This window comes from Thermus brockianus (assembly GCF_001880325.1).
Taxonomy (GTDB): domain Bacteria; phylum Deinococcota; class Deinococci; order Deinococcales; family Thermaceae; genus Thermus; species Thermus brockianus.
In genome coordinates this window covers 220,017-273,660 of the sequence record NZ_CP016312.1, presented here as the reverse complement: position 1 = coordinate 273,660, position 53,644 = coordinate 220,017, and the positions used below count along the sequence as shown (strand labels likewise).

The window sequence follows — 53,644 nt, the reverse complement described above, 5'->3', positions numbered from 1 at the left end:
CTTTCCCACCGCCGGGCGCAAAGGGCCACGGAGGAAGGGTACTTCTTGGGCCAGATGGTCCCCCTCCAGGCCCTGGACGCCGAGGGGAAACCCTTTCTCCTAGACCGGGACGAGGGCATCCGCAAAGACACCAGCCTGGAGAAGCTCTTGGCCCTTAAGCCCGCCTTCCTCGAGGACGGCCTCATCACCGCCGGCAACAGCAGCCAGATCTCCGACGGGGCGGCGGCCATCCTCCTTGGGGAGAAGGAAAGGGCCCTGGCCTTGGGCCTAAGGCCCCGGGCCCGCTTCCTCGCCCGGGTGGTGGTGGCGGGGGACCCCACCCTGCAACTCCTGGAGATCCTCCCCGCCACCCGGAAGGCCCTGGAGCGGGCGGGGCTTTCCATCCACGACCTGGACGTGATAGAGGTGAACGAGGCCTTCGCCAGCGTGGTCCTGGCCTTCCTAAAGGAGTTCAACCCGGACCCCGAAAGGGTGAACCCCAACGGGGGGGCCATCGCCCTGGGCCACCCCTTGGGGGCCACGGGGGCCATCCTCATGACCAAGCTCCTCCACGAGCTGGAGAGGCGGGACGGGGAGCTTGGCCTCCAGGTGATGTGCATCGGCCACGGCCAGGCCACGGCCACGGTGATCCAGAGGCTTTAGGGGGCGGGTATGGAGCGGAGCGCTTTGGTGACGGGTGGGGCCTCGGGGCTTGGGCGGGCCGCCGCCTTGGCCCTGAAGGCCAGGGGCTACCGGGTGGTGGTCCTGGACCTCAAGCGGGGGGAGGAGGACCTCCCCTACGTGGAGGGGGATGTGAGGGAGGCGGCGGACGTGGCGAGGGCGGTGGCCTTGGCGGAGGAAGCCGGGCCCCTTTTCGCCGTGGTGAACGCCGCGGGCATCGGGCTAGCCCAGAAGATCCTGGGCCGGGAGGGGCCCCATGACCTCGAGGCCTTTCGGAAGGTGGTGGAGGTGAACCTCGTGGGCACCTTCAACGTCCTGCGCCTCGCGGCCTGGGCCATGCGGGAAAACCCGCCCGACGGGGAAGGGCAGCGGGGCGTCATCGTGAACACCGCCAGCGTGGCCGCCTACGAGGGGCAGATCGGCCAGGCGGCCTACGCCGCCAGCAAGGGGGGCGTGGTGGCCCTCACCTTGCCCGCTGCCCGGGAACTCGCCGAATGGGGCATCCGGGTGGTGACCATCGCCCCGGGCCTCTTTGACACCCCCCTGCTTCAGGGCCTTCCCGAAAAGGCCAAGGCCTCCTTGGCGGCGCAGGTGCCCTTTCCGAGGCGCCTGGGCCGCCCGGAGGAGTACGCCCTCCTCGTCCTCCACATCCTGGAAAACCCCATGCTCAATGGGGAGGTGGTCCGGCTGGATGGCGCCTTGCGCATGGCCCCCCGGTAAGGTCCTGGACCTCACCCGCCTCCTGCCGGGGCCTTTGGCGGGGAAGCTCCTTCTGGGCTTGGGCTTCCCCGTGGTCAAGGTGGAGCCCCCGGGGGGCGACCCCTTGCGGGCCCTGGCCCCCGAGGCCTACCGCTTCCTGAACGAGGGGAAAGAGGTGCTTCTCCTGGACCTGAAAACCAAGGAGGGGCGGGAGGCCCTCCTCGCCCTCTTGGAGGAGGCGGCCATCCTTCTGGAGTCCAACCGCCCCGGGGTGATGGAGCGGCTCGGCCTGGGCCCGGAGGTGCTCCTAGGGCGGAACCCGCGCCTGGTCTACGCCCGACTTCGCGGCTACCCCCAAGGGGATGACCCCGGGCACGACCTCACCTACCTGGCGGAGGCGGGGCTTTTGGGCCGGTTTCCCTGGCGGGCCTTCCAGTTCGCCGACCTGGCCGGGGCCTACGCCTTGGCCCTCGCCGCCCTTAAGGGGCTTCTCCTCGGGGGCGGGGTGTGGGAGGTGGTCCTCTCCGAGGCGGTGCGGGCGATTGCCTACCCTCCCATTCCCTTTCTGGACGGCTCGGTCCTCTGCTACGGGGTCTACCCCGCCCAAGGGGGAGAGGTGGCCCTGGCCGCCCTGGAGCCCCATCTTTGGGCGCGCTTTTGCGAAAGGGCAGGGCTTCCGGAACTTCTTGGGGCCGCCTTTACCCCCACTTCTCCGGAAAACCCCGCCTACAGGCGGCTTTTGGACTTTTTTGCCGGGGGGCCCGCTGGGGCTTGGGAGGCTTGGGCTAGGGAGGAGGGGCTACCCTTGCGGGCGGTGCGGGGCTAGACCCACCAGGCGAGGGGCCTCTTGGGGAAGGCCTTGGGGGCCACCCTTTCCCCTTTGGCGTAGCGCTCTTCCAGGTAATGGGGGAAGGCGAAGACCTCCAGGACCTCCTCCACCAGGTTCACGATCCAGATCTCCGGTACCCCTGCCTTCTGGTAGAGGGGAAGCTTCAGGGTGCGGTCTTGGACCAAGGTGGTGTCGGCGATTTCCACCACCAAGAGGGCATCCTTGGCAGTAGGGGGGCGGCGGTCGTAGCGGTCTTCGGGGGGCATCAGGAGCAGGAGATCGGGTTCGGGTTCCGACACCTCGGAGAGTTGCAGGGGTATCTGGGAAACCACCAAGGCTTCCTCGCCGAAGGTTTCGCTGAAGACCTTGGTCAGGTGAATGAGGTAACGGATGTGCTTTTTCCCCATGGGCGACACGGCGTAAACCTCCCCCTCCAGAAGTTCCACCCGTTCGGGAAGCGCCCCCGCCTCGTAGGCTTTGTGGTACGCCTCTAGCGTGAAGCGGTGTTTGACCATCTCCTTGAGTATACTCGGGGCCGTGCTCGGCCTTTACCACGCCGCCCGGGCCTTGGGCCTAAGGCCTGCCCTTTTGGAATCCTTGGGGCCCCGCACCCCTTTCGCCCGCCTTTCCCTCCTGGGTGTAAGGCCCCGGCACCGCCTCGAGGTCCTGGAAGGCCGGCTCTACCTGGACGGGAAGCGGGTGGGGGAGGCTTTGGACCTCTTCCGCTACCTGGAAAGGGGTTTGGGGAAGGGGTTTTTCCCCGCTTGGATGGGCTTTTTCGCCTACGAGTTCGCCCGCCACCTGGGGTTACCCGCCCATGCGCCCTTGCCTGGCCTTCCCGAGGCGGCCTTCTTCTACTACCCGGAGGGGTACGCCCTCCTGGAGGGGCGGCTCGTGGAGCGCCCCTCGTTCCCCTTGCGGCCCTCTCCCTACACCCCGCCTCCCCTGCCCCCTTACCCCCTGGTCTCGGACTTCCCCAAGGTGGCTTTCCTGAGGGGGGTGGCGGAGGTGCAGGAGAGGATCCGGGCCGGGGTGGTCTACCAGGTGAATCTCTCCCACCGCTTCCGCCTCTTGGGCCCCGTGGATCCCCTCCTGCTCTATGCCCGGCTCCGGGCCCTCAACCCTTCCCCTTTCATGGGCCTTCTGGAGGGGGAGGGGTGGGCCGTGGTCTCCGGAAGCCCCGAAAGGCTTTTCCAGAAGGTGGGAAGCCGCCTCCGCGCCCGGCCCATCGCCGGCACGCGGCCCAGGGGAAGGACGGAGGAGGAGGACCTGGCCTTGGAGGCGGAGCTCTTGGCCTCGCCCAAGGAGCGGGCGGAGCACGCCATGCTGGTGGACCTCCTGCGCAACGACCTGGCCCGGGTGGCCCTGCCCGGGACGGTGAGGGTGCGGGAGCTCTTCACCGTGGAGCGCTACGCCCACGTGATGCACCTGGTTTCCGAGGTGGAGGGGTACACCCGCGCCCCCCTAGGGGAGGTCTTCCGAAGCCTCTTCCCCGGGGGCACCATCACCGGGGCCCCCAAGGGCACGGTGATGGAGGCCATCCGGGAACTGGAACCCGTGCCCCGGGGGGCCTACACGGGAAGCCTGGGCTACGTCTCCGGCCGGGGGGCGGATTTCAACATCCTCATCCGCTCCTTCCAGAGGGTGGGGGAGGAGGTCCTCTTTTCCGCCGGGGCGGGGATCGTCATCGCCTCGGACCCCGAAAGGGAGTACGAGGAAACCCTCCATAAGGCGCAAAGCCTTCTCCTGGCCCTGGAGCGGGGGAAGCCTGGGAAAGCCCCCAAGCCCCCCAGGCCCCAGGCCGCCTGGAGCCCTCCCCTTCCGCCCCGGCGGCTTCGGGCCCGGGTGCTCTTTTTGGAGAACCGGGATTCCTTTAGCTACAACCTGGTGGACTACCTCTCTGCCCTGGGGGCGGAGGTCCACGTGGTGGACCAGGAGGAGGCCCCAAGCCTTGCCGGCTTCACCCACCTGGTGGTGGGCCCGGGGCCCAAGGACCCCTACACGGCGGGCCAGGTCCTGGCGTGGACGGAAAAGGCCTTGGCGGAGGGTATTCCCTTCCTGGGGATCTGCCTCGGCCACCAGGCCCTGGGGGTGGTCCTGGGGGCGGAGCTTTACCGGGAGGCTCCGGTGCACGGGGAAGCCCACGCCGTCTTCCACGCTGGGGAGGCCCTTTTGCAGGGGTTTCCCAACCCCTTGCCCTTCGCCCGCTACCACTCCTTGGCCTTAAGGCGCCTTCCCCCGCGTCTTCGCCTCCTCGCCTGGACGGAAGACGGGGTGCCCATGGCCCTTTGGGACGGGAGGAAGGCCTATGGCGTCCAGTTCCATCCGGAAAGCATCCTCTCCCCTTGGGGGATGGAGCTTTTGGCGCGCTTTTTGGAGGTGAAATGAGGCTGCTAAACGGCGAGCCCTTCACCGCTCCCTTGCCCGAGGCCTTCTTCTACCACGGGGCGAGCGTCTTCACCACCCTGCGGGTGGAGGGGGGTGTGCCCCTGTGGCTGGAGGCGCACCTCTCCCGCCTCCACCGCCACGCCTCGGCCTTGGGGCTTACCTACCCGGGGGATAGGGCCTTCTTAGAGGACGTGGAGAAGCTCCTTGCGGCCTTTCCCCAAGCGCCCTGCCTCCGGGTGCGCCTCACCCTGGGGCCGGGGGTTCGGCTTGCCGAGGCGCGGCCCTACACCCCTTTGCCCCTAAGCCTGTACCGGGAAGGGGTGAGGGCGGTCCTCACCCCCTACCGCGTCCACCCCGACCTCGCCCGCTACAAGACGGGGAACTACCTGCCTTACCGCCTGGCCCAGGGCTGGGCGGAGGCCCGGGGGGGCTTTGAGGGCCTCCTCCTGGACGCCTGGGGGCACGTGGTGGACGGGAGCCGCACAAGCCCCCTCCTTTTCCGCGAAGGCACGCTGTACGTGCTGGAAGGGGGCCTCGAGGGCATCACCCGGGAGGAGGTGGCCAGGAAGGCCAAGGAGCTGGGCCTAAGGGTGGCGCGGGCCTACCTGCGCCCCGGGGAGCTCGCGGGTACCCTGCTCCTTGCGGGGAGCGGGGTGGGGCTCTTGCCCGCAGGAAAGCCGGAGGACGCCCTCTTGCCCCTTGTGGAGGCTTTCCTCCCCGCCTGCTATACTAAATAGCGGTACCGCCAGCCCAAGGCCTTGGGCTGGTGCCCTTTTTACCCGGAGGGATGCGCATGAAGAAGCCGGTTTACCTCACTCCCGAAGGTTACAGGCGCCTTCAGGAGGAGCTACACCACCTGAAGACCACCAAGCGGCAGGAGATTTCCGCCGATTTTGAGCAGGCCCTCGAGGAGGGGGACCTTAGGGAGAACGCCGGGTACGACGAGGCCCGCCGGGCCATGTGGCAGAACGAGGCCCGCATCGCCCAGCTGGAGGACCTCTTGGCGCGGGCGGTGGTGGTGGAGGGGAACGGCTCCTACGACCAGGTGGCCCTAGGTTGCCAGGTGGAGCTGGAAACCGAGGCGGGGGAAAGGCTTTCGCTGGCCATCGTGGGGAGCCACGAGGCGGACATCTTTAGCGGCAAGATCTCCGACGAGTCCCCCCTGGGCCAGGCCCTCATGGGCAAAAAGGTGGGGGACGTGGTGGAGATCCGGGGCAAAAAGGGCGCCCAGGTGTACACCATCCTGGAGATCAAGCCCCTATAGGGCCAGGGTGGCGCCGCTTTGGAGGGGGCCAAGGGCCTCCTCCCCGTGGCGTTTCAGGGCCAGGAGAAGCCTCTCTAGGGGGCGTCCTCTAGGTAGGGGAGGGCTTCCCCCCCGGGGAGGTGGAGGATGGCCCTAAGGGCCTCCACGCCCTTTTCCCCTAGGTACACCCCCTCGTCGGCGAGCCGCCCCTCCTTGAGGAATAGCCCCGGTCCCATGAGGTTGGGGGCAAGCCCCCCCGCCTTCACCACCCGCCACCCGGCCCAGACCAGGGGCAGAAGGGGGTTTTGGTGCTTGGCGATGCCCCGTAGGCCGGAAACGAAGATGGGGAAAAGCTTGGGGGCCACTTCCGGAGAGGCCAGGCGGTAGGCCAGTTCGGCGAGGAAACAGGCGTAAAGGTAGCGCTGGGGCGCCTCCAGGCCAAAGAGCTTGCCCAAAAGCTCCGCCTGGGTCAGGGTGGGGAGGCCCTCCTTCTTGGCGTAGACCTGGAAGCGGACGTGGTGGAAGAGGGAAAGCCGCCCCGAGCGCCCCGTGGGCCTGAGGCCCTTTTTGGCGATGGCCTCGAGGCTTCCCCTGGGCGTGACGAAGCGGAGGAGGAGGTCCCCCTGGGGCAGGGCCTTGCGCCCCACCACCACGCCCTCTTCCAGGCGGTAGCGCTCCACCTTTCCAGTGTATGCTGGGGGCATGGAGCGGAACCTACGGGACATCCTGGAGTGGGTGGTTTTGGGCCTTTTGGTGGTGGTGGGGGTTCTCCTCGCCCTCTGGGTGGGGGGGTGGGTCTTCTCCTTCTTGGGCAAAGTCCTGTTGGCCCTTTCAGGGCTCATCTGGACCCTTCTCCTTTACGCCATTCCCCTTTTGATTCTGGCGGGGATCGGCTACGCCGTGGTCTACTTCCTGCAAAAGCGAAGCGCCGCCTGACCCCTTGACGCCGGGAGGCCAAGAGGGTTAATCTCCCCCTATCCGAAAGGGGGAGTTATCGTCATGGATAGACGGTTCTTGCTTCGGCTTGGGGCGCTCGTGGGTGCCGGAGCCTTGCTGCGGGCTCAGGCCAACGAACGGGTGGAATATAAGGACTTTAAAGGAAGCCCCCATCTCCGTGGTCTACCACGCCGACTTTGGCGACCCTAACCGCTTTAACCAGATGCTCACCAACATCAGCAACCGTCTGTCCGTGTACGATAACGATCCTTTCAAGGTGAAGATCCTGGTGGTAGCCCACGGTGCGGGGGTGCAGTTCTTCCTCAAAGATTTGGAGGGCACCCCTTGGGCCAATGCCCAGTACGATCGGGAAGCGATCTTTTCCCGGGTGAAGCAGTTGGCCCCACTGGGGGTGGAATACTACCTTTGCGAGATCACCTTTACCCGCAACAATATTCCCAAGGACAAACTCCGCCCCAATGAGTTTTTAAAGTGGGTGCCCTCGGGGGTGGGGGCGTTGGGGGAGCTTCAGGCCAAAGGGTACGCGTACATAAAGGTGGGGTAACCCCAGAAACGCCCATGGGGGCCATATAATGCCCCCATGCGGGTTTTGTTCATCGGGGACGTGATGGCGGAACCGGGCCTGCGGGCGGTGAGCCTCCACCTGCCCGATATCCGCCACCGGTACGACCTGGTCATCGCCAACGGGGAAAACGCTGCCAAGGGAAAGGGCCTGGACAAGCGCTCCTACCGCCTGTTGCGGGAGGCGGGGGTAGACCTCGTTTCCTTGGGAAACCACGCCTGGGACCACAAGGAGGTGTACGAGCTTTTGGAAAGGGAGCCCGTGGTGCGGGCCCTTAACTACCCCCCAGGCACCCCAGGGCGGGGCTGGTGGCGGCTTGACGTGAACGGGGAAAGCCTCCTCTTCGTTCAGGTCATGGGCCGGGTCTTCATGGACCCCCTGGACGACCCTTTCCGCACGCTGGATGCCCTTTTGCGGGAGGAGAAGGCGGACTACGTCCTTGTGGAGGTGCATGCCGAGGCCACCAGCGAGAAGATGGCCCTGGCCCACTACCTGGACGGGCGGGTTTCCGCCGTCCTGGGCACCCATACCCACGTCCCCACCTTGGACGCCATGCGGCTTCCCAAGGGAACCCTTTACCAGACCGATGTGGGCATGACCGGCACCTACCAGTCCATCATCGGGGGGGAGGTGGAGACCTTCCTGGCCCGCTTCCTCACCGGCCGCCCCCAGCCTTTCCGGGCTGCCCAAGGCAAGGCGCGCCTCCACGCCACGGAGCTCGTCTTGGAGGGCGGCAAGCCCGGTTCCATTAGCCCTTACGTGTGGGAGGAGCCGTGAGCGACCCCTTTGAGGCCCTAAAGGCCGAGGTGGACCTCTTGGGCCGCCTCCTTGGGGAGGCGATAAGGAAGGTCTCCGGGGAGCGCTTCTTCGCCTTGGTGGAGGAGGTGCGCCTCCTTTCCAAGGCGAGGCGCCAAGGGGACGGGGCGGCGGCCGAGGTCCTTTCCCAACGGGTGGAGCGCATGCCCGTGGAGGAGATGGAAGCGCTGGTGCGGGCCTTCACCCACTACTTCCACCTGGTGAACCTGGCGGAGGAGCGCCACCGGGTGCGGGTGAACCGTCTCAGGACGGAGGGGGAAACCCTGGAAAACCCCAGGCCCGAGGGCTTTTTGGCCCTGGCCAAGGCCCTGAAGGAGCGGGGCCTCTCCCTGGAGGAGGCCGAGGCCCATCTGAACCGGTTAGCGCTCCTCCTCACCTTCACCGCCCATCCCACGGAGACCCGGCGCCGCACCCTCCGGCACCACTTGGAAAGGCTTCAGGAGGAATTGGAAGGGGGGGACCGGGAGCGCCTTTTGGCCCGGGTTGTCCTCCTCTACGCCACGGAGGAGGTGCGCAAGGCGCGGCCCAGCGTGGAGGACGAGATCAAGGGAGGGCTTTACTACCTCCCCACCACCCTGTGGCGGGCCATCCCCAAGGTGGTGGAGGGCCTCGAGGCCGCCCTGGAACGGGTCTACGGCAAGCGCCCCCACCTCAGAAGCCCCGTGCGCTTCCGCAGCTGGATGGGCGGGGACCGGGACGGGAACCCCTACGTCACCCCCGAGGTCACCGCCTTTGCCGGCCGCTACGCCCGGGAGGTGGCCAAGGGGCGGTACCTAGAGGAGTTGGAAGCCTTGGTGCGGGACCTCTCCCTTTCCGAGGCCCGTATCCCCGTGCCCAAGGAGGTGCGGGAGGGGGGGAAGGGGTGGAGCGCTTTCCCGGGGAGCCTTACCGCCGCTACTTCGCCGCCCTTTACCGGGCCTTGGAAGGGGAGGCCCTTTCCACCGAAGGGCTGGCCCGGGCTTTGAAGGTGGCGGAAAAGGGCCTCGAGGGGGTGGGGCTTGCCCAGGTGGCGCAGGCCTTTCTGCGGCCTCTGGAGGCGCGGCTTTCCGCTTTCGGCCTGGAGCTTGCCCCCTTGGACCTGAGGGAGGAATCCGGAAAGCTCCTGGAGGCTGCCGCAGAGCTTCTCCGCTTGGGCGGGGTTCACCCGGACTTCCTGGCCCTCTCCCCGGAGGAAAAGGAAGCCCTCCTCACGGAAGAGCTCAAGACCGCCCGCCCCCTTCTGCCCGTTGGGGAGGTGCCGCAGGGGGAGGCGCTCCGGGTGGCCCTGGGGGCCCTTCGGGCCTGGGGGGACAAGGGGGCCCACGTGGTCTCCATGACCCACCACCCCGCCGACCTCCTCGCCGTCTTCCTCCTGGCCCGGGAGGTGGGGCTCTACCGTCCGGGGAAGCCCCTCCCCTTTGACGTGGTCCCCCTCTTTGAGACCCTGGAGGACCTGGAGCGGGCGCCCGAGGTCCTAAGGCGCCTCTTGGCCAACCCCGTCTTCCGGGCCCACGCCCAGGGAAGGGGCGGGGTGGAGGTGATGATCGGCTACTCCGATTCCAACAAGGATGCGGGATTCCTCATGGCCAACCTGGCCCTTTACCAGGCCCAGGAGGCCCTCCACGCCGTGGGGGAAGCCCAGGGTATCCCCGTCTTCTTCTTCCACGGGCGGGGTACCTCCACCGCCCGGGGTGGGGGGCCGGCGGGGCGGGCCATCGCCGGCCTCCCCCCCAAGAGCGTGGGCCACCGCCTGCGCCTCACGGAGCAGGGGGAGGCCTTGGCGGACCGGTACGCCCACCCCGACCTGGCCGTGCGCCACCTGGAGCAACTCCTGTACCACTTCGCCCAGGCCGCCCTGGGGGATGGGGTGGAGCCCAAGGCCCATTGGCGCGAGGCGCTAGGGGAGGCCGGGGAGAGGAGCATGGCCCGCTACCGGGCCCTCCTTTCCCAAGAGGGATTTTTCCCCTTCTTTGAAGCTTTTACCCCCATTCGCGAGATCGGCGAACTCCCCATCGCCAGCCGCCCCGTCTACCGCCACGGCCGGGTGCGGGATATCCGGGACCTAAGGGCCATCCCCTGGGTCATGGCCTGGACCCAGGTGCGCCTCCTCCTGCCGGGGTGGTACGGGCTTTCCGCCCTGGAAGGCCTGCCCATGCCCCTCCTCAGGGAGATGTACCGGGAGTGGCCCTTTTTCGCCACCACCTTGGAAAGCGCCGCCATGGCCTTGGCCAAAGCGGATCTGGGCATCGCCGAGCGTTACCTCAAGCTGGTCCCCGAAGGGCTCCAGGGCTTCTACCACCACCTGGCGGAGGAGTACCGCAGGACGGTGGCCCTTTTGGAGGCTATCTTTGAAGCCCCCCTCCTCCACAACCAAAAGACCCTGGAGCGCCAGATCGCCCTCAGGAACCCCTACGTGGACCCCATCAACTTCGTGCAGGTGGAGCTCCTTGCCCGCTACCGGGCCCCAGGGGGGCGGGAGGACGAGGGGGTGCGGCGGGCGTTGCTCCTTTCCCTCCTGGGGGTGGCGGCGGGGCTTAGGAACGCCGGCTAGGTATGATGGGGGCGATGGAGCCCCTGGGCCACTATCCCGAGCAACGGGTCGGCGTTTTCGTGGACACCCAAAACCTTTACCACTCTGCCCGGGACTACTACGAGCGGAACGTGAACTTTGAAAGCCTCCTCCGCTTCGCCGTGGGGGGAAGGCGCTTGGTGCGGGCCACGGCCTACGTGGTGGAAAAGGAGGGGGACACCTCCGCTTGGCCCTTTATTTATAAACTTTCCACCATTGGCTATCGGGTGCGGCGGATGTACCTCACGGTGAAGGAGCTTGGGGAGGGCGGTAAGCCCATCTACGAGGGAAACTGGGACATGGGCATCGCCGCCGACATGGTGCGGCTCATGCCCTACCTGGACGTGGTGGTGCTGGGGAGCGGGGACGGGGACTTTGTGGAGATCCTCGAGGTCCTCATGGAACGGGGCATCCGGGTGGAGGTCATCGCCTTCCGCGAAACCACGGCCCAGAAGCTCATTGACGCCGTGGACCGCTTCGTCCACCTCCCGGACATCCCCAATCCCTTCATGGAGCCCAGGAACGCCGGATGACGGAGCTGGACCTTTACGATTACCACCTGCCCCCCGAGCAGATCGCCCAAGCGGGGGCCGAGCCCCGGGACGCCGCCCGGATGATGGTGGTCTACCGGGAAGGCCCTTTCCGGGTGGAGCACCGGCAGGTGCGGGACCTTCCGGAGTTCCTGCGCCCCGGGGACGTCCTGGTCTTCAACGAGAGCAAGGTGATCCCCGCCCGCCTCCTGGCCCAGAAGCCCACGGGGGGACGGGTGGAGGTCCTTTTGGTGCGGGAGAAGGCCCCAGGCCTTTGGGAAGCCCTTCTGGGCCCCGCCCGAAGGGCGCCCGTGGGCACAAGGCTCCGCCTCCTTTCCCCCAAGGACCTAAGGCCCGTGGAGGGCTTGGAGGCCGAGGTGGTGGGGGTGGAGCCCGATGGGGTGCGGCTTCTCCGCTTCCAGGGGGACCTTTCCGCCCACCTGCAGGCGGTGGGGGAGGTGCCCCTTCCCCCCTACATCAAGGCCCAGATCCCCTTGGAGCGCTACCAGACCGTGTACGCCAAGCGCCCGGGGTCCGTGGCCGCCCCCACCGCCGGGCTCCACTTTACCCCGGAGCTTCTGGCCCGCCTGGAGGCCATGGGCGTGGAGCTACGCTTCCTCACCCTTCACGTGGGTCCCGGCACCTTCCGCCCCGTCAAGGGGGATGTGGAGAAGCACGAGATGCACGCCGAGCCCTTTGAGATCCCCGAGGCGACGGCCCTGGCGGTGAACCGCGCCAGGGCCGAGGGGCGGCGGGTGGTGGCGGTGGGCACCACGGTGGTGCGGGCCTTGGAAAGCGCCTTCCGGGAAGGGGAAGGGGTGGTGCCGGGGGAGGGAGAAACCCGGCTCTTCATCCGCCCCCCCTACACCTTCCGGGCCATAGACGCCCTCTTCACCAACTTCCACCTGCCCCGTTCCACCCTCCTCATGCTGGTGGCCGCCTTTTTGGGGCGGGAAAGGACCCTTGCGGCCTACCGCCTGGCGGTGGCCGAGGGCTACCGGTTCTACTCCTTGGGGGACGCCATGCTCATCCTTCCGAAAGCCCCCTGAGCCAGGTCCAGGCTTCCTCGGGGCCGAGGAGGGTGGGGTTGCGCTCGGGGGCAAACCAGGCGAGGAGGGGGGCGAGGGTCTCTTGGTCCAGGGGCTTTAGGCCAGGCGAAAGGACAAGCTTATGGTCCCCGTCCGAAAGGGCCACCATGCCCACTAGGAACCCTTCCACCTCGGTGCCCGGGGGTAGGGGCGGGCCCAGGTAGCAGGCGTCCACCTCCTCCCCGTCGGCGGGGTTGAGGAGGCCGGGGATGAGGCCGTAGTTCACCGGGGCCGGGGCGTCCTCGCCCACGGGGACCAGCCTTCCCCCCTTAAAGGCGTAGCGCAGGGGGCTTCCCTTGGACCACTCCACCACGATGCGCAGCCGCTTCATGCCAGGTCTAGGAGGAGCCGGGCCACGGAGAGGTAGATGAGGAGCCCGGAGATGTCCGAAAGGGTGGCCACCAGGGGGTTGGAGACCAGGGCAGGGTCCACCCCAAGCCGCCTCAGGACCACGGGGAGCATGGCCCCCACCAGGTTGGCGAAAAGCACCAGGGAAAAGAGGGCGAGGCCCACCACCGGGGCCAAGGCGGCGTGCCCGTCCAGCACCACCTTGCCCAGGAGCAGAACCGCCAGGGTGAGGCCCAAAAGGCTTCCCACCAGGCTTTCCTTGAAGAGGACCTTCCGCCAGTCCTTGAGGTCCAGGTCCCGGGTGGCCAGGGCGCGGATGATGAGGGTGGCGGACTGGTTGCCGGTGTTTCCCCCGGTTCCCAGGAGCACGGGCACGTAAAAGGCCAGGGCGGTCACCGCCTCCAGGAGGCTTTCAAAGCCCTGGAGGATGGAGCTCGTCACCATCCCCGTGAGGATGAGGATGACGAGCCAGCGCACCCGGGCGAGCCAGAGGGTGATGGGGGAGGCTTGGCTGTAGACGAGGTCGGGCACGTCCACGGCGGCGAGCTTGTGGATGTCCTCCGTGGCTTCCTCTTCCAATACGTCCAGGACGTCGTCCACCGTGACGATACCCACCAGGTGCCCTTCCTCGTCCACCACGGGCAGGACGGTGAAGTCGTAGTCGGCCATGAGGCGGGCTACCTCCTCCTGGTCGGTGTCCGTGCGCACGTGGACCACCTTGGGGTTCATGATCTCCCGGACCCGGGTCTTGGGGTCGGTCACGATGAGGTCCCTTAGGGAGAGCACCCCTTTAAGCCGGCCCGCCTCGTCCACCACATAGAGGTAGTAGATGGTTTCGGCATCGGGCGCCGCCCGGCGCAGGAAGCGGAGGACCTCCTCCACCGTCATCCCCTCCCGCACCGCCACGTACTCGGGGGTCATGAGGCCGCCCGCCTCGTCCTCCTCGTACTGGGTGAGCTCCTCCACCTCGGCCCGGGTCTTGGGGTCTAGCGCCTCCACCAGCTTGCGGTAAAGCTCGGGGTCCTCCTCCTCCACCGCCTGGAGGGCGTCGGCCAGGTCGTCTAGCGAAAGCTCTTCCAAAAGCTCCCGGGTGCGCCAGGGAGGGAGGGTTTTGAGGTACTCCGCCTGGGTTTCTGGGGGGAGGTTGGAGAAGACCTCCGCCGCTTTGTCCTTGGGCAAAAGGGTAAGGAGGACGTAGCGGTGCTCGCCCTTTAGCTCGTCCCAAAGGGCCAAGAGGTCCTGGGGGTGGACCTCCTCCAGGAGGCTTTTGAGCTTCAGGGTATCGCCCTCTTCCAGGGCTTGGAGCAGGGGGGAAAGGGTGGTTTCCACAGGCGGCCTCCTTTCCGGCTGAAGGCCGCCCGTGGGCGGCCCTCAGCGCCAACGACTCGAGGGCAAGGGCCCTAACATAACCTTTTCCAGGGTATTCCCTGGCCTTTGCCCCGTCAACCTAGCCCGCTAGAAATGTAGGAAAAATTGAGGTTGACACGCTCAAGGGGCATGGCCTATCCTGGAGCCCGGCCTGGGGGCCGCCACGCCATGTTTGCCCAGCTAGCGGCGCGACTGCAAGAAGCCATAGACCGGCTGCGGGGCCGGGGCCGGATCACGGAGGAGGACCTCAAGTCCACCCTGCGGGAGATCCGCCGGGCCCTCATGGACGCCGACGTCAACCTGGAGGTGGCCCGGAGCTTCGTGGAGATGGTCCGGGAGAAGGCCCTGGGCCAGCGGGTTCTGGAAAGCCTCACCCCGGCGGAGGTGATCCTGGCCACGGTGTACGAGGCCCTGAAGGAGGCCTTGGGGGGTGAGGCCAAACTCCCTGTCCTCAAGGACAAGAACCTTTGGTTCCTGGTGGGCCTTCAGGGTTCGGGCAAAACCACCACCGCCGCCAAGCTGGCCCTCTACTACAAGGGCAAGGGGCGCCGCCCCCTCCTGGTGGCCGCCGACACCCAGCGCCCCGCCGCCCGGGAGCAACTGCGGCTTTTGGGCGAGAAGGTGGGCGTCCCGGTCCTGGAGGTGATGGACGGGGAGTCCCCCGAGTCCATCCGCCGCCGGGTGGAGGAAAAGGCCCGCTTGGAGGCCCGGGACCTGGTCCTGGTGGACACCGCCGGCCGCTTGCAGATTGACGAGCCCCTGATGGCGGAGCTATTCCGCCTCAAGGAGGCCATGCGCCCGGATGAGGTCCTCCTGGTTCTGGACGCCATGACCGGCCAGGAGGCCCTGGGGGTGGCCAAGACCTTTGACGAGCGCATCGGGGTCACGGGGCTCGTCCTCACCAAGCTGGACGGGGATGCCCGGGGCGGGGCGGCCCTTTCGGCGAGGCACGTGACGGGGAAGCCCATCTACTTCGCCGGGGTTTCCGAGCGGCCGGAAGGCCTCGAGCCCTTCTACCCGGACCGCCTGGCGAGCCGCATCCTGGGCATGGGGGACGTGGCCACCCTGGCGGAAAAGGTGCGGCAGGCGGGCCTCGAGGCGGAAGCCCCCAAGTCCGCCAAGGACCTCACCCTGGAGGACTTCCTCAAGCAACTGCAAAACCTTAGGCGCTTGGGCTCCTTCTCCGAGATTCTTGGCATGCTTCCCGGTGTGGGGAAGGCCCTCCCTCCGGGGGTCCAGGTGGACGAGAAGGCCATCAAGCGCTTGGAGGCCATCGTCCTCTCCATGACCCCGGAGGAGCGCAAGGACCCCCGCATCCTGAATGGCTCCAGGCGCAAGCGCATCGCCAAAGGAAGCGGCACCACCGTCCAGGAGGTGAACCGCTTCATCAAGTCCTTTGAGGAAACCAAGGCCCTGATGAAGTCCCTGGAAAAGCGGAAAGGCCGGGGACTCATGGGAATGTTCAGGAGGTAAGCGAAGCATGGTCAAGATCAGGCTTTCCCGGTTTGGCTCCAAGCACAACCCGCATTACCGCATCGTGGTCACCGATAGCCGCAGGAAGCGGGACGGGGCGTACATTGAGAAGATCGGCTACTACGACCCCCGCAAGACCACCCCGGACTGGCTCAAGGTGGACGTGGAGCGGGCCAAGTACTGGCTTTCCGTGGGGGCGCAGCCCACGGACACCGCCCGCCGCCTCCTGCGCCAAGCGGGGGTTTTCCGGCAGGAAGCATAGGGTAGGCCCTACCGAGAGGGCGGGGGGTTCCCCGCCCTTTATCATGGAGCCATGAAGGACCTGGTGGAGTACCTGGCGCGGAGCGTGGTGGACCACCCCGAGGCGGTGCGGGTCCAAGAGCGGCGTACCCGGGAGGGCCTCGTCTACCTGGTGGAGGTGGCGCAGGAGGACAAGGGGCGGCTTATCGGCAAACAGGGCCGGGTGATTGAGGCCATCCGTACCCTGGTGCGGGCCTACGCCAAGCGCAAGGTGGGGGTGGAGGTGCGCTAAACTAGGGGTATGCGCCTGGTGGAGATCGGTCGCTTTGGTGCGCCCTACGCCCTTCAGGGAGGGCTAAAGTTCCGGGGGGAGCCGGTGGTGGCCCACCTGGAACGGGTCTACGTGGAGGGGCACGGTTGGCGGGCGGTGGAGGACCTCTACCAGGTGGCCGGGGAGGTGGTGGTCCACCTGGCGGGGGTCACCACGCGGGAGCTGGCGGAGGCCTTGGTGGGCCTCAGGGTCTACGCCCAGGTGGAAGACCTCCCTCCCTTGGAGGAAGGCCAGTACTACTACTTCGCCCTCATGGGCCTCCCCGTTTTCGTGGAAGGGAAGCAGGTGGGGGAGGTGGTGGACATCCTGGACGCCGGGGCCCAGGATGTCTTGGTGGTGCGGGGGGTGGGGGAGCGGTTGAGGGACCGGACGGAGCGGCTCATCCCCCTGCAGGCCCCCTATGTCCGGGTGGAGGCGGAAGGGATTTTCGTGGAACCCATCCCCGGCCTCTTTGATTAGCGTGCGCTACACCCTCATCACCCTTTTTCCCGGGCTCCTTGCCCCTTGGCTGGAGGAGTCCCTCATCGGTAAGGCGCGGGCCCGGGGCCTCCTATCGGTGGAGGTGGTGGACCTCCGGGCCTTTGGCCTGGGGCGCCACCGGAGCGTGGACGATACCCCCTATGGGGGCGGGGCGGGGATGGTGATCCGGCCCGACGTGGCCGTGGCCGCCATTCAATCCGTCTTGCCCGCGGACGAGGTCATCCTCCTCACCCCGGCGGGGGAGCCCTTTACCCAGGAGGTGGCGGAGGAGCTGGCGCTTAAGTCCCACCTGGTCCTCCTCTCGGGCCGCTACGAGGGGTTTGACGCCCGGGTGGAGGCTTTTGTCACCCGGACGCTCTCCATCGGGGACTATGTCCTCATGGGGGGGGAGGTGGCGGCCTTGGCGGTGCTGGAGGCCACGGCCCGCCTCCTTCCGGGGGTCATCGGCGACCCGGAGAGCCACCGGGAGGACTCCTTCGTGCGGGGGCTTTTGGACTTCCCCCAGTACACCCGCCCCCCCGAGTTCCGGGGGCTAAGGGTGCCCGAGGTGCTCCTTTCCGGCCACCATCAGGAGGTGGAAAGGTGGCGCCGGCGGGAGGCCTTAAAGCGCACCCTCCTCCTCAGGCCTGAGCTCTTGCGGCAGGCGAGGCTGGGGGCCCTCGAGGCCGCCTGGCTTGCGGAACTGGACCGGGAGGAATAGACTAGAGGCTGTTGCCCACGAACCCTTGGAGGGTTCCTCTGGGACGGGAGGCTGAGCATGAACCGAGGAGCGCTTCTTAAGGTGGTGGAGTCCCGCTACACCCGCACCGACCTGCCCGAGTTCCGGCCGGGCGATACCGTGCGGGTGGCCTACCGGGTGAAGGAAGGCAACCGCACCCGCATCCAGAACTTTGAGGGCATCGTCATCAAGGTTAAGCGGAACGGGTACAACTCCAGCTTCACGGTGCGCAAGGTGAGCTATGGGGTGGGGGTGGAGCGCATCTTCCCCATGAACTCCCCCCTGATTGACAAGGTGGAGATCGTGCAGCGGGGCCGGGCCCGGCGGGCCAAGCTCTACTTTATCCGGGCGCTTTCCGAAAGGGAGATCCGCCGCAAGCTCCGGGCCGACCGCAAGCGCATCGGCCAGGACCAGGAGCGGGCCAAGGCCGCCAAGGAAGCGGCCCAGGCCACCGAGGGCCAGGGCGAGGCCCAGGAGTAAGGGGTTTGCTGTCCAGGGGGGCGGCTTGGCCGCCCCCTTTCACTTTAAAAAGCCCAGGGACCGGGCCCGCTCCAACGCCTCTACCCGGTTTTTGGCCAAGAGCTTGCCGTAGAGGCTTTCCAGGTGGTCTTTGACCGTGTCAGGGGAGAGGTGGAGGAGGCGGGCCATCTCCTTCACGGAGAGCCCCCGGGCCAGGAGGTGGAGCACCTCCCGTTCCCGGGGCGTGAGGGGGGAAGGTCGGGGGGGGTTAGCTTGTCCTCGCCCCGCGCCACCTTGAGGAGGCGGTGTTTCAGCTCGGGGGCGGAAAGCTCCTTGGAGAAGTAGGCGTCGGCTCCCGCCAGCCAGGCCTCCTGGACCAAAGCGGGCTCCTGGTAGGTGGTGAGGAGAGCCAATAGCCCCCGGTAGCCCTTTTCCCTGAGGCGCCGCACCACCTCTAGCCCGTCCAAGCCGGGGAGCTTAAGGTCCAAAAGCACCGCATCCGGGTTTAGGGCCAGGGTTTTGGCCAAGGCCTCCGGCCCGTCCTGGGCCTCGGCCACCACCTGGAGGCCCAGGGCCTCGAGGCCCGCCCTCAGGCCCAGGCGGAAAAGGGGGTGGTCGTCGGCGATGAGGAGCCGCACCTTTCCTAAAGACTATACTGAGCGTATGGCCCTAACGCTGAACCGCCTGGCGGAGCTTTCCGGCCGGGCTTCGGAACACGTGCTCAAGGAGGAAGTGGAGGAAACGGGCGTAGCCGCCGAGGCCATTTTGGCCAAGCTGGCGGAGCGCCTTAGCGTCATGCGGGACTCCATCCGCCGGGGGCTCGCCTCGGACGCCCCCAGCGTGGCCGGGATGGTGGGGAAAAACGCCAAGACCCTTTGGGAGGCGGAGGACCCCTTAAAGGACCCCCTTTTGAAGCGGGTCCAGGCCTACGCCATGGCGGTGAACGAGGAGAACGCCCGCATGGGGCGCATCGTGGCTGCCCCCACGGCGGGCAGCGCCGGCACCCTTCCCGGAGCCCTTTTGGGGGTGGCGGACCACCTGGGCATTCCCGACGAGAAGCTCCTCATGCCCTTGGTCCTGGCGGCCGGGGTGGCCAAGATGATCAACCGGGTCATCCACATTGCCGGGGCGAGCGGCGGCTGCCAGGCGGAGATCGGCGCCTCGGCGGCCATGGCCGCCGCCGCCGTGACGGAACTCCTTGGGGGAAGCCCCGAGGCCTCGGCCCACGCCGCCGCCCTTGCGCTCCAGAACACCCTCGGCCTCGTCTGCGACCCCGTGGGGGGGTTCGTGGAGGTGCCCTGCGTGATGCGGAATGGTTTCTACGCCGTACACGCCGTGAGCGCCGCTTCCATGGCCCTGGCGGGGATAAGGAGCGTCATCCCGCCCGACGAGGTGGTCTTGGCCATGGCGGGGATTGGCCGCCTGCTCCCTTTGGAGCTCAAGGAAACGGGCCTGGGCGGCCTGGCCGATACCCCCACGGGGCGCAAGCTGGCGGAGGAGGCCTTAAAGAAAGCCCGCTAGCGGGCGGTCCAGCCTAGGTCAATGGGGAAGACCGCCCCCGTGATGGCCCCCGCCTTCCCCGAGGCCAGGTAGAGGGCCAAGGCCGCCACTTCCTCCGGTTCAATGAGGCGCTTGATGGCGGCCTGGGCCAGGAAGACCTTCTCCAAAACCTCCTCCTCCGGGATGCCCAAGGTCCCTGCCTGGTCGGCCACCTGGTTTTCCACCAAGGGGGTGCGCACGTAAGCCGGGGCGATGGCGTTCACCGTGACGCCATAGGGCCCGGCTTCCAAGGCCACCGTTTTGGTGAGGCCGATGAGCCCGTGCTTGGCGGCGATGTAGGCGGCTTTGTAGGGGCTTGCCACCAGGCCGTGAACGCTGGCGATGTTGAGGATGCGGCCAAACCCCCGTTCCTTCATGCCGGGGAGGAGGGCCTGGATGAGCTGGAAGGGGGCGGTGAGCATCACCTGGAGCATCCGTTGCCAGGTGGCCAGGGGGAAGGCCTCCACGGGGTCTATGTGCTGGAAGCCGGCGTTGTTCACCAGGATGTCGGTGCCCAAGCGGGCTGCCTCCTGGCCTAGGGCGGCCACCTGTTGGGGATCGGCCAGGTCGGCCTGGAGATAGACCCCGCCCAGCTCCTGAGCCAAGGCGCTTGCGTCCTGCACGTCCTGGACCAGGACCTTGGCCCCTTCCTGGGCAAAGGCCTGGGCGATGGCGCGCCCGATGCCGCTGGCGGCGCCGGTGACGAGGACCGTCTTGCCTGCAAAGCTACCCATCCCTTGCCTCCACGTGCCATCCTAAAGGCTCAGGTAGGCCTCCCGCACCCGGGGAAGCGGAAAGGGCCTCGAGGAGGCCCTGGAGGGCAATAGAGCCGTGTTCTCCGGAGTGTTTTTCCATTTTGCACCGCTCTTGTCTGCCTTGGCGCTTGGAGGGGCTATGGCCCAGTCCGTGTAGACCACGCTACCACCTAGTCCTGCTTCCCCATCCCCATCTTTTCCCCAAAAAGAACCCGGGCCCGCCAGGGGCCCGGGGAGGAGTGGGAAGCCTAAGCCGCCCTTCTCGCTTGTTTCTGCCGAAGGTTCTTCCAGAACACCACCAGGGCGCTCACCACGTAGATGGAGCTATAGGTGCCCACGAAGATGCCCACGAAGATGGCGAGGGCGAAGTCCCGCAAGACGCTTCCTCCCAAGAAGAGGAGGGCCAGGATGGGGAGGAGGGTGGTGAGGCTCGTCATGAGGGTGCGGGACAGGGTCTGGTTGATGGAGCGGTTCACCAGCTCGGCGTAGGGCACGCCTCGGAGTAGCTTTTGGTTTTCCCGAATCCGGTCGGACACCACGATGGAGTCGTTGATGGAGTAGCCCACCACGGTAAGGAGGGCGGCGATGGTGGGGATGGAGAACTCCAGGTTCAAAAGGCTATACATCCCCGCCACGATGGCCACGTCGTGGGCCACGGCCAGCACGCTCGCCACCCCAAAGGTCCAGTCAAAGCGGAAGGCCACGTAGATGAGGATGAGCCCGAGGCCCACCAACACCGCCATGACCGCATTCCGGCGTAGCTCCGAGCCGATGGCCGGGCCCACGGTCTCCGAGGTGAGGACCGTGGCCTTGAGCTCCGCCGCAAGGAGCCTCTCTAGTTCCAAGCGCTTCTCGTCGGGGAGGGGGGGGAGCTTGACGGAAAACTCCTTGTGGTCCGCCACGGGGGCCTGCACCTCGGTGATGACCGCTTCTTTGGCGGGGAAGCCCTTTTCCTCCAGGAAGCGCCTCAGGGTGTCCACGCTGGTTTCGGGGGCGGTGCGCAGGGTGTAGGCGGTGCCTCCCGTGAAGTCAATGGAGTAGTTGAAGCCCTTGGTGAAGACCACCCCCGCCGCCAGGACCGAAAGGAGCAAGGTGGCCGCGGTGATGTACCGGGCGGGGCCCATGAAGTTGAAGCGGGGGTCCACGAGCCACATGGGGGGGCGGACTTCCCGCCGCTCTGCCAGGCGCTCCAGCAGGTAGCGGCTAAAGACCAGGTTGGAGAAGACGCTCGCCACCACCCCGATGGCCAGGACCACGGCGAAGCCCCGCACGGGCCCCGTGGCGTACTGGTAAAGGGCCGCCGCCGCCAGGAGGTGGGCGGCGTTCACGTCCAGGATGGTGAGGGTGGAGTGCTTGAAGCCTTCGGGGATGGCCTGGCGGAACCTTTTCCCGGCCCTGAGCTCCTCCTTGATGCGCTCAAAGGAGAGGACGTTCCCGTCCACCGCCGCCCCCAGGGTGAGGACGAGGCCGGCGATGCCCGGGAGGGTTAGGGTGGCCCCGAGCCCCGAGAGGAGGCCGAGGATAAGGGCGGAGGTGTAGAGGAGGCCTAAGGAGGCTACCAGGCCGAGGCTAGCCCCGTAGTAGGCAAAGATGAGGAGGAAGATGGCGAGCGTTCCGATTAAGGCCGAGCGGATGCCCGCCTGGATGGCGTCTTGGCCCAAGGTGGGGCCGATGGCCCGGATCTCCGCCACCTTAAGGGGCACGGGCAGGGCCCCTGAACGCAGGACCAGGGCAATCTCGCTGGCCTCCTCCAGGCCCGAAAGGCCCTCAATGACCGCCTGCCCTCCGGTGATGGCTTGGCGGATTACGGGGGCGGTGTAGACCTTGCCGTCCAGGACGATGGCGAGCTGCTTGCCCACGTTGGCCCGGGTCACCTCCTCAAACTTTTTGGCCCCTTCCGGGGTGAAGGTGAGGGCCACTTGGGGGCGGCCGAACTGGTCAAAGACCGCCCGGGCGTCCGCCAGGTCCGCCCCGGTGAGGAGGGGTGGGCCTAGGTCCTCGGGCTTGATGAGGTCCTTTTCCAGCTCTTCCCGCTTGAGCCGCGGGTTTTCCCTAAGGGCCTGGTTGATCTGGGCCACGGTGGTGCCGGTGGCCCCTTCCTTAAGGATGCGGAACTCCAGCACCGCCCGCTGGCCAATAAGCTTGAGCGCCCGGTCCTGGTCCGTCTGGGAGAGCCCAGGAAGCTCCACCACAATGCGCTTTTGGCCCTGGAGTTGAATCAGGGGTTCCGCCACCCCCAGGGCGTTGATGCGGTTTTCCAGGACGGTGCGGGCCTTTTCCAGGTCGTCGGGGGTGGGGTTTTCCACGTCCGCTTCCAGGACGATGCGCAACCCCCCTTTGAGGTCCAGGCCCAGCTTGATCTTGGGCTCGCTCGGTGCCCAAGGTTTCCAGACAAACAAAAGGGAAAGGAGGAAGAGGGATAGGAGGAAGAGTCCTTGCAGTAGCTTGCGGTTCATGGTCGCTCCTTCGGGATAAAGCCACACGCCTTTAGCCGGGGGAAGGCCCACAGGACCCCCAACCTTGGCGCCCCCTTCCCGTAAGGCGCCAAGGGCGGGGAAGGGGCCTAGCCGCCCTCCAACTGGAGCTTCCTATAGAGCAAGTAAAGGCCGGGTTGGGGCAGGGCCTTCCTTACGGCAGGGAAGGGGTTGCCCCTAGGCCGGGGTGCGCGGGGCGGGGTGGGCCGGCTTACGTTCCCCCAAAGGGGCGGTGCAACGCCCCCGCCCCGGTCTTCCTTCAGCACGGGGATGGGGCCTTTGGCCAAAAGCCCCACCTCCCCCTTGCCCGGGGAAGGGGAGAGGGCGAACCCCGGCAGGAGGAGGCTTAGGGCAGCCAGGAGCCTTAGGCCCCGCATGGCTTAGGCGGGCACCTCCACCATCTGGAAAGCCTCTAGAATATCCCCTTCTTGGAAGTCGTCAAAGCCCTCGAGGCCAATCCCACACTCGTACCCCTGGGCCACTTCCCGCACGTCCTCCTTGAAGCGCTTGAGGCTGGCGATGCGGCCTTTCCAAATCTCCTGCCCCTTGCGCAGGACCCGGATCTCGGCGTTGCGGGGGATTTTGCCTTGGGTCACCATGCACCCCGCCACCTGTTTGCCGGTGGGCAGGCGGAAGACGGCCCGCACCTCGGCTCGGCCCAGGATCTCTTCCTTGTACTGGGGCTCCTTCTGCCCCTTGACCATGGCCCGCACCTCGTCAATGAGGTCGTAGATGATGCGGAAGGTCTTGAGGAGGACGCCCTTTTGCTCCGCCGCCTTCTTCACCGAGCCCGGCGGGTTCACCCCGAAGGCCAGGATGGCGGCCCCCGCCGTCTGGGCCAAGAGGACGTCCGACTCCGTGGGGGCACCTACCTGGGCGAGGAGAACGTTGATCTTCACGTCCTCGGTGCTCTCCTTGGCCAGGATGTGCTGGATGGCTTCCAAGGAGCCTTGGGTGTCGGCCCGCAGGATGAGGTTGACCTCCTTCCTGCCCTCCTCCTGCAAGGCCCGGAGGAGGTCGGCCATGGTCCTGGGGCGGCGCTCCTTTTCCGCTTCTTCCCGGGCCCGGCGCTCCTCTTTCCGTTCCTCGGCGATCTCCTTGGCGGCCTCGAGGTCCGGGACCCACTCCACCACATCCCCGGCGTGGGGTAGTTCCTGGAAGCCCAAGACCTGCACGGCGCTCCCCGGGCCCGCCTCCTTGCGCTGGTTGCCGTCGGCGTCCATCATGGCCCGGATGCGCCCAAAGACCTCCCCGGCCACCACGTAGTCCCCCACCCGGAAGGTGCCTTCCTGCACCAGCATGTTGGCGATGATCCCCGCCTGCTTGTCCAACCTGGACTCCAGGATCACCCCACGGGGTTCGGCGTTGGGGTCGGCCCGGTAGTCCTCCAGCTCGGCGATGAGAAGGATCATCTCCAAAAGGTCCTGTACCCCTTGCCCCGTCTTGGCGCTGATGGGAATGATGATGGCGTCCCCGCCGTACTCCTCCGGGACGAAGCCCCGTTCCATGAGTTGCCGCTTCACCTTCTCGGGGTCGGCCTGGGGCAGGTCCATCTTGTTCAGGGCGAAGATCATCTTCGCCCCAGCGGCCTTGGCGTGGGCGATGGCCTCCTCGGTCTGGGGCATGACCCCGTCGTCGGCGGCGATGACGATGATGGCGATGTCCGCCACCTTGGCGCCCCGCTGGCGGATGGTGGTGAAGGCCTCGTGGCCCGGGGTGTCAATGAAGACCACGGTACCCTGGGGGGTCTTGACCTCAAAGGCCCCCACGTGCTGGGTGATCCCCCCCGCCTCCTTCTCGGCGATGCGGCTTTTGCGCAGGTAGTCCAAGAGGGTGGTCTTCCCGTGGTCCACGTGGCCCATGATGACCACCACGGGGGGGCGCCGGGGGAGGCTCTTCCTGCGCTCTTCCTCCGCCAGCTTCTCTTGAAGCCCCCGTTGCTCCCGCACGAGCTCCCGCACCGCCTCGGCGTCCTCTTCGGAAAGGGTAGAGGCGTGGGACTTATAGGGAACCCCCATCTGGTCCAGGAGCTCCAAAAGCTCCTCGTTTTCCATGCCCAGCTCTTTAGCCAGCTGGTAGATGCGTACTTTGGCCATCTTTACCTCCTAAATGGGCCCAAAGGGCCTCGGAAAGCGCCTTGGCCCGGGCCCCAGCGAAGCGTCTCAGCTTCTTTTCCGCCCAGCAGTCCGGGTTGTCGGGGCAGACGTAAGCCCCCCGGCCCGGAAGCTTGCCCGTGGGGTCCAGCCGGAACCCCTCGGGGGTCATGAGGATGCGCAAAAGCTCCCCCTTAGGCCGCCTTCTGCGGCAGGCCACGCACATGCGTAAGGGGACGTGCCGCATCACTCGGAAAGGTCCTTGAAGAGCTTTTCAAACTCCTCCCGGGCCCGGGTAGGCGCGCCCGCTTCCTCCTCGGCGGCCCGGCGGATGGCCTCGTCCAGGTCGGCAATCTCCGCCTCCTCAAAGTGAATGTCGTACCCCGTGAGCTTGGAGGCCAGGCGCACGTTCTGTCCCCCGGTGCCGATGGCCAGGGAGTGCTGGTCCTTGGTCACCTTCACCCGGGCCTTCCTCGTTTCCGGGTCCAGCTCAATGGAGCCCACCTGGGCGGGGGAGAGGGCGTTGCGGATGAACTCCTTGGGGTCCTTGGACCACAGGATGATGTCCACCTTCTCCCGGCCCAGCTCCGCCGAGACCGCCTGGATGCGCTGGCCCTTGTGGCCGATGCAGGCCCCGATGGGGTCCACGTTGGGGTTATGGCTCATCACCGCCACCTTGCTCCGGCGGCCAGGCTCCCGGGCGATGGCCTTAATCTCCACGATGCCCTCGGCGATCTCCGGGACCTCCTGTTTGAGGATGTGTTCCAGAAGTTTCTCGTGGGCCCGGCTCACGATGAGGGAAGGCCCCTTGGCGGAGCGGTCCACCTTCTTCAGGTAAACCTTGAGGCGTTGCCCAGGGTAGTACCTCTCCGTGGGAATCTGCTCGCTCTTGGGCAAATAGGCTTCGCCCCGGCCCAGCTCCACGAAGACGTTGCCCCGGTTGTCCACCCGGGTCACCACCCCCGTGAGCACCTGGCCCTCCTTGTCCTTGTACTCGTTGTAGATGCGGTTGCGCTCGGACTCCTTGAGGCGCTGGGTGAGAATCTGCCGCAGGTCCTGGATGGCCATGCGGGAAAGCCCCTCGGGGTCAATGGGGAACTCCATCTCGTCCCCCACCTGGACCTCGGGGTCGTACTGGAGGGCCTCGGAAAGGGCGATTTCCTTGTCCGGGTCCTCCACCTTCTCCACCACCTTGCGGACCTCCACCATCTCAATGCGCCCCGTCTGGGGGTCAATGTAAACGTCTACCTCGGGGCCCTTGCCGGCGTCCACCTCTTCCTTGCGGTAGCCCTTCTGCCGTTTGATGTAGGCCTTGCGCAGGGCCTCCTTGAAGGCCTCTAGGATCTCTTCGGTGCTCACGCCCCGCTCCAGGGCCAGCTGTTGCATGGCGTCAATGAATTCCCGGTTCATGCTTCCTCCTACCTAGGCTCCTCGGGCCACTCGGCCAGGTTGGCGCGGAAGGTGCCGAGCTTTAAGCGCTTCTCTTCGGACCCCACCTGGAAGACCACCTCTTCCCCCTCCACCCGCAGGATCCGCCCCACGAAGCCCTCGGGCCCGGGCACCTTGGCCTTTAGGCCCTGGAAGCGCTCAAAGTGGCGGCGGGTGAAGAGGGGGCGCTTGGGTCCGGGGGACTCCACCAAAAGCCGGTAGCTTCCCGGGATGGGGTCTTCCCGGTCCAAGGCGGCCTCTATGTGGCGGCTTGCCCGTTCCAGGTCGGCCACGGTGATGGGCTTTTCGTCCAGGCGCTCCAGGCGTACCAAGACCTCGCCCGGGGCTTCCTTCACCTCCAGGACCTGAAGGCCCAAGGCCTCCACCGCCTCTTCCACCAACCGCCAAAGGTCCACAGGCACCTCCCCACCTCCCTTCACAAAGGAAGGGTGGGCTTACACCCACCCCCCTCCCTTGGGAGCACTAGGCTCAGTTTACACCCAAGGGGCGCTTGACTACAACCCCTTTAGCCTGGTAGACTCAAGGTTGCCGGTCCGAGCCCGGCTTAAGACATGGGGGTGAACGGTCTCGACGGGGGCCGCCGAGGGCGTGGCTGCGCGCCGAGGTGCGGGTGGCCTCGTAAAAACCCGCAAAAGAATAAAGGCCAACAAGCCTGCTTACGCTCTCGCGGCTTAATGACCGCGACCTCGCCTGGAAGCCCCGCCGGGGGCTCGCCAGCGCGGGGACACGAAACCCGGCTAGCCGAGGGCCAGGCTCCGTAGCCCGAGGCGAAGCTTAACGGGGCTTGCTCCTGGCCGCCCGTCCGCGGGCCAAGCCAGGAGGACATCCGAAACGCGGACTACGCGCGTAGACGCCCGCCGTAGGGACCTTCGGACGGGGGTTCAACTCCCCCCACCTCCACCAAACGGGGCGCCCCAAGGGGCGCCCTAACCCTTTTGGGTAGTGAGGGACACATCTCCTTAGGCGGTCTTGGTAAAGTGGAGTAGGTGCCTTGGGCACCTCCTTCGGGGCGGGGTGGAAGTCCCCACCGGCGGTGAAAGCCCGCGAAGCCCTTAGGGGCCCGACCCGGTGGAATTCCGGGGCCGACGGTGAAAGTCCGGATGGGAGAAGGAGGGCCGTTTGCGCGAACTGGACGAGCGTTTCCTTAGGAGAGCCCTGCAGCTAGCGGAAAGGGCCCGCGGCCACACGAGTCCCAACCCCCTGGTGGGGGCGGTGCTGGTGCGGGAAGGGCGCATCGTGGGCGAGGGGTACCACCCCCGGGCGGGGGAGCCCCACGCCGAGGTCTTTGCCCTGAAGGAGGCGGGGGAGAGGGCCCGGGGGGCCACGGCTTACCTGACCCTGGAGCCCTGCGACCACCACGGCCGCACGCCCCCTTGTTCCTTGGCCCTCCTCGAGGCGGGGGTGGCGCGGGTGGTGGTGGCGGCCAGGGACGAGAACCCAGTGGCCCGGGGTGGCCTGGAGCGCCTGAGGCGGGCTGGGGTCCAGGTGGAGGAGGGCCTTTTGGCCGAGGAGGCGCGGCTCCAGAACGAGGCCTTCTTCACTGCCCTAAGGAAGGGGAGGCCCTTCGTCCTCCTGAAGGCCGCCCTCACCCTGGACGGGAAGGTGGCGGCCGCCTCGGGGGATGCCCGCCACGTGTCCTCGGAGGCGAGCCGCCGGGTGGCCCACGCCTACCGCCAGTGGCTCCCGGCGGTGGTGGTGGGGGTGGGCACGGTGCTACAGGACGACCCCGCCCTCACCGTGCGCCATCCCGACTTCCGCCCCTTTCCCCACATGTTGGAGCCGCCCCCCTTGCGGGACCCCCTCAAGGTGGTGCTGGACACGGAGGCCCGCACCCCCCCCACCGCCCGGCTCTTTGCCCCGGGGCCTCGAGGCGAGCCCGCCCGGGTCCTCCTCCTGGTGGGGCGAGGGGCTCCCAAGGAGCGGCTTTTGGCCTTGGAGCGGGCAGGGGCCCGGGTGGTGGAGCTCCCCCGGGAGGGGGGGCGGGTGAGCCCGGAGGTGGCCTTGGCCTTCCTCTGGGAGGAGGGGGTGGACGGGGTCTTGTTGGAAGGGGGGCCGAGGGTGGCGGGAGCTTTCTGGGCCCGGGGGCTGGTGGACAAGGTGGCCCTTTTCCTCGCCCCCAAGGTGGTGGGGGAGGGGAAGGGGTTTTTGGAGGGCGTGGCCCTCTCCCGTATGGCGGAGGCCTACCGGCTTCGCCTCGCGCGGCGGGAGTGGCTTGGGGAAGACCTTTGGCTAGAAGGGTACCTGGAGGTATAGGTGTTCACGGGGCTGGTGGAGGAAACCGGAGAGATCCTTAAGGTGGAGGAAGGCCCCTTCCTGCGGGTGCGGATCGCCGCCAAGGAGGTGCTTTCCGACCTGAAGGTGGGGGATTCCGTGGCGGTGGACGGGGTTTGCCTCACGGCGGTGGCGGTGGACGAGGAGGGGTTTTGGGTGGAGCTAGCCCAAGAAACCCTCCGCCGCACCGCCCCCACCTGGCGGGTGGGGCACAGGCCCAACCTGGAACGGGCCCTTAGGGTAGGGGACCGGCTTGGGGGCCACTTCGTCACCGGGCACGTGGACGGGGTGGCGGCCCTCATAGGGGTGCGGGAAGCCCCGGGGGCCAAGGACTTCTACTTTAGGCCCCCCAAGCCCCTTGCCCGCTACATCGCCGAGAAGGGGAGCGTGGCCCTAAACGGGGTTTCCCTCACGGTGGCGGGGCTTGAGGGGGAGGCTTTCTGGGTTACCTTGATCCCCCACACCCTAAAGGTCACCAACCTAGGAAGCCTCCGGGTGGGGGACGGGGTGAACCTGGAGGTGGACCTCATCGCCCGGTACGTGGAAAGGCTCATGCGGGGGGAGTGATGGAAGGCTTGGCCAGCGTCAAGGAGCTTTTGGAGGAACTCCGCCAGGGCCGCCCGGTGATCCTGGTGGACGACGAGGACCGGGAGAACGAGGGCGACCTCATCATGGCGGCGGAGCACGTGACCCCCGAGTGGGTGAACTTCATGCTGCGGGAGTGCCGGGGCCTCCTCTGCGTGGCCCTCACGGAGGAGAGGGCCAAGGCCCTGGACCTCCCCCTCATGGTGGAGCGGAACCAGGACCCCCAGGGCACCCGCTTCACCGTGAGCGTGGACGCCCGGGGGACCACCACGGGGATTTCCGCCTACGAGCGGGCGGCCACCATACGGCTCTTGGCCGACCCGGAGGCCACGGCCCAGGACTTCCGCCGCCCGGGGCACATCTTCCCCCTGGTGGCCCGGCCTGGGGGGGTGTTGCGCCGCGCCGGGCACACCGAGGCCACGGTGGACCTCCTGCGCCTCGCCGGGCTTACCCCGGTGGGAAGCCTCATTGAAATCCTCAAGGAGGACGGCACCATGGCCCGCTTGCCGGACCTTTTGGCGTTTGCCCGGCAGCACGGCCTCAAGGTGGGAACCATCGCCGACCTCATCCGCTACCGCCTGGAGAAGGGGGACCTCTACGTGCGCCGGGAGGCGGAGGCGGCCCTTCCCACCCGCTTTGGGGAGTTCCGCATCCTGGGGTACCGGGACACCCTCACGGGGGAGGAGCACGCCGCCTTGGTCATGGGTAGCTGGGAACCGGAGGAGCCCATTTTGGTGCGCATGCACTCGGAGTGCCTCACGGGGGATGCCCTCCACTCCCTCCGGTGCGACTGCGGCTTCCAGCGGGACCTGGCCCTGGAGCGCATCGCCCGGGAGGGGAAGGGGGTCTTGGTCTACCTCCGGCAGGAGGGGCGGGGAATTGGCCTCATCAACAAGATCCGCGCCTACCACCTCCAGGACCAGGGGCTGGACACGGTGGAGGCCAACCTGGCCCTGGGCTTCCCCCCGGACCTGAGGGACTACGGGGTGGGGGCGCAGATCCTCTACGACCTGGGGGTGCGGAAGATGCGCCTTTTGACCAACAACCCCCGCAAGGTGAAGGCCCTTTCCGGCTTCGGCATTGAGATCGTGGAGCGCATCCCCTTGAGGGCTGGGGACAACCCCTTCAACGAGCGCTACCTCCAGGCCAAGAAGGAGAAGCTGGGCCACTGGATGGACTAGCATGCCCCGGGGGACCCTCCTCCTAAGGGCTTCCGTTATCCTCCTGCTCCTCCTGGCCTTCCTGGACCCCCGCCTGCCCCTAAAGGGGCGGGTGGTCTACCTCCTGGACTTCTCCCCTTCCGCCCGGGAAAGCGTTTTCGCCGCGGCGGAGAGGCTTCCCAGGGACGGGGTCTACCTGGCCTTTGCCGAAAGGGTGGCCCGGCTCCCTAGTCCCACGGCGAGGAGACTGGACCTAGGGGAGGGGACGGACGTGCGGGCGGCCTTGGCGGAGGCCTTGCGCCTAGGGGCGGACCGGGTGGTCCTGGTCTCCGATGGGCTTTTCCCTCCCGTGCCCTCCCCCCTTCCCCTGGATGCGGTCTACGTGCCCCCGAGGCCCTTCGTGGCCCTGCGCCTCCTCCCTCCGCCCTTTCCCCTCCTGGGGGAGACGGTGGGGGTGCGGGTGGTCCTCGAGGCCCCCCTTCCCGCCGAGGTGCGGCTTCGGGTGGAGGGGCCGGGGGGTGCCTGGGAGCGGGCGCTTTGGGTGGAGGGGCGGGTGGCCCTGACCTACACCTTTCCCCTCCTGGAGGAAGGGGAGGTGCGGGCGGAGGCGGTGGGGCCCTGGGGGCGGAGCGAGGCCAGGGTGGAGGTGGCCCCTAAGGACCGGGCCAGGGCCCTGGTCCTGGGCGACCCCGCCCTGGCCCGCTACCTGGAGGCCCAGGGGTTTCAGGTGGAGGAAGGCCCCTTCCGGCTTCCCCTGGAGGCGGACCTGGTGGCGGTGGGCCTAGGGGTCTTGGACCTGCCCGAGGGGGCGCCCGAGGCCCTTAGGGACTACCTCCACCGGGGCGGGGGCCTCCTCTTCACCGCCACCCCCAAGGGGCTTTTCTTCGGCGGCTGGGACCGGGCCCTGCCCGAGGAGCTTCCCCTAAAGCCCCTGGGGCGGCAGGGGGCGGCCTTGGTCCTGGTCCTGGACACCTCGGGGAGCATGGAAGGGGAAAAGCTCGCCCTGGCGGTGGCGGCGGCCCTGGAGCTCGTGCGGAGCGCCGCCCCCGAGGATTACCTGGGGGTGGTGGTCTTCGCCTCGGGGCACAGGGTCCTCTTCCCCCCGAGGCCCATGACCGACCGGGCCAAGAAGGAGGCGGAAAGCCTCCTTCTCTCCCTACGGGCGGGCGGGGGCACGGTGCTGGGTGGGGCCTTCCGGGAGGCGGTGGGGCTTCTTGAGGGGGTAAGGGTGGCCCGCAAGGGGATTCTGGTCCTCACGGATGGCCTCATCGCCGACCCCAAAGAGCCCCTCCTGGCCCTGGCGGAGAGGGGTGGGGCGGAGGTTTCCGCCATCGCCTTGGGGGAGGATGCGGACCGCTCCTTTTTGGAGGAGCTCGCCAGGCGGGGTGGGGGCCGCTTCTACCGGGCGGCCACGGCCCGGGAGCTTCCCCGGCTATTCCTGCGGGAGGGGCAGGAGGTTTTTGGGAAGGAAGCGGTGGAGGGGCGGTTTCCCGTGGAGGCCCTTCCCCACCCCCTCACGGAGGGTTTCCTTTTCCCGCCCCTTTCCGTCCTCCTCCCGGCCCGGGCGGAGCCTTGGGCCGAGGTGCTCCTAAAAAGCGGGGAGCGGGTGGTTCTGGCCTTGGGGGAGCGGGGCGAGGGGCGGGTGGCGGCCCTGGCCACGGACCTTTCCCGTTCCTGGCGGGACTTTGAGGGGGCTTCCGCCTTCCTCGGGGGGCTTGCCCGGTACCTGGTGGGCGCGGGGCGGGCCCTCGCCCTCTACGCCTACCCCGAGGGGGAGGGGGTGCGGGTGGTGGCCTTAGGGCGGTTGGAGGCCCCGAGGCTCCTGGTGGGCGGCGAGGAAACCCCCATGGTGCCCACGGGGCCCCTGCGCTTTGAGGCCCGGGCGGGGGGTCCTGGGGTTCTCTTGGACGGGAAGCGGCGCATCCCCTTGGCCCTTCCCCTTCCCGGGGAGTGGACGCCCAGGGACGGGGCGGCCACCCTCAGGGCCATGGCGGAGGCGGCCGGCGGGCGGCTTCTCGGCCTGGAGGAGGTGGGCAGCCTCCCCACCAGGCCCCTTCCCCTAAGGCCCTACCTCCTTTGGGCGGCCTTGCTCCTTTTCCTCCTGGAGCGGGCCTGGGAGGCACGGGTGAGCCGGGGCACACTTTCCCAAGAACGTTTCGGCTAGCCTGGCGACGAAGGGGGTCAGTATGGACCGTAGGCGGTTTATCGGCCTTTCCGGTGTGCTCTTGGCGGGGCTTTCCCCCGCCTGGGGCCAGGGGCGCCCTCCCAAGGGGGTGAACGGGGGTGGGTTTTACCGCTTCGCCCTGGGGCGGGTGGCCGTCACCATCCTCTCCGATGGCCAGTCGGCCCCGGGGCCGCTCCTCCCCAACTGGGGGGCGAACCCCGAGCTCCAGGGGGAGTTCCGGCGCACCCTCCAGGAACACTTCCTCAACCCAGAGGCCACCCGCAACAACTTCAACCCCGTCCTCCTGGACCTAGGGGAGGCGAGGCTCTTGGTGGATACGGGCCGGGGGACGGGGGCTGGGGGGAGGCTTCTTGCCCACCTGGAACTCGCCGGCTACGCCCCCGAGGACATCACCCACGTCTTCCTCACCCACGGCCACCCCGACCACATCGGGGGGCTGGTGGACGGCGGGGGGAGGCCGGTCTTTCCCCAGGCGGTCCACCTCATGGGCCGGGTGGAGCTGGACTACTGGCTCAAGAACCCCTCCCAGGCGGTGGAGCGGGCCCTCCTTCCCTTGCGGGACCGTATCCGGCCCGTGGAGGATGGGGAGGAGATCCTCCCCGGGGTTAGGGCGGTGGCCTCCTTCGGCCACACCCCGGGGCACATGAGCCTCGAGGCCACCTCCGAGGGGAAAACGCTTTTCGTCTTCGGGGACGCCGCCGGGCACTACCTCCTTTCCCTGCGCTTTCCCCAGGCCTACCTCGGCTTTGACATGGACAAGGGGGAGGTGGTGCGCACCCGGGCCCGGCTTTTCAAGAAGGTGAGCGAGGAGAAAAGCCTCATCACCGCCTACCACTTCCCCTGGCCTGCCCTGGGGTACATCCGCCCGGAAGGGGAGGGGTACGCCTTCGTCCCCGCCTTCTTTGAGTTCTAGGGTGTGTGCAAAAATCACGCGGGCGGCCAGGGTGGCGGGGCTACGCTTAGGCCATGTTCCACTGGGACGACGATCTGGAACGCCGCATGCGGGCCGAATTGGCGCGGCGCGAGATGTGGGAGAAGCCCCTGAGGGAGGAGATTGGCAGGTTGCAGCTGGAGGTGTGGCGGCTCAAGCAGCTGGTCCAGCACCTGCAAGGGGACAAGGAGGCCCTCCGCTGGAAGGTGCGGGAGGTCCTCCTGGAGCGCGCTTTCCCCGAGGAGGAGCTCCTTTGGGCCAAAAGGGTGCTGGAGGAGGCCTGGCTGGAGCTGAGCCTCATGGGCTCCGAGCGGGCCTCCGAGGTGAGCCAGCTTATCCACCACCTGGAGCGGATTTGGAACGCCCGAAATCCTCGCCGATCAATATCAGAACCGCCTCCCCCCGAACCGTGAGGGCCCCCTCGGCGTAGAGTTCCGTCTCCACCACCACCTTCCTGCCCTTGACCTCCTTGGGCCGGCCCACCAGGAGGAGCTCGGGGCCTAGGGGCGTGGGCTTTAGGTAGTCCACCTTCAGGCTTGCGGTGACGAAGCGCAAGGGGTGGGCCTCGAGGCTAAGCCCTTCCGCCGCCGCTTTGGCGGCGGCGGCGGTGGCGGTGGAGTGGCAGTCCACCAAGGAGGCGAGGAGCCCCCCGTAGACGAAGCCGGGGAGGGCGGTGTGGTGGGGGCTTGGGGTGAAGCGGGTCTCGCTTTCCCCCTTTTCCCCATGCCAGTAGGTCTTGATGTGGAGGCCGTGGGCGTTCAGGTAGCCGCACCCGTAGCAGTGGGCCCACTCGGGAGGGTAGTAGAGCTGGACGGCCTTCATGCGAGCCCCTGGGCCTTCCAGCGTTCGGGAACTGCCTGCCGGAGGAAGTCCACGATGTCCTGGGTGCTGGTCCCGGGGCCAAAAATGGCCGCCACCCCGAGCTCCTTGAGCTTGGGCACGTCCTCGTCGGGGATGATGCCGCCCCCGAAGAGGAGGATGTCCGAGGCTCCCTGCTCCTCCAGAAGCCGCTTCACCTCGCGGAAGTAGTGCATGTGGGCCCCGGAGAGGATGGAAAGCCCGATGGCGTCCACGTCCTCCTGGATGGCGGCGGAGACGATCATCTCGGGGGTCTGGCGGAGCCCCGTGTAGATCACCTCCATCCCCGCATCCCGAAGGGCCCGGGCCACCACCTTGGCCCCCCGGTCGTGCCCGTCCAGGCCCGGTTTGGCGATGAGTACCCGTATGCGCCGGTCCATGCCTTGCATCCCAAACCTCCTACACGTAGGCGGGTTCCTGGTAGGTGCCGTAGACCTCCCGCAGGACGTCCATCATCTCCCCCAGGGTACAGTAGGCCAGGGCGCACTCCACGAAGTGGGGCATGGTGTTCTGGCCCTCCACCGCCGCCCGGCGCAGGCCCTCCAGGGCCGCTTCCACCCGCTTGGGGTCCCGCTCCCTGCGCACCCGGGCCAGGCGCTCCGCCTGCACCCTCTCCACCTCGGGGTCCACCAGTTGGATGGGCACCTTTAAGGGGATCTCGTCGGTGAAGGCGTTCACCCCCACGATGATGCGCTCTTTCCGCTCCACCTCCTGCTGGTAGCGGTAGCTGGCCTCGGCGAGCTCCCGAAGGAAGTACCCCTCCTCAATGGCCCGCACCACCCCGCCCATGCGGCGGATCTCCTCAATGATGGCCATGGCCTGGCGTTCCATCTCGTCCGTGAGCCACTCCACGTAGTAGCTTCCCGCCAGGGGGTCTATGGTGTGGGTGACGCCCGTCTCGTAGGCGATGATTTGCTGGGTCCTTAGGGCGATGGTGGCACTCTCCTCCGTGGGCAGGGCCAGGGCCTCGTCGTAGGCGTCGGTGTGCAGGCTGTTGGTACCCCCAAGGACCGCTGCCAAAGCCTGGATGGCCACCCGGGCGATGTTGTTCAGGGGTTGCTGGGCGGTGAGGGAAACCCCAGCCGTCTGGGCGTGGGTGCGGAGCATCCAGCTCGCCGGGTTCTTGGCCCCGTAGCGGTGGCGCATCTCCTTGGCCCAGATGCGCCTGGCCGCGCGGAACTTGGCGATCTCCTCAAAGAAATCGTTGTGCACGTCAAAGAAGAAGCTAATCCTCGGGGCGAACTCGTCCACGTCCAGGCCCCGCTTGAGGGCGGCTTCCACGTATTCAAAGCCGTCCGCCAGGGTCCAGGCGAGCTCCTGCACGGCGGTGCTCCCCGCCTCGCGGATGTGGTAGCCGGATACGGAGATGAAGTTCCACTTGGGGACGTTCTTGGGGCCCCACTCAAAGGTGTCAATCACCAGCTTGACGCTGGGCTCGGGGGGGAAGATGAACTCCTTCTGGGCGATGAACTCCTTGAGGATGTCGTTTTGGATGGTGCCCCCGAGCTTTTTCCAGTCGTAGCCCTTCTTCTTGGCCACCGCCAGGTACATGGCCCAGATGGCGTTGGCGGGGCTGTTGATGGTCATGGAGGTGGTGACCTCCTCGAGGTTGATGCCCTCAAAGAGGATCTCCATGTCCGCCAGGCTGGAGACCGCCACCCCGCACTTCCCCACCTCCCCCTTGGAAAGGGGGTGGTCGGAATCGTAGCCCATCAGGGTGGGGAGGTCAAAGGCCACGGAAAGCCCGGTCTGGCCCGCCTTGAGGAGTTTCTTAAAGCGCTCGTTGGTCTGCTCGGCGGTGCCGAAGCCGGCAAACATGCGCATGGTCCAGAGCTTGGAGCGGTACATGGAGCCGTAGACCCCCCGGGTGTAGGGGTACTCCCCCGGGTAGCCCCGCTTCTCCTCGTACTCCGGGTCCAGGACGCCGATGTCCTCCGGGGTGTAGAGGGGGTCTGGGGCGATGTCCGAGAGGGTGCGGTGGGCCACGGGCCTCTCGGGCATCTTCTCCAGGCTCTTTTGGTAGGTCTCCCTGAGCCAGTCGTGCTTCTTGCGCATGGGCCCTCCCTTTGCCCTAAAGTTTACGCTTTTTTGCGCTAGGGGAAAAGGGCGTTATGCCTGGCGCTCGCTTTCCGGCTCCACGTGGATGGTAACCACCAGGCCGGGCATCTCCGCCTCGAGGGCCCGCTCCAGCTCATCGCACAGGCGGTGGGCCTCCTCCACGCTCATCCTTCCCGGCACCACCAGGTGGAACTCCAAGAAGCTCTTGGGCCCGGCGCGGCGGGTCTTCAGGTCGTGCACTTCCAGGGCCCGCCCCCTCAGGTGGGCCTGGATCACGCCCTGGATGCGTTCCACCTCCTCGGGGGAAAGCCCCTCGTCCATGAGCCCCCCCACGGACTGCCGCACCAGGCGGAAACCCATGAGGAGGATGTTCCCCGCCACCAGGAGGGCCAAGAGGGGGTCCAGAACCCAAAACCCCGTGGGCCAAGCGAGCCCCACCCCCACCAGAACCCCCAAGGAGGTGAGGACATCGGAAAGCACATGGTACCCGTCGGCGGTGAGGGCGGGGGATCGGTGGCGGCGCCCTTCCCGAAGGAGGAAGTAGGCGAGAAGGGCGTTCAAGCCTGCGGCCAGGAGGCTCACGCCAAGCCCTAGGCCGAGGCCCTCCAGGGGTATAGGCCGAAGGAGGCGGGGAAGCGCCTCCTTGGCGATGAGAAGCGCCGCCCCTACCACCAAGACCCCCTCCAGCACGGCGGAGAAGTACTCCGCCTTGGTGTGGCCGAAGGGGTGGGTTTCGTCCGGGGGTTTCTGCGCCAGGCGGATGGCCAGGAGGGCGGCCAGGGCGGCGGCCACGTTCACCGTGGACTCCAGGGCATCGGAAAGGAGGGCCACAGAGCCCGTGAGGAAGTAGGCCAGGGCCTTGAGGCCCAGGACCAGGAGGGCCACCGCAAGGCTCGCCCAGGCGGCCCGTTCCGCCACCTTAGACCTCTTCTTCCGCCAGCTCCCGTTTGGGCTTGAGGAGGGGGAAGAGGAGCACGTCCCTTAAGGAGGGCTGGTCGGTGAGGATCATGGCCAGGCGGTCCAGGCCGAGGCCAAGCCCCGCCGCCGGGGGCATGCCGTACTCCAGGGCCAAGAGGAAGTCCTCGTCGGGCTCGGGGGCTTCCTCGTCCCCTTCCTTCCGCCTTCTCGCCTGTTCCAAGAAGCGCTCCCTTTGGTCCAGGGGGTCGTTGAGCTCGGAATAGGCGGGGGCGAGCTCCATGCCGGCGGCGTAAAGGTCCCACCGCTCGGTGAGCCCGGGCTTTTCCCGGTGGCGCTTGGCCAAGGGGCTAATGGCCAGGGGGAAGTCAAGGACGAAGGTGGGGTCCTGCAGGTGGGGCTCCACGTAGATGCCGAAGAGTTTGTCCAAAAGCTTGTAGCTCGGCACCTGGGCAAGCTCGGGGTGGTGGGCGTCGGCCCAGAGGCGAAGCCGATCCAGGTCCAGGGGGTCAAAGGGAAGGCCCGCCTTTTCCTTCAGGCTTTCCACGAAGGAGATGCGCTTAAAGGGCGGGGTGAAGTCCAGGATGCGGCCCTGGTAGGGCACCTGGTAGCTTCCGAAAAGGTGGAGGACGAGGCCCGAAAGGAGCTCCTCCACCAGGCTGGCCATGTCCTGGTAATCGGCGTAGGCCCAGTAGGCCTCCAGCATGGTGAACTCGGGGTTGTGGTTGTGGTCAATGCCCTCGTTGCGGAAGTTGCGCCCGATTTCAAAGACCTTTTCAAAGCCGCCCACCAGGAGCCTTTTGAGGTAGAGCTCCAAGGAGATGCGCAGGTAGAACTCGTGGTCTAGGGCGTTGTGGTAGGTCTTGAAGGGCCTCGCCTCGGCGCCGCCCGTGGTGGGTTGGAGGATGGGGGTTTCCACCTCCAGGAAGCCCTTGTCCTCAAAGAAGCGGCGGATGTAGCGCACCATGGCCGTGCGCCGCCGGAAGACCTCCCGCACCTCGGGGTTGACGATGAGGTCCAGGTAGCGCTGGCGGTAGCGGACCTCCTTGTCCCGGATGCCGTGCCACTTGTCCGGCAAGGGATGGAGGCATTTCACCAAGGGAGTCCAGGAGAGGACCTTAACCGTGACCTCCCCGGTTTTGGTGGTGAAGAGGGTGCCCCGGACCCCCAGGATGTCCCCCACGTCCAGCTTCTTGAGGAGCTCGTACTGGGGGGTGAGGTCTCTTTGGAAGTAGAGCTGGATCTTTCCGCTTTCGTCCAGTAGGTGGGCAAAGGTAACCTTGCCCATCCGCCTTACGGCCACGATGCGCCCCGCCAGGGAGACCTCCTCCGGCCACTCGGTTTCCGGGGGAGCCCCGGCTTTGGCCTTTAGGAGGTCCTGGGCGCGATCGGTCTTGGGGTAGCGGTAGGGGTAAGGGGCAAAGCCCGCCTCCACCAGGGCTTCCAGGTTGAGAAGGCGCTGGCGCGTCTGCTCGTTCATGCGTGTACCGCCACCACGCGGAACTCCTTCTTGCCCTTGGGGGTTTCCAGCGTCAGCACGTCCCCCACCCGGTGGCCCAGGAGGGCCTTGCCCATGGGGGAGGCGTCGGAGATCTTCATGGGGGTTTCCAGGACGCTGGCCTCGGCGGGGGAGACCACCTGTACCTCCAAGCGTTCCCCGGTCACGGGGTCTTCCAGCTCCACCACCGAGCCCAGCCCGATGACCTCGGTGGTGGCCTCCTCGAGGATGACCGCCCGGGAGAGGATGTCCTCCAAGGAGTCAATGCGGGCTTCAATGCGGGCCTTTTCCTGCTTGGCCGCTTCCAAGCCGGAGTCATCGTAATCGTCGGAGGATTCCATGAGCTCCTGCAGGATCTTGGTGGCCTCCTGGAGGCGCTCCCGCTCCTGCTCTAGCTGCTGCATGAGCCGCTCGTAGCCGGCTTTGGTTAGCTTTACCTCGCGCGCCATAGCTCACCTCGTAAGTCATGGAGGCCGGCCAAAGCCGACCTCCTTGGCCCAAGGGCCCCCTTCTCAGGTGAGTATACCCCGAAGGAGGATTTCCCTCAAACGTTCCGGCTCGGCGTGGCTGGCGCAGGAGGCGGTGTCCAGGCAAAGGACCAGGTAGCGGAGGTGGGTGTCCTTGCCCCCCACCGGGTGGCGGAAAAAGCCGAGGGCGCTTCCCGAGAGGTGGCGGCGGCAGGCTTCGCACACCTGGGGGCCATGGGCGGTGCCGGGGAGGGGTTCCAGTTCCAGCCGGAGCTCCGGGGGGCCCTTCTCCAGGATCACCACCCGGCCTTCCGCATCCCGGTAGTAGAGGATCTCCCCCAAGGGGAGGAGTTCAGGGGAGGTTCCTGGAAAGAGCTCCAGGATCATCTCCCGCTCTTCGTGGTCCATGGCCTTAGCTTAGCCCAAGGCGGGCGAGAAGGGGGGGTAGGAAAAGCCATAGCCCCGCGAGGAAGGCAAAGAGGCTCGCCAGGAGGACCGCCGCCGCCGCCGTGTCCTTCGCCCGCTTGGCCAGGGGGTGGTAGACGGGGCTTGCCAGGTCGGTGAGGGCCTCGAGAGCGGTGTTCACCAGCTCCAAGGAGAGGATGAGGGCGGTGAGGAGGAGGACGGGCACCAGGTTCACCCCAAGCCAAAGGGAGAGGCCCACCGCCAGAAGGCCCAAAAGGACCTCTATGCGAAAGTTCCGCTGCACCCGCCAGGCGTAGACCACGCCCTCCCAGGCGTAGCCGAAGGAGCGCACCACCCCCTTTAGAGGGCGAGGATCCTCTCTTGGACGCGGCGGAACCCTTCCCAATCCTCCTCCTTCTGGTGGTCGTGGCCCAAAAGGTGCCATAGCCCGTGGGCCGCCAAGACCAAGACCTCCTCCTCCAGGGAAGCGCCCCGGGCTTCCGCCTGGCGCCTGGCGGTGTCCAGGCTGATCCAGATGTCCCCCAGGTGGGGGGGGACAAAGGGGTCCCCGGGCTCGTAGTGGGGGAAGGAGAGGACGTCCGTGGCCTCGTCCTCCCCCCACCAGGCCCGCTTCAGGGCCCTAAGGCGGCGGTCCCCGCTGAGGATCACCGTCACCCCCTTGTCCCCCACGCCGAGCTCGGTCATGAGGGCCGCCAGCGCCCGGCGAAGCCGGGGCCTAAGGCCTTTGGGAGGGCGCTTATTGGCTACGATCGCCACCACGCTCGGCTTCCTCGTAGGCCTTGATGATGCGGGCCACCAGGGGGTGGCGCACCACGTCGGACTCTTTGAAGTAGATAAAGGCGATGCCCTCAATCCCCTTGAGGATGCGGGTGGCCTCAATGAGGCCCGACTTCTGGTGCTTGGGCAGGTCAATCTGGGTCACGTCCCCCGTGATGACCATCTTGGAGGAGAAGCCCATGCGGGTGAGGAACATCTTCATCTGCTCGGGGGTGGTGTTTTGCGCCTCGTCCAGGATGATGAAGGCGTCGTTTAAGGTCCGTCCCCGCATGAAGGCCAGGGGGGCCACCTCAATGATGCCCGACTGCAGGTACTGTTCAAAGCGCTCGGCGTCAATCATGTCAAAGAGGGCGTCGTAAAGGGGCCGGAGGTAGGGGTCCACCTTGGCTTGGATGTCCCCGGGCAAAAAGCCCAGCTTCTCCCCCGCCTCCACCGCCGGCCGGGTGAGGACGATGCGCTTCACCTTGCGGGCGCGGAGGTGGCTTACCGCCATGGCCACGGCCAAGTAGGTCTTCCCCGTGCCGGCGGGGCCGATGCCGAAGGTGATGTCGTGCTGGGCGATGGCTTCCACGTACCGCTTCTGGCCCGGGGTCTTGGGGCGAAGCCGCCCGGGAAGGCCGAGCTCCGTTTCCGGGGTGGTGGCCTGGTAAAGCCCCTCCCCCCCTTGCGCCAGGGCCACCGCCTGCTCCAGGGTGGGCTCGTCCAGCTCGGCCCCTTGCCTAAGGAGGGCGAGGAGGTCCCTAATGGACCGCTCGGCCACCGCCACCGCCTCGGGGTCGCCGGAAAGCTCCACCTGCTCCCCGCGCACCACAAGCCGAAGCCGCTCCCCGAAGGCCTCGCGGAAAAGGGCCCTAAGCTTCTTTAGGTTCTTGTCCGCATGGCCCAGGAAGGCCAGGGTTTCCTCGGGTTTTAGGGGGATCACAAGCCTTTGGGCTTCTTCAGGATTTCGTGCCATATCACCCCTTTGAGCAAGCTTTCCCGGTCCGTGGCGAGAAGGCGTTTCTTGGCGGGCTTTTCCCGCACTTCCTCCGCTATATCCTCCCGGAAGCGAACCTCCAAGCGCTCCCGTCCCGGTGTTATGGTCCTTTCCAGGCTTTCCCCTTCCCGGGAGGGTGGGGGGCTTGGGGGCAGGGCGGGCTTGGGCTTCGGCCTGGGTTTGGGCCTGGCCTTGGGCCTAGGGGGCTCGGGCAGGGGCAGGTCCTCGGGGAAGACCGGCGGGGCCTGGGGGCTTCTCCGCAACCCCTGCAGGGCGGGGAGGACGATGAAGAAGAGGAGAAAGAGGAGGCCCAAAAGGTCGTCCAGGCTCATTCCTCACCCTCGGGTTTGGCGGCGCGGCTGATGGATTCCCGCATGTCCGTGTCCGCCTCAATGTTCTTGAGGCGGTAGTAGTCCATGACCCCTAGGTTCCCTTGGCGCAAGGCTTCCGCCAGGGCTAGGGGCACCTGGGCCTGGGCCTCCACCAGCTTGGCCCGCATGGCCTCCACCAGGGCCCGGTTCTCCTGCTCCGCCGCCACGGCCATGGCCCGGCGCTCCTCTGCCTTGGCCTGGGCGATCTTCTTGTCCGCCTCCGCCTGGTCAATCTGAAGCTGCGCCCCGATGTTCTTGCCCACGTCCACGTCGGCGATGTCCACGGAGAGGATCTCAAAGGCGGTGCCGGCGTCCAGGCCCTTTTCCAGGACGGTCTTGGAGATGCGGTCGGGGTTTTCCAGGACCTCCTTGTGGGAGTTGGCGCTGCCGATGGTGGTCACGATGCCTTCCCCCACCCGGGCGATGATGGTTTCCTCCCCGGCCCCGCCCACCAGGCGGTCAATGTTGGCCCGCACCGTGACCCGGGCGGTGGCCAGAAGCTGGATCCCGTCCTTGGCCACGGCGGCCACCATGGGGGTCTGGATCACCTTAGGGTTCACGGAAACCCGGACCGCCTCCAGGACGTCCCGCCCCGCCAGGTCTATGGCCGCCGCCCGATCAAAGGTGAGCTTGATGCCCGCCTTGTCGGCGGCGATGAGGGCGTCCACCACCCGGTCCACGTTGCCTCCCGCCAGGTAGTGGGCCTCGAGGCGGTCCAGCCGCACGTCCAGCCCCGCCTTGGTGGCCTTGATAAGGGGGTAGATGATCTTGGCCGGGGGCACGCGCCTTAGGCGCATGGCCACCAGGGTCAAGAGGGGGACCCGGACCCCCGCCGCCCAGGCGGAGATCCAGAGGCCTACCGGGATGAAGCTGAAGAAGAGGAAGACGAAGACGAGGACCAAAAAGGCCAGAAAGAGCACGCCGAGTCCTTCCATACTATTCCTCCAAAGGTTCCACCAGCACCGTGGGTCCCCGCACCTCCACCACCCGGATGGCGGTGCCCTTGGGGATGAAGCCGCGGTGGGCCACCACGTCCACGCGCTTGGCGCCAAACCGCCCCACGCCCCCGGGGCGGAGGTCGGTGAGGGCCGTGCCCACCGAGCCCACCTCCACCACCTCCTCCGTGGCGTGTTCGGCGATGGCGCTTTCCAATACCAAGGCCCGGGCAGGCCGGGTCCTTGGCAGGTACCGGAAGACCACGAGGAGGCCAAGCCCCAAGGCGATCACGGCGATGGCCAGGACCAAAAGGGCGTTTTCCCCGAAGGTGAAGTAGACGGAGGCCAGGATGGACCCCACGCCCAGGGCTCCGGCAAGGCCAAAACCGGGGAAGAGGAAGGCTTCCGCCAAAAGGAGCGCCACCCCCAGGAAGAAGAGGAGGAGCTCAAAGGCCCCGGAAAGCCCCGCAAGCCACCCGCCGGCGAAGTAAAGGGCCAAAAAGGCGAGGCCCAAAGCCCCCATGACGCCAAACCCTGGGGTGAAGAGCTCAATGAGGAGGAGGAGAAGCCCTAGGGCGAGGAGGAGGCCGGCCACGGTGGAACTGGTGAGGAAGCGGGCCACCCGCACCCTAGGCCCCGGCTCCAGCCGCTCCGTTTCCGGGCTAAAGCCCGCCTGCCGGAGGGCCTCGGGGAGGCTCGCCGCCTTGAAATCCGCCACTTTGAGCTCCACCGCCTTGTCGGCGGAGAGGGTTAGGGGCTCCCCCTTGGCGGAAAGCCCCGGGACCTCCACGGCCGGGTCCACCATGGCCTCGGCCAGTTCCACGGGCCGCCCCCGGGCCTCGGCCACGGCGCGGAACTTGCCCTTCAGGGCGGAGATGACCTTCTGGTCCGCCGCTTGGGGTTGACCGAGGGGCGGGGCCACCACGGGAAGGGCGGCCCCGATCTCCGAGCCCGGGAGCATGGCCACTTGGCGGCAGGCGAGGGCGATGAGGGCCCCGGCGGAGAAGGCGTTTTGCACCACGGCCAGGGTGGGGAGGGGGGTTTGCAGGATGCGGTCCGCCATGCGGATGGCGGCGTCCACCCGGCCGCCCGGGGTGTCTATGAGGAAGGCCACGCCGCTCGCCCCCTCCCGTTCCGCCCGGGAGAGGGCTTCCTCCACGAAGACCGCCAAGGCTGGGTCAATCTCCCCTTGGATGGGGATGAGGTAGGTCTTTCCCCATGCCAGGGAGAAGAGGAGGGCAAGGGCCAGAAGCCTTTTCACCGCCCTCATTCTATACGGTCCCTGGGAACAAGGGTGGGCTATGCTGAAGGGGATGTTGCGCTTTGCCGTCCTGGGCCACCCCGTGGCCCACTCCCTATCCCCGGCCATGCACCGCTACGCCCTGGAAAGCCTGGGGCTTAAGGGGAGCTACGAGGCTTGGGATACCCCTCTGGAAGCCTTGCCGGAGAGGCTTCTTGCGGTGCGGCGGGGTTTTCGGGGGGTGAACCTCACCATTCCCCTGAAGGAGGCGGCCCTGGCCCTCGTGGACTGGGTTTCCCCGGAGGCCAAGGCGATTGGGGCGGTGAACACCGTGCTCCACGTGGAGGGGAAGCTGCTTGGCTTCAACACCGATGCCCCCGGGTTCCTGGCCGCCCTGGAGGCGGGGGGGATACCCCTAGAGGGCCCCGCCCTGGTCCTGGGGGCGGGGGGGGCGGGGCGGGCCGTGGCCTGGGCCTTGAGGAAGGCGGGCCTCGAGGTCTGGGTTTGGAACCGCACCCCCGGGAGGGCCGAGGCCCTGGCGGCGGAGTTCGGCCTTAAGGCCGTGCCCCTCTCGTGGGCCAGGAGGGCCAGGCTTCTCGTGAACGCCACCCGGGTGGGCCTGGAGGATCCCGAGGCCACCCCGCTTCCCCAGGAGTTCTTCCCCGAGGAGGGGGCGGCGGTGGACCTGGTCTACAGGCCCCTTTGGACCCGCTTTCTGAAGGAGGCGAAGGCCCGGGGGCTCAGGGTGCAGACGGGGCTTCCCATGCTGGCCTGGCAGGGGGCCTTGGCCTTCCGCATCTGGACGGGCCTCCTCCCCGACCCCAGGGGCATGGAGGAGGCGGCCCTAAGGGCCTTGGGGGAGCCGTGCGCCTGACCCTGGCCGGACCCGTCTTCCATGAGGAAACCATCCAGAAAAGCCGCTTCATCGCCAAGGCGGCGCCCGTGGCCTCGGAAGGGGAGGCCCGGGCGTTTTTGGAAGGGAACCGGGAAGAGGCGGCCACCCACAACTGCTTCGCTTACAAAATCGGCCACCTTTACCGCTTCTCCGACGACGGGGAGCCCGCGGGAACGGCGGGAAAGCCCATCCTCCACGCCATAGAGGCCCAGGGCCTAGATGGGGTGGTGGTCCTGGTGGTGCGCTACTTCGGCGGCATCAAGCTCGGGGCCGGGGGGCTCGTGCGGGCGTATGGGGGGTGGCGGCGGAGGCCCTGAGGCGGGGGAAGAAGGTGCCTTGGGTGGAGTGGGCGGAGGCCACCTTCCTCGTCCCCTTCGGCGAGCTTGGCCGGGTTTACCCTTTGGTGCGGGACAAGGTGGTGGGGGAAAGCCACGGCCAGGAAGGGGTTCTCCTGCGCCTCCGGCTTCCCCAGGAGGCCCTCCCTTCCCTGGAGGTGGCCCTCCAGGAGGCCACCCGGGGGAAGGCCCGTAGAATGTGAGGGATGCTTCCCCTCTTTGAGCCCAAGGGCCGGGTGCTCCTGGTGGACGGCCACCACCTGGCCTACCGTAACTTCTTCGCCCTCAAGGGGCTCACCACGAGCCGGGGCGAGCCCGTGCAAGGGGTCTACGGCTTCGCCAAAAGCCTCCTCAAGGCCCTGAAGGAGGACGGGGACGTGGTCATCGTGGTCTTTGACGCCAAGGCCCCCTCTTTTCGCCACGAGGCCTACGGGGCCTACAAGGCGGGCCGGGCCCCTACCCCGGAGGACTTTCCGAGGCAGCTTGCCCTCATGAAGGAGCTTGTGGACCTTTTGGGGCTGGAGCGCCTCGAGGTCCCGGGCTTTGAGGCGGACGATGTCCTCGCCGCCCTGGCCAAGAAGGCGGAGCGGGAAGGGTACGAGGTGCGCATCCTCACCGCCGACCGGGACCTCTTCCAGCTTCTTTCGGACCGCATCGCCGTCCTGCACCCGGAAGGCCACCTCATCACCCCGGGGTGGCTTTGGGAGAGGTACGGCCTGAGACCGGAGCAGTGGGTGGACTTCCGCGCCCTGGCCGGCGACCCTTCCGACAACATCCCCGGGGTGAAGGGGATCGGCGAGAAGACGGCCCTGAAGCTCCTAAAGGAGTGGGGTAGTCTGGAAAATATCCAAAAAAACCTGGACCAGGTCAGTCCCCCTTCCGTGCGCGAGAAGATCCAGGCCCACCTGGACGACCTCAGGCTCTCCCAGGAGCTTTCCCGGGTGCGCACGGACCTTCCCTTGGAGGTGGACTTTAGAAGGCGGCGGGAGCCCGATAGGGAAGGCCTTAGGGCCTTCTTAGAGCGGCTTGAGTTCGGGAGCCTCCTCCACGAGTTCGGCCTCCTGGAAAGCCCCCAGGCGGCGGAGGAGGCCCCTTGGCCGCCGCCGGAAGGGGCCTTCTTGGGCTTCCGCCTCTCCCGGCCCGAGCCCATGTGGGCGGAACTCCTTTCCTTGGCGGCAAGCGCCAAGGGCCGGGTCTACCGGGCGGAGGCGCCCCATAAGGCCCTTTCGGACCTGAAGGAGATCCGGGGGCTTCTCGCCAAGGACCTCGCCGTCTTGGCCCTGAGGGAGGGGCTCGGCCTTCCCCCCACGGACGATCCCATGCTCCTCGCCTACCTCCTGGACCCCTCCAACACCACCCCCGAGGGCGTGGCCCGGCGCTACGGGGGGGAGTGGACGGAGGAGGCGGGGGAGAGGGCCTTGCTTGCCGAAAGGCTTTACGAGAACCTCCTAAGCCGCCTGAAAGGGGAAGAAAAGCTCCTTTGGCTCTACGAGGAGGTGGAAAAGCCCCTTTCCCGGGTCCTCGCCCACATGGAGGCCACGGGGGTGAGGCTGGACGTACCCTACCTAAGGGCCCTTTCCCTGGAGGTGGCGGCGGAGATGGGCCGCCTGGAGGAGGAGGTTTTCCGCCTGGCGGGCCACCCCTTCAACCTGAACTCCCGCGACCAGCTGGAAAGGGTGCTCTTTGACGAGCTCGGGCTTCCCCCCATCGGCAAGACGGAAAAAACCGGGAAGCGCTCCACCAGCGCCGCCGTCCTCGAGGCCCTGCGGGAGGCCCACCCCATCGTGGAGAAGATCCTCCAGTACCGGGAGCTCGCCAAGCTCAAGGGCACCTACATTGACCCCCTTCCCGCCCTGGTCCACCCCAGGACGGGCAGGCTCCACACCCGCTTCAACCAGACGGCCACGGCCACGGGCCGCCTTTCCAGCTCCGACCCCAACCTGCAGAACATTCCCGTGCGCACCCCCTTGGGCCAAAGGATCCGCCGGGCCTTCGTGGCCGAGGAGGGGTACCTTCTCGTGGCCCTGGACTATAGCCAGATTGAGCTGAGGGTCCTGGCCCACCTCTCGGGGGACGAAAACCTCATCCGGGTCTTCCAGGAGGGCCGGGACATCCACACCCAGACGGCGAGCTGGATGTTCGGCCTGCCGGCGGAGGCCATAGACCCCCTCAGGCGCCGGGCGGCCAAGACCATCAACTTCGGCGTCCTCTACGGCATGTCCGCCCACCGGCTTTCCCAGGAGCTGGGCATCCCCTACGAGGAGGCGGTGGCCTTCATTGACCGCTATTTCCAGAGCTACCCCAAGGTGAAGGCCTGGATTGAAAGGACCCTGGAGGAGGGGCGGCAAAGGGGGTACGTGGAGACCCTCTTCGGCCGCAGGCGCTACGTGCCCGACCTCAACGCCCGGGTAAAGAGCGTGCGGGAGGCGGCGGAGCGCATGGCCTTTAACATGCCCGTGCAGGGCACCGCCGCTGACCTGATGAAGCTCGCCATGGTGAGGCTCTTCCCTAGGCTTCCCGAGGTGGGGGCGAGGATGCTCCTCCAGGTCCACGACGAGCTCCTCCTGGAGGCGCCCAAGGAGCGGGCGGAGGAGGCGGCGGCCCTGGCCAAGGAGGTCATGGAGGGGGTCTGGCCCCTGGCCGTGCCCCTGGAGGTGGAGGTGGGCATCGGGGAGGACTGGCTTTCCGCCAAGGGCTAGAAGAGGGCGTAGGCCGCCATCCCGAGGAGGACGCTGAGGCCGAGGTGGCGGGAAAGCCTCCAGGCGAGGAAGACCACACAAAGGGCGGCCAGGGTCTTGGCCCAAAGCCAAGAAGGGGGCGGTCCGAAGGCGGAAACCAGGAAGAGGGCCACCACCAGGGCGGGCCCCGCTTGGCCTGGGGAAGGGCCCTTTTCCTCCCGCCAGGGCAGATAGCGGAGGAGCAAGGTGCCCAGGGCCAGAACCAGGATGGGGGTCAAGGCCGCCTCCACAAGAAGCCCAAGACGCCCGCCAAGACGAGCCCCCAGGCGGTCTGGCCCAGGAGGTGGAGGGCGAAGGCCAAAAGCCCGGCGCCCAGGGCCACGGGGTTCCGCAAATGGGGTAGGGCGAGGAGGGAGAAGAGGGCGGGCAGGGCGAAGGAAAGGCCTTCCCCCACCCCCGGAAGCCCCTTTAGCCTTGTGGCGCCGAAGACGCCCAGGAGGGTGCCGAGGTTCCAGGCCAGATAGGCGCCGAGGCCAAGGCCTAGGAAAAACCCCGTGCGGGCGGTTTGGGGTAGTCCAGGGAGGAACTTTAGGGCCACGGCGAAGACCTCGTCGGTGAGGAAGAAGGCCAGGAGGGGATGGCCTGCCAGGTAAGGCCTTAGGGCTGGTCCGTAGAAGGCGTGGCGCAGGTTTAGGAGAAGGGCCATTCCCGTGGCGAGCCAGGGCGAGGCCCCTTCTGCCAGGAGGCCGAGGAAGGCGAACTGGCTCGCCCCGGCGAAGACCAGGAGGGAAAGGAGCTGCACGGCCCAAGGGGCAAGCCCTGCGCCGGCCCCAGCCATGCCGAAGGCCACGGCCACGGGAAAGTACCCCAAGGCCACGGGCCAGGCGGCGAGAAGCCCCTGGCGCAAGGGGTTTGCCGTGGACGGTGGGAGGGCGGCCATGGGGGGATTTTATAAGGAGGGTGGGGTATAGTGGGCCGGATGAGGCGCTACTTTGGCACCGATGGGGTGCGGGGGGAGGCGGGCAAGCACCCCCTTACCCCGGAGTTCGTCCTAAAGCTGGGCCAGGCGGCGGGGGCCTACTTCCGCCGGGAGGGGGCGAGGCCGGTGGTCCTCCTCGCCAAGGATACCCGGGAGTCCTCGGACCTCCTGGAGGCGGCCTTGGCGGCGGGGCTTCTTTCCCAAGGGGTGCGGGTGGAGCACCTGGGGGTGCTCCCCACCCCGGGGGTGGCCCACCTGACCCAGCGGCTTGGGGCCACCGCCGGGGCCATGATTTCGGCGAGCCACAACCCCTATCAGGACAACGGCATCAAGTTCTTTGGCCCTGCTGGGGAGAAACTCCCCGACGAGGCGGAGGAGGCCATAGAGGCGCTTCTAGAGGAGGCCCACCCCACCCGGGGCATCGGCACGGTGGGGGACTTCCGGGAGGCCGAAAGGATGTACCTGGACTTCCTATTGGAACATGCCCCGGACCTCTCGGGCCTCAAGGTGGGCCTGGACCTGGCCCACGGGGCCACCTGCCGGGTAGGGCCGAAGCTCTTCCAGAGGGTGGGTGCCGAGGTCATGGCCTTCTTCAACACCCCCGACGGCCGCAACATCAACAAGGGGTGCGGCTCCACCCACCCGGAGGCCCTGAGCCGCTTCGTGGTGGAGCTCGGCCTGGACCTGGGCATCGCCTTTGACGGGGACGGGGACCGGGCCCTTTTCGTGGACCGCAAGGGCCGCCTCTTCCATGGGGACCACGTCCTCTACCTGGCCGCCTTGGCCTTTGGGGAGGAGGGGGTGGTGGGGACGGTGATGAGCAACATGGGCCTCGAGGTGGCCCTCAAGGAGAAGGGCATCGCCTTCCACCGGGCGCAGGTGGGGGACCGGTACGTGCTGGAGATGCTCAAGGAAAAGGACCTTTACCTTGGGGGGGAGCCCTCGGGGCACGTGATCTTCCGCCGCCACCACACCACGGGGGACGGGCTTTTCACCGCCCTCATGGTGCTTGGGGCCCTGAAGCGCACGGGCGGAGACCTCGCCGACTGGTACGAGGCCCTTCCCCTTTACCCCCAGGTCCTCCTCAACGTGAAGGTGGCGGACAAGGCCAAGGTGATGGGCCACCCCAGGCTCAAGGAGGCGGTGGCCGAGGCGGAGAGGAGGCTTGGGGGAAGGGGCCGGGTCAACGTGCGCCCCTCGGGCACCGAGCCCGTGGTGCGGGTCATGGTGGAGGCGGAGGAGGGGGCGGAAGCCTTGGCGAAGGAGCTCGCTGCCCTGGTGCGTTCCCTGGACCAAGGGTAGGGGGAGAGGGGTATAACCTTGCTTTTTTGACATCATGATGCTAGATTAGCCGCTATCTTGACCTCCTTGTGGACCTCTACTTGCTCCGGCGCCTCCCTCCTTTGGAGGCCCACGTGGGCAAGCGCCTGATTAGGTCGCCGAAGCTGTATCTCCGGGATAGCGGTCTCGTGCACGCCCTTCTCCACATCCCCGACCTCGAGGCCTTGCTGGCCCATCCTGTGGTGGGGGCGAGCTACGAGGGGTTTGTCGTGGAGAACCTCCTGCGGGTTTTGCCCGAGGGCGGGGAGGCCTTTTTCTACCGCACCCGGGCAGGAGCGGAGGTGGACCTGGTCCTTTCCCTACCTGGTGGGAGGATGGTGGCCGTGGAGGTGAAGCGAAGCCTGGCCCCCAAGCCTTCCAGGGGGTTTTTGGAAGCCATAGGGGACCTGGCGCCCCAGGCCGCCTATGTGGTCTACCCTGGAAAGGAGGCCTTTCCCCTCGGGAGGGGGGTTTGGGCCACGCCCCTAAAGGCCCTCATGGAGAACGTGGGGCGGGGTGCCTAGGCGGTAGGCCCGGCAAGCTTGCCCTTCGCTTTGGGATATGCTAAGGCCATGTACGGCCGGGCCCATTTGGAGGAGCGTTTGAAGCGGGCCCTGGCCGAGGCCCTCCAGGGCCTCGAGGACCCCAGGCTCTTCCTCCTCACCGTGGAAGCGGTGCGGCTTTCCCCTGACGGAAAGGTCCTCACCGTGTACGTGGAGGCCTTCGCCGAGGAGGAGAAGGCCCTGGCCGCCCTGGAGCACGCCAAGGGGAGGCTCCTTTCCGCCCTGGCGGAAAGGGTGCGCCTCCGGCGCCTGCCCCGGCTGGCGTTTATGCCATGGAGACCACAACCCTCCTAAAGGTCCGCTACGCCGAAACCGACCAGATGGGGGTGGTGCACCACTCCGTCTACGCCGTTTACCTGGAGGCGGCCCGGGTGGACTTTTTGGAGCAGGCCGGGCTTCCCTACCACGCCATTGAGGCCCGGGGCGTCTATTTCCCCGTGGTGGAGCTTGGCCTCACCTTCCGCGCCCCCGCCCGCTTCGGCGAGGTGGTGGCGGTAAAAACCCGGCTTGCGGGCCTTTCCCGGCGCGACCTCCGCTTCGCCTACCGGGTGGAGCGGGAGGGCCTCCTCTTGGCGGAAGGCTACACCCGCCACCTCTGCCAGGTGGGGGAGAGGGCGGGGCGTATCCCGGAAGACCTCTACCAAGCCTTGCGTGTGCTACACTTAGGGTAGCATTTTGGGCATGGACCCTTTCACCCTCTTTGAACGGCACATCAACCCTGGGCTTGCTGGGCTTCTCCGCTTTACCGGCCTTGACCGCACCGAGTCCCACGCCGAAGGCCCGTATGTCTGGGACACCACGGGCAAGCGCTACCTGGACTTTTTGGGGCTTTACGGCACCCTGAACCTAGGGCACCGCCACCCCAAGGTGGTGGCCGCCGTGGAGGCGCAACTTCGGCGCATGCCCATGTCCGTGCGGGTCCTCGTTTCCGAGCCCACGGCGCGGCTTGCCGCCAAGCTGGCGGAGATCACCCCTGAGGGCCTGGAGATGGTCTTCTTCGGCAACTCCGGGGCCGAGGCGGTGGAGGCGGCCATCAAGCTGGCCCGGGCCTACACGGGGAAGCCCGGCATCGTCACCACCCAAGGGGGCTTCCACGGTAAGACCATGGGGGCCCTTTCCCTCACCCCCAAGCCCGAGTACCAGGACCCCGCCAAGCCCCTCCTTCCCGGGGTCAAGGTGGTGCCCTATGGGGACCTCGAGGCCCTGGAGGCTGCCCTGGACGAGGACACCGCCGCCGTCATCGTGGAGCCCATCCAAGGGGAAGGGGGTATCCGGGTGCCCCCGGAGGGGTACCTGAGGGGCGTCAGGGAGCTTACCCAAAAGCGGGGCATTCTCATGATCGCCGACGAGGTGCAGACCGGCCTGGGCCGCACCGGGAAGCTTTTTGGGGTGGACTGGGAAGGGGTTTCCCCCGACCTCATGACCCTGGCCAAGGCCTTGGGGGGCGGGGTGATGCCCATCGGGGCCTGCGTGGGCCGGCGGGAGGTCTTTGAGGTCTTCAAGCAAAACCCCCTCTACCACTCCTCCACCTTCGGCGGCAACCCTCTGGCGGCGGCGGCGGCCCTGGCGGCCATAGAGGTGACCTTGGAGGAGAACCTGCCCGAGAGGGCCTTGGAGGTGGGGGGGTACCTCATGGAGGGGCTAAAGGCCTTGCAAGGGGAGTTCCCCCACCTCATAGAGGACGTGCGGGGCCGGGGGCTGATGCTGGGCATAGAGTTCACCGACGCCGATATCGGCGCCTTGGTGGTGGCCGAGCTGGCCGAACGGGGGGTGATCACCGCCTTCGGCCTCAACAACCCCAAGGTGGTGCGCTTGGAGCCCCCCCTCATCATCGGCAAGGAACACGTGGACGAGGCCCTAGCCGCCCTTTCCGAGAGCCTAAAGGCCACCGAGAGGGCCTTGGAGGGCCTCCTGGGTTAGAATGCAAGAAACGCTGCTGGAGTTTTTCAAAAAGACGGGCAGGCCCCACCGCCTGGAGGAGATCCTAAGGCGGTTCGGCCTGGAAAAGCGCGAGGCCAAGGCCTACCTGAAAGCCTTGGTGCGGGAAGGGCTTTTGGAAAAGAAGGGAAGCCAGTACTTCCTCCCCGCCAAGGTGGTGGGCCCCCTTAGCCTTCACCGGGACGGCTACGGCTTCGTGCGGCTTCCGGACAAGGACCTCTTCATCCCCCCGGGGTACACCCTGGACGCGTGGCCCGAGGACCTGGTGGAGGCCCGCATCATGCCTCCCGGGCGGGACGGGAGGCCTTGGGGCGTGGTGGAACGGGTGGTGAAGCGGGCCCGGGAACGGGTGGTGGGCACCTTGGACTTCCGCCGGGGCTACGCCGTCCTCGTCCCCGACGAGCCGGGCCTGCCCGAGCTCAGGCTTCTTCCCGAAGGGCTCCATGGCCTCAAGCGGGGAAGCCGCATCGTGGTGAAGGTCCACTACGGCAAGCGCCCTTACGGGGAGTTCTTGGAATACCTGGGGGAAGGGGATGCCCCGGAGACGGAAACCGAGGCGGTCATCGCCAAGTACGGCCTGAGGGCGGAGTTTCCCGAGGAGGTCCTTAAGGAGGCGGAGGCCATTCCCCTGGAGATCCCGGAAAAGGAGCTTCAAAGGCGGCAGGACTTCCGCGCCTTACGGGTCTTCACCATAGACGGGGTGGACGCCAAGGACTTTGACGACGCCATCCACATTGAGCGGCTTCCCCGGGGCTACCGGGTGGGCGTCCACATCGCCGACGTTTCCTACTACGTGCAGGAGGGAAGCCCCTTGGACCAGGAGGCCTTCCTCAGGGGGACGAGCGTTTACCTACCGGGCCGGGTCCTGCCCATGCTCCCTGAAAGGCTTTCCAACGGGGTCTGCTCCTTGAAGCCGGGGGAGGACCGCCTCACCCTTTCCGTGCTCCTTGACCTCACGGAGGACCTCGAGGTCCAAAGGGTCCGCTTCGCCGAGGGGGTGATAAGGAGCGTGGCCCGCCTCACCTACACCGAGGTGGAGGCCTTCGCCGAGGGGTTTGGCCTGCCCGAGGCCCACGCCTTCTTGGCGGAGGACCTCAGGCTCCTTTTGGATCTCACCGGGCGGCTTCGGGCGAAACGCTTGGCCGCTGGGGCCTTGGACTTTAACTTCCCCGAGGTGAAGGTGGAGGTGGAGGGGGGCACCCTCCACCTCATTCCCCAAGCGGAGCCAAGGGCCCG

57 protein-coding genes, 1 other RNA gene, 4 pseudogenes and 1 riboswitch (2 of these 63 only partly in view) are annotated in these 53,644 nt (G+C 67.3%); of the genes and pseudogenes, 35 read left to right on the top strand and 27 right to left on the bottom strand.

Annotation, left to right across the window (positions count from 1 at the left end; all coding sequences use genetic code 11):
• The 3 genes in view from A0O31_RS01405 to A0O31_RS01395 are tightly spaced (at most 9 nt apart) and all read left to right on the top strand, a layout consistent with a single transcriptional unit that may run on beyond the window.
• Positions 1-642, top strand: the 3' portion of a protein-coding gene (locus A0O31_RS01405; RefSeq protein ID WP_071676359.1) for a thiolase family protein. 513 nt of this gene lie to the left of the window's left edge; the window shows 642 of its 1,155 coding nt (coding positions 514-1,155); the start codon falls outside the window, past its left edge; it ends in the stop codon at positions 640-642.
• Positions 643-651: 9 nt separating this feature from the next.
• A complete protein-coding gene (locus tag A0O31_RS01400) occupies positions 652-1,380 on the top strand; it encodes an SDR family NAD(P)-dependent oxidoreductase (RefSeq protein ID WP_071676358.1) in 729 nt (242 codons plus the stop codon).
• Complete coding sequence (locus tag A0O31_RS01395) at positions 1,352-2,185, top strand: CoA transferase (RefSeq protein WP_071676357.1); 834 nt, start codon at positions 1,352-1,354, stop codon at positions 2,183-2,185. Before A0O31_RS01400 ends, A0O31_RS01395 begins: the two co-directional genes overlap by 29 nt.
• Here the strand turns inward: A0O31_RS01395 and A0O31_RS01390 are convergent.
• Positions 2,182-2,703 carry a Uma2 family endonuclease gene (locus tag A0O31_RS01390; RefSeq protein ID WP_071676356.1) on the bottom strand — a complete coding sequence of 174 codons (522 nt, stop codon included), beginning with the start codon at positions 2,701-2,703 and terminating at the stop codon, positions 2,182-2,184. The two genes, A0O31_RS01395 and A0O31_RS01390, sit on opposite strands and share 4 nt — an antisense overlap.
• Before the next feature lie 22 nt (positions 2,704-2,725).
• Between A0O31_RS01390 and A0O31_RS01385 the strand changes: the two genes are divergently transcribed.
• Genes A0O31_RS01385 through greA form a run of 3 tightly spaced genes read left to right on the top strand, consistent with a single transcriptional unit; the run spans position 2,726 to position 5,840 of the window.
• Entirely contained in the window at positions 2,726-4,576 is a 1,851-nt protein-coding gene (locus A0O31_RS01385; protein ID WP_237259016.1) for a chorismate-binding protein, read from the top strand.
• Positions 4,573-5,313 (top strand): aminotransferase class IV, encoded by a 741-nt coding sequence (locus A0O31_RS01380; RefSeq protein ID WP_071676355.1) that lies wholly within the window; start codon positions 4,573-4,575, stop codon positions 5,311-5,313. Before A0O31_RS01385 ends, A0O31_RS01380 begins: the two co-directional genes overlap by 4 nt.
• A gap of 56 nt (positions 5,314-5,369) precedes the next feature.
• Positions 5,370-5,840: a transcription elongation factor GreA gene (gene greA, locus A0O31_RS01375; RefSeq protein WP_071677886.1), complete on the top strand. Its 471-nt coding sequence runs from the start codon at positions 5,370-5,372 to the stop codon at positions 5,838-5,840.
• Here greA and recO read toward each other — a convergent pair.
• Positions 5,835-6,499: pseudogene (recO, locus tag A0O31_RS01370) on the bottom strand (DNA repair protein RecO). The gene greA and the pseudogene recO overlap by 6 nt on opposite strands.
• A 22-nt stretch (positions 6,500-6,521) precedes the next feature.
• Here recO and A0O31_RS01365 point away from each other — a divergent pair.
• From A0O31_RS01365 to queA, 6 genes and pseudogenes are all read left to right on the top strand, one after another.
• Entirely contained in the window at positions 6,522-6,755 is a 234-nt protein-coding gene (locus tag A0O31_RS01365) for a hypothetical protein (protein WP_071676354.1), read from the top strand.
• A 178-nt stretch (positions 6,756-6,933) separates the two neighbouring features.
• The gene (locus tag A0O31_RS01360) at positions 6,934-7,320 is read left to right on the top strand and encodes a DsrE family protein (protein WP_237259015.1); all 387 of its coding nucleotides are present in this window, start codon (positions 6,934-6,936) and stop codon (positions 7,318-7,320) included.
• Between the two features lie 36 nt (positions 7,321-7,356).
• On the top strand, positions 7,357-8,115 hold the full coding sequence (locus A0O31_RS01355) for a TIGR00282 family metallophosphoesterase (RefSeq protein ID WP_071676353.1): 759 nt from the start codon (positions 7,357-7,359) through the stop codon (positions 8,113-8,115).
• Positions 8,112-10,684, top strand: a pseudogene (locus tag A0O31_RS01350) (phosphoenolpyruvate carboxylase). Before A0O31_RS01355 ends, A0O31_RS01350 begins: the two are co-directional and overlap by 4 nt.
• Positions 10,685-10,698: 14 nt before the next feature.
• Positions 10,699-11,235, top strand: coding sequence for a LabA-like NYN domain-containing protein (locus A0O31_RS01345; RefSeq protein ID WP_071677885.1), 537 nt, complete (start codon positions 10,699-10,701; stop codon positions 11,233-11,235).
• Positions 11,232-12,281 carry a tRNA preQ1(34) S-adenosylmethionine ribosyltransferase-isomerase QueA gene (gene queA / locus A0O31_RS01340; protein ID WP_071676352.1) on the top strand — a complete coding sequence of 350 codons (1,050 nt, stop codon included), beginning with the start codon at positions 11,232-11,234 and terminating at the stop codon, positions 12,279-12,281. The genes A0O31_RS01345 and queA overlap by 4 nt, the downstream gene beginning before the upstream one ends.
• Here the strand turns inward: queA and A0O31_RS01335 are convergent.
• Both A0O31_RS01335 and mgtE read right to left on the bottom strand, forming a co-directional pair.
• Positions 12,259-12,651 (bottom strand): inorganic diphosphatase, encoded by a 393-nt coding sequence (locus A0O31_RS01335; protein WP_071676351.1) that lies wholly within the window; start codon positions 12,649-12,651, stop codon positions 12,259-12,261. The genes queA and A0O31_RS01335 overlap by 23 nt on opposite strands.
• The gene (mgtE, locus tag A0O31_RS01330; RefSeq protein ID WP_071676350.1) at positions 12,648-13,997 is read right to left on the bottom strand and encodes a magnesium transporter; all 1,350 of its coding nucleotides are present in this window, start codon (positions 13,995-13,997) and stop codon (positions 12,648-12,650) included. Before mgtE ends, A0O31_RS01335 begins: the two co-directional genes overlap by 4 nt.
• Before the next feature lie 207 nt (positions 13,998-14,204).
• Between mgtE and ffh the strand changes: the two genes are divergently transcribed.
• The 6 genes from ffh to rplS are packed head-to-tail and all read left to right on the top strand — an operon-like array spanning position 14,205 to position 17,758.
• Positions 14,205-15,509 (top strand): signal recognition particle protein, encoded by a 1,305-nt coding sequence (gene ffh / locus A0O31_RS01325; protein WP_071677884.1) that lies wholly within the window; start codon positions 14,205-14,207, stop codon positions 15,507-15,509.
• Positions 15,510-15,516: 7 nt separating this feature from the next.
• Entirely contained in the window at positions 15,517-15,771 is a 255-nt protein-coding gene (gene rpsP, locus A0O31_RS01320; protein ID WP_071676349.1) for a 30S ribosomal protein S16, read from the top strand.
• 51 nt (positions 15,772-15,822) lie between these two features.
• A complete protein-coding gene (locus A0O31_RS01315) occupies positions 15,823-16,041 on the top strand; it encodes a KH domain-containing protein (protein WP_071676348.1) in 219 nt (72 codons plus the stop codon).
• Positions 16,042-16,050: 9 nt separating this feature from the next.
• Positions 16,051-16,539 (top strand): ribosome maturation factor RimM, encoded by a 489-nt coding sequence (gene rimM, locus A0O31_RS01310; RefSeq protein ID WP_071676347.1) that lies wholly within the window; start codon positions 16,051-16,053, stop codon positions 16,537-16,539.
• 1 nt (position 16,540) lies between these two features.
• Entirely contained in the window at positions 16,541-17,260 is a 720-nt protein-coding gene (trmD, locus tag A0O31_RS01305; protein WP_071676346.1) for a tRNA (guanosine(37)-N1)-methyltransferase TrmD, read from the top strand.
• A gap of 57 nt (positions 17,261-17,317) precedes the next feature.
• Entirely contained in the window at positions 17,318-17,758 is a 441-nt protein-coding gene (gene rplS, locus A0O31_RS01300) for a 50S ribosomal protein L19 (protein WP_071676345.1), read from the top strand.
• 39 nt (positions 17,759-17,797) lie between these two features.
• On the opposite strand, the pseudogene A0O31_RS01295 reads toward rplS, so the two are convergent.
• Positions 17,798-18,375, bottom strand: a pseudogene (locus A0O31_RS01295) (response regulator).
• Between the two features lie 25 nt (positions 18,376-18,400).
• Here A0O31_RS01295 and sdaAA point away from each other — a divergent pair.
• Positions 18,401-19,258 carry an L-serine ammonia-lyase, iron-sulfur-dependent, subunit alpha gene (gene sdaAA / locus A0O31_RS01290; RefSeq protein ID WP_071676344.1) on the top strand — a complete coding sequence of 286 codons (858 nt, stop codon included), beginning with the start codon at positions 18,401-18,403 and terminating at the stop codon, positions 19,256-19,258.
• On the opposite strand, the gene A0O31_RS01285 is transcribed toward sdaAA, so the two are convergent.
• The 7 genes from A0O31_RS01285 to rimP all read right to left on the bottom strand — a co-directional run bounded on the left by A0O31_RS01285 (position 19,255) and on the right by rimP (position 26,442).
• The gene (locus A0O31_RS01285; protein ID WP_071676343.1) at positions 19,255-20,010 is read right to left on the bottom strand and encodes a 3-hydroxybutyrate dehydrogenase; all 756 of its coding nucleotides are present in this window, start codon (positions 20,008-20,010) and stop codon (positions 19,255-19,257) included. The two genes, sdaAA and A0O31_RS01285, sit on opposite strands and share 4 nt — an antisense overlap.
• A gap of 269 nt (positions 20,011-20,279) precedes the next feature.
• Entirely contained in the window at positions 20,280-22,487 is a 2,208-nt protein-coding gene (secD, locus tag A0O31_RS01280) for a protein translocase subunit SecD (protein ID WP_071676342.1), read from the bottom strand.
• Between the two features lie 107 nt (positions 22,488-22,594).
• Entirely contained in the window at positions 22,595-22,882 is a 288-nt protein-coding gene (locus A0O31_RS01275) for a hypothetical protein (protein WP_071676341.1), read from the bottom strand.
• A gap of 3 nt (positions 22,883-22,885) precedes the next feature.
• Positions 22,886-24,601 (bottom strand): translation initiation factor IF-2, encoded by a 1,716-nt coding sequence (gene infB, locus A0O31_RS01270; RefSeq protein WP_071676340.1) that lies wholly within the window; start codon positions 24,599-24,601, stop codon positions 22,886-22,888.
• Positions 24,570-24,845: a YlxR family protein gene (locus tag A0O31_RS01265; RefSeq protein ID WP_071676339.1), complete on the bottom strand. Its 276-nt coding sequence runs from the start codon at positions 24,843-24,845 to the stop codon at positions 24,570-24,572. Before A0O31_RS01265 ends, infB begins: the two co-directional genes overlap by 32 nt.
• Positions 24,845-26,008, bottom strand: a complete 1,164-nt coding sequence (gene nusA / locus A0O31_RS01260) for a transcription termination factor NusA (RefSeq protein WP_071676338.1) — start codon at positions 26,006-26,008, stop codon at positions 24,845-24,847. The genes A0O31_RS01265 and nusA overlap by 1 nt, the downstream gene beginning before the upstream one ends.
• An 8-nt stretch (positions 26,009-26,016) precedes the next feature.
• A complete protein-coding gene (gene rimP / locus A0O31_RS01255; protein ID WP_237259014.1) occupies positions 26,017-26,442 on the bottom strand; it encodes a ribosome maturation factor RimP in 426 nt (141 codons plus the stop codon).
• A 158-nt stretch (positions 26,443-26,600) separates the two neighbouring features.
• Between rimP and ssrA the strand changes: the two genes are divergently transcribed.
• The 7 genes from ssrA to A0O31_RS01220 all read left to right on the top strand — a co-directional run bounded on the left by ssrA (position 26,601) and on the right by A0O31_RS01220 (position 33,592).
• Positions 26,601-26,950, top strand: a transfer-messenger RNA (tmRNA) gene (gene ssrA / locus A0O31_RS01250).
• A gap of 93 nt (positions 26,951-27,043) precedes the next feature.
• Positions 27,044-27,163, top strand: a riboswitch (FMN riboswitch).
• A gap of 3 nt (positions 27,164-27,166) precedes the next feature.
• Positions 27,167-28,300 (top strand): bifunctional diaminohydroxyphosphoribosylaminopyrimidine deaminase/5-amino-6-(5-phosphoribosylamino)uracil reductase RibD, encoded by a 1,134-nt coding sequence (gene ribD / locus A0O31_RS01245; protein WP_071677883.1) that lies wholly within the window; start codon positions 27,167-27,169, stop codon positions 28,298-28,300.
• Positions 28,301-28,885 carry a riboflavin synthase gene (locus A0O31_RS01240; protein ID WP_071676336.1) on the top strand — a complete coding sequence of 195 codons (585 nt, stop codon included), beginning with the start codon at positions 28,301-28,303 and terminating at the stop codon, positions 28,883-28,885.
• Complete coding sequence (locus tag A0O31_RS01235; RefSeq protein WP_071676335.1) at positions 28,885-30,084, top strand: bifunctional 3,4-dihydroxy-2-butanone-4-phosphate synthase/GTP cyclohydrolase II; 1,200 nt, start codon at positions 28,885-28,887, stop codon at positions 30,082-30,084. Before A0O31_RS01240 ends, A0O31_RS01235 begins: the two co-directional genes overlap by 1 nt.
• 1 nt (position 30,085) lies before the next feature.
• Positions 30,086-32,227, top strand: coding sequence for a VWA domain-containing protein (locus tag A0O31_RS01230; RefSeq protein WP_071676334.1), 2,142 nt, complete (start codon positions 30,086-30,088; stop codon positions 32,225-32,227).
• 22 nt (positions 32,228-32,249) lie between these two features.
• Positions 32,250-33,161: an MBL fold metallo-hydrolase gene (locus A0O31_RS01225; RefSeq protein ID WP_084720294.1), complete on the top strand. Its 912-nt coding sequence runs from the start codon at positions 32,250-32,252 to the stop codon at positions 33,159-33,161.
• A gap of 53 nt (positions 33,162-33,214) precedes the next feature.
• Positions 33,215-33,592 carry a hypothetical protein gene (locus tag A0O31_RS01220; RefSeq protein ID WP_071676333.1) on the top strand — a complete coding sequence of 126 codons (378 nt, stop codon included), beginning with the start codon at positions 33,215-33,217 and terminating at the stop codon, positions 33,590-33,592.
• On the opposite strand, the gene A0O31_RS01215 is transcribed toward A0O31_RS01220, so the two are convergent.
• The 13 genes from A0O31_RS01215 to A0O31_RS01155 all read right to left on the bottom strand — a co-directional run bounded on the left by A0O31_RS01215 (position 33,513) and on the right by A0O31_RS01155 (position 43,730).
• Entirely contained in the window at positions 33,513-34,001 is a 489-nt protein-coding gene (locus A0O31_RS01215; protein WP_071676332.1) for a PaaI family thioesterase, read from the bottom strand. The two genes, A0O31_RS01220 and A0O31_RS01215, sit on opposite strands and share 80 nt — an antisense overlap.
• The gene (locus A0O31_RS01210) at positions 33,998-34,426 is read right to left on the bottom strand and encodes a cobalamin B12-binding domain-containing protein (protein WP_152024382.1); all 429 of its coding nucleotides are present in this window, start codon (positions 34,424-34,426) and stop codon (positions 33,998-34,000) included. Before A0O31_RS01210 ends, A0O31_RS01215 begins: the two co-directional genes overlap by 4 nt.
• Before the next feature lie 10 nt (positions 34,427-34,436).
• Entirely contained in the window at positions 34,437-36,092 is a 1,656-nt protein-coding gene (locus A0O31_RS01205; protein ID WP_071676331.1) for an acyl-CoA mutase large subunit family protein, read from the bottom strand.
• Between the two features lie 54 nt (positions 36,093-36,146).
• A complete protein-coding gene (locus A0O31_RS01200) occupies positions 36,147-37,013 on the bottom strand; it encodes a cation diffusion facilitator family transporter (protein ID WP_071676330.1) in 867 nt (288 codons plus the stop codon).
• A gap of 1 nt (position 37,014) precedes the next feature.
• On the bottom strand, positions 37,015-38,490 hold the full coding sequence (gene lysS, locus A0O31_RS01195) for a lysine--tRNA ligase (protein WP_071676329.1): 1,476 nt from the start codon (positions 38,488-38,490) through the stop codon (positions 37,015-37,017).
• Positions 38,487-38,957 (bottom strand): GreA/GreB family elongation factor, encoded by a 471-nt coding sequence (locus A0O31_RS01190; protein ID WP_071676328.1) that lies wholly within the window; start codon positions 38,955-38,957, stop codon positions 38,487-38,489. The genes lysS and A0O31_RS01190 overlap by 4 nt, the downstream gene beginning before the upstream one ends.
• A 63-nt stretch (positions 38,958-39,020) precedes the next feature.
• Positions 39,021-39,383: a hypothetical protein gene (locus A0O31_RS01185; RefSeq protein ID WP_071676327.1), complete on the bottom strand. Its 363-nt coding sequence runs from the start codon at positions 39,381-39,383 to the stop codon at positions 39,021-39,023.
• A gap of 4 nt (positions 39,384-39,387) precedes the next feature.
• On the bottom strand, positions 39,388-39,786 hold the full coding sequence (locus A0O31_RS01180; RefSeq protein ID WP_152024381.1) for a diacylglycerol kinase: 399 nt from the start codon (positions 39,784-39,786) through the stop codon (positions 39,388-39,390).
• Positions 39,741-40,160, bottom strand: a complete 420-nt coding sequence (gene ybeY / locus A0O31_RS01175; protein WP_071676325.1) for an rRNA maturation RNase YbeY — start codon at positions 40,158-40,160, stop codon at positions 39,741-39,743. The genes A0O31_RS01180 and ybeY overlap by 46 nt, the downstream gene beginning before the upstream one ends.
• Positions 40,138-41,133, bottom strand: coding sequence for a PhoH family protein (locus A0O31_RS01170; protein ID WP_071676324.1), 996 nt, complete (start codon positions 41,131-41,133; stop codon positions 40,138-40,140). Before A0O31_RS01170 ends, ybeY begins: the two co-directional genes overlap by 23 nt.
• Positions 41,097-41,486 (bottom strand): hypothetical protein, encoded by a 390-nt coding sequence (locus A0O31_RS01165; RefSeq protein WP_071676323.1) that lies wholly within the window; start codon positions 41,484-41,486, stop codon positions 41,097-41,099. The genes A0O31_RS01170 and A0O31_RS01165 overlap by 37 nt, the downstream gene beginning before the upstream one ends.
• The gene (floA, locus tag A0O31_RS01160) at positions 41,483-42,460 is read right to left on the bottom strand and encodes a flotillin-like protein FloA (protein WP_071676322.1); all 978 of its coding nucleotides are present in this window, start codon (positions 42,458-42,460) and stop codon (positions 41,483-41,485) included. The genes A0O31_RS01165 and floA overlap by 4 nt, the downstream gene beginning before the upstream one ends.
• Position 42,461: 1 nt before the next feature.
• Positions 42,462-43,730: an NfeD family protein gene (locus A0O31_RS01155; protein ID WP_152024380.1), complete on the bottom strand. Its 1,269-nt coding sequence runs from the start codon at positions 43,728-43,730 to the stop codon at positions 42,462-42,464.
• Between the two features lie 43 nt (positions 43,731-43,773).
• On the opposite strand from A0O31_RS01155, the gene aroE reads away from it, so the two are divergent.
• The 3 genes and pseudogenes from aroE (at position 43,774) to polA (ending at position 47,629) form a co-directional block, all read left to right on the top strand.
• Positions 43,774-44,574 carry a shikimate dehydrogenase gene (gene aroE, locus A0O31_RS01150; protein ID WP_071676320.1) on the top strand — a complete coding sequence of 267 codons (801 nt, stop codon included), beginning with the start codon at positions 43,774-43,776 and terminating at the stop codon, positions 44,572-44,574.
• Positions 44,565-45,133 (top strand): annotated as a pseudogene (locus tag A0O31_RS01145) (IMPACT family protein). Before aroE ends, A0O31_RS01145 begins: the two are co-directional and overlap by 10 nt.
• Before the next feature lie 3 nt (positions 45,134-45,136).
• Positions 45,137-47,629, top strand: a complete 2,493-nt coding sequence (gene polA, locus A0O31_RS01140) for a DNA polymerase I (protein WP_071676319.1) — start codon at positions 45,137-45,139, stop codon at positions 47,627-47,629.
• Here the strand turns inward: polA and A0O31_RS01135 are convergent.
• A complete protein-coding gene (locus tag A0O31_RS01135; protein WP_071677880.1) occupies positions 47,626-47,886 on the bottom strand; it encodes an AzlD domain-containing protein in 261 nt (86 codons plus the stop codon). The two genes, polA and A0O31_RS01135, sit on opposite strands and share 4 nt — an antisense overlap.
• The gene (locus A0O31_RS01130) at positions 47,883-48,515 is read right to left on the bottom strand and encodes an AzlC family ABC transporter permease (RefSeq protein ID WP_071677879.1); all 633 of its coding nucleotides are present in this window, start codon (positions 48,513-48,515) and stop codon (positions 47,883-47,885) included. The genes A0O31_RS01135 and A0O31_RS01130 overlap by 4 nt, the downstream gene beginning before the upstream one ends.
• Before the next feature lie 72 nt (positions 48,516-48,587).
• Here A0O31_RS01130 and glmM point away from each other — a divergent pair, with 72 nt between their 5' ends.
• The 6 genes in view from glmM to rnr are tightly spaced (at most 48 nt apart) and all read left to right on the top strand, a layout consistent with a single transcriptional unit that may run on beyond the window.
• Positions 48,588-49,889, top strand: a complete 1,302-nt coding sequence (gene glmM, locus A0O31_RS01125) for a phosphoglucosamine mutase (RefSeq protein ID WP_071676318.1) — start codon at positions 48,588-48,590, stop codon at positions 49,887-49,889.
• A 44-nt stretch (positions 49,890-49,933) separates the two neighbouring features.
• Positions 49,934-50,431: a DUF4143 domain-containing protein gene (locus tag A0O31_RS01120; RefSeq protein ID WP_084720293.1), complete on the top strand. Its 498-nt coding sequence runs from the start codon at positions 49,934-49,936 to the stop codon at positions 50,429-50,431.
• Positions 50,432-50,479: 48 nt separating this feature from the next.
• Positions 50,480-50,764 carry a ribosome-binding factor A gene (locus tag A0O31_RS01115; protein ID WP_071676317.1) on the top strand — a complete coding sequence of 95 codons (285 nt, stop codon included), beginning with the start codon at positions 50,480-50,482 and terminating at the stop codon, positions 50,762-50,764.
• On the top strand, positions 50,743-51,141 hold the full coding sequence (locus tag A0O31_RS01110; protein WP_071676316.1) for an acyl-CoA thioesterase: 399 nt from the start codon (positions 50,743-50,745) through the stop codon (positions 51,139-51,141). Before A0O31_RS01115 ends, A0O31_RS01110 begins: the two co-directional genes overlap by 22 nt.
• Before the next feature lie 4 nt (positions 51,142-51,145).
• Positions 51,146-52,390, top strand: a complete 1,245-nt coding sequence (locus A0O31_RS01105; RefSeq protein WP_071676315.1) for an aspartate aminotransferase family protein — start codon at positions 51,146-51,148, stop codon at positions 52,388-52,390.
• 1 nt (position 52,391) lies between these two features.
• Positions 52,392-53,644, top strand: partial view of a ribonuclease R gene (rnr, locus tag A0O31_RS01100; protein ID WP_071676314.1) — the 5' portion only. It continues 988 nt past the right edge of the window; only the first 1,253 of its 2,241 coding nucleotides appear in the window; it begins with the start codon at positions 52,392-52,394; the stop codon falls past the right edge of the window.

Coding starts and splice junctions, on each gene's coding strand:
- A0O31_RS01400 (WP_071676358.1), top strand. CDS start 652: ATGGAGCGGAGCGCTTTGGTGACGGGTGGGGCCTCGGGGCTTGGGCGG.
- A0O31_RS01395 (WP_071676357.1), top strand. CDS start 1,352: ATGGCGCCTTGCGCATGGCCCCCCGGTAAGGTCCTGGACCTCACCCGC.
- A0O31_RS01390 (WP_071676356.1), bottom strand. CDS start 2,703: ATGGTCAAACACCGCTTCACGCTAGAGGCGTACCACAAAGCCTACGAG.
- A0O31_RS01380 (WP_071676355.1), top strand. CDS start 4,573: ATGAGGCTGCTAAACGGCGAGCCCTTCACCGCTCCCTTGCCCGAGGCC.
- greA (WP_071677886.1), top strand. CDS start 5,370: ATGAAGAAGCCGGTTTACCTCACTCCCGAAGGTTACAGGCGCCTTCAG.
- A0O31_RS01365 (WP_071676354.1), top strand. CDS start 6,522: ATGGAGCGGAACCTACGGGACATCCTGGAGTGGGTGGTTTTGGGCCTT.
- A0O31_RS01355 (WP_071676353.1), top strand. CDS start 7,357: ATGCGGGTTTTGTTCATCGGGGACGTGATGGCGGAACCGGGCCTGCGG.
- A0O31_RS01345 (WP_071677885.1), top strand. CDS start 10,699: ATGGAGCCCCTGGGCCACTATCCCGAGCAACGGGTCGGCGTTTTCGTG.
- queA (WP_071676352.1), top strand. CDS start 11,232: ATGACGGAGCTGGACCTTTACGATTACCACCTGCCCCCCGAGCAGATC.
- A0O31_RS01335 (WP_071676351.1), bottom strand. CDS start 12,651: ATGAAGCGGCTGCGCATCGTGGTGGAGTGGTCCAAGGGAAGCCCCCTG.
- ffh (WP_071677884.1), top strand. CDS start 14,205: ATGTTTGCCCAGCTAGCGGCGCGACTGCAAGAAGCCATAGACCGGCTG.
- rpsP (WP_071676349.1), top strand. CDS start 15,517: ATGGTCAAGATCAGGCTTTCCCGGTTTGGCTCCAAGCACAACCCGCAT.
- A0O31_RS01315 (WP_071676348.1), top strand. CDS start 15,823: ATGAAGGACCTGGTGGAGTACCTGGCGCGGAGCGTGGTGGACCACCCC.
- rimM (WP_071676347.1), top strand. CDS start 16,051: ATGCGCCTGGTGGAGATCGGTCGCTTTGGTGCGCCCTACGCCCTTCAG.
- rplS (WP_071676345.1), top strand. CDS start 17,318: ATGAACCGAGGAGCGCTTCTTAAGGTGGTGGAGTCCCGCTACACCCGC.
- sdaAA (WP_071676344.1), top strand. CDS start 18,401: ATGGCCCTAACGCTGAACCGCCTGGCGGAGCTTTCCGGCCGGGCTTCG.
- A0O31_RS01285 (WP_071676343.1), bottom strand. CDS start 20,010: ATGGGTAGCTTTGCAGGCAAGACGGTCCTCGTCACCGGCGCCGCCAGC.
- secD (WP_071676342.1), bottom strand. CDS start 22,487: ATGAACCGCAAGCTACTGCAAGGACTCTTCCTCCTATCCCTCTTCCTC.
- A0O31_RS01275 (WP_071676341.1), bottom strand. CDS start 22,882: ATGCGGGGCCTAAGGCTCCTGGCTGCCCTAAGCCTCCTCCTGCCGGGG.
- infB (WP_071676340.1), bottom strand. CDS start 24,601: ATGGCCAAAGTACGCATCTACCAGCTGGCTAAAGAGCTGGGCATGGAA.
- A0O31_RS01265 (WP_071676339.1), bottom strand. CDS start 24,845: ATGCGGCACGTCCCCTTACGCATGTGCGTGGCCTGCCGCAGAAGGCGG.
- nusA (WP_071676338.1), bottom strand. CDS start 26,008: ATGAACCGGGAATTCATTGACGCCATGCAACAGCTGGCCCTGGAGCGG.
- A0O31_RS01235 (WP_071676335.1), top strand. CDS start 28,885: ATGGAAGGCTTGGCCAGCGTCAAGGAGCTTTTGGAGGAACTCCGCCAG.
- A0O31_RS01230 (WP_071676334.1), top strand. CDS start 30,086: ATGCCCCGGGGGACCCTCCTCCTAAGGGCTTCCGTTATCCTCCTGCTC.
- A0O31_RS01225 (WP_084720294.1), top strand. CDS start 32,250: ATGGACCGTAGGCGGTTTATCGGCCTTTCCGGTGTGCTCTTGGCGGGG.
- A0O31_RS01220 (WP_071676333.1), top strand. CDS start 33,215: ATGTTCCACTGGGACGACGATCTGGAACGCCGCATGCGGGCCGAATTG.
- A0O31_RS01215 (WP_071676332.1), bottom strand. CDS start 34,001: ATGAAGGCCGTCCAGCTCTACTACCCTCCCGAGTGGGCCCACTGCTAC.
- A0O31_RS01210 (WP_152024382.1), bottom strand. CDS start 34,426: ATGCAAGGCATGGACCGGCGCATACGGGTACTCATCGCCAAACCGGGC.
- A0O31_RS01205 (WP_071676331.1), bottom strand. CDS start 36,092: ATGCGCAAGAAGCACGACTGGCTCAGGGAGACCTACCAAAAGAGCCTG.
- lysS (WP_071676329.1), bottom strand. CDS start 38,490: ATGAACGAGCAGACGCGCCAGCGCCTTCTCAACCTGGAAGCCCTGGTG.
- A0O31_RS01190 (WP_071676328.1), bottom strand. CDS start 38,957: ATGGCGCGCGAGGTAAAGCTAACCAAAGCCGGCTACGAGCGGCTCATG.
- A0O31_RS01185 (WP_071676327.1), bottom strand. CDS start 39,383: ATGGACCACGAAGAGCGGGAGATGATCCTGGAGCTCTTTCCAGGAACC.
- A0O31_RS01170 (WP_071676324.1), bottom strand. CDS start 41,133: ATGGCACGAAATCCTGAAGAAGCCCAAAGGCTTGTGATCCCCCTAAAA.
- A0O31_RS01165 (WP_071676323.1), bottom strand. CDS start 41,486: ATGAGCCTGGACGACCTTTTGGGCCTCCTCTTTCTCCTCTTCTTCATC.
- floA (WP_071676322.1), bottom strand. CDS start 42,460: ATGGAAGGACTCGGCGTGCTCTTTCTGGCCTTTTTGGTCCTCGTCTTC.
- A0O31_RS01155 (WP_152024380.1), bottom strand. CDS start 43,730: ATGAGGGCGGTGAAAAGGCTTCTGGCCCTTGCCCTCCTCTTCTCCCTG.
- aroE (WP_071676320.1), top strand. CDS start 43,774: ATGTTGCGCTTTGCCGTCCTGGGCCACCCCGTGGCCCACTCCCTATCC.
- polA (WP_071676319.1), top strand. CDS start 45,137: ATGCTTCCCCTCTTTGAGCCCAAGGGCCGGGTGCTCCTGGTGGACGGC.
- glmM (WP_071676318.1), top strand. CDS start 48,588: ATGAGGCGCTACTTTGGCACCGATGGGGTGCGGGGGGAGGCGGGCAAG.
- A0O31_RS01115 (WP_071676317.1), top strand. CDS start 50,480: ATGTACGGCCGGGCCCATTTGGAGGAGCGTTTGAAGCGGGCCCTGGCC.
- A0O31_RS01110 (WP_071676316.1), top strand. CDS start 50,743: ATGGAGACCACAACCCTCCTAAAGGTCCGCTACGCCGAAACCGACCAG.